Source organism: Pseudomonas sp. DF5 (genome assembly GCF_058148225.1).
In genome coordinates this window covers 173,015-229,508 of the sequence record NZ_JBYVYM010000004.1, presented here as the reverse complement: position 1 = coordinate 229,508, position 56,494 = coordinate 173,015, and the positions used below count along the sequence as shown (strand labels likewise).

The 56,494-nt window shown below is 59.1% G+C and carries 54 protein-coding genes (2 of these 54 cut by a window edge); 31 read left to right on the top strand and 23 right to left on the bottom strand.

Going from position 1 to position 56,494, the window contains the following annotated elements:
• Positions 1-108: the 3' portion of a hypothetical protein gene (locus AC30D7_RS05860; RefSeq protein WP_490133415.1), read on the top strand. 69 nt of this gene lie to the left of the window's left edge; 108 of the gene's 177 nt are visible here — the last part of the coding sequence; its start codon lies beyond the left edge, outside the window; the stop codon is at positions 106-108.
• A 21-nt stretch (positions 109-129) separates the two neighbouring features.
• On the opposite strand, the gene AC30D7_RS05855 is transcribed toward AC30D7_RS05860, so the two are convergent.
• Positions 130-1,041, bottom strand: coding sequence for a helix-turn-helix domain-containing protein (locus AC30D7_RS05855; RefSeq protein ID WP_490133414.1), 912 nt, complete (start codon positions 1,039-1,041; stop codon positions 130-132).
• 179 nt (positions 1,042-1,220) lie between these two features.
• On the opposite strand from AC30D7_RS05855, the gene pobA reads away from it, so the two are divergent.
• Entirely contained in the window at positions 1,221-2,414 is a 1,194-nt protein-coding gene (gene pobA, locus AC30D7_RS05850) for a 4-hydroxybenzoate 3-monooxygenase (protein ID WP_490133413.1), read from the top strand.
• A 78-nt stretch (positions 2,415-2,492) separates the two neighbouring features.
• A complete protein-coding gene (locus AC30D7_RS05845) occupies positions 2,493-4,010 on the top strand; it encodes an MDR family MFS transporter (RefSeq protein ID WP_490133412.1) in 1,518 nt (505 codons plus the stop codon).
• A 119-nt stretch (positions 4,011-4,129) separates the two neighbouring features.
• Here the strand turns inward: AC30D7_RS05845 and AC30D7_RS05840 are convergent, their stop codons facing one another.
• The 4 genes from AC30D7_RS05840 to AC30D7_RS05825 all read right to left on the bottom strand — a co-directional run bounded on the left by AC30D7_RS05840 (position 4,130) and on the right by AC30D7_RS05825 (position 8,238).
• Positions 4,130-4,978 carry a cache domain-containing protein gene (locus AC30D7_RS05840; RefSeq protein ID WP_490133411.1) on the bottom strand — a complete coding sequence of 283 codons (849 nt, stop codon included), beginning with the start codon at positions 4,976-4,978 and terminating at the stop codon, positions 4,130-4,132.
• A 329-nt stretch (positions 4,979-5,307) separates the two neighbouring features.
• On the bottom strand, positions 5,308-6,174 hold the full coding sequence (locus AC30D7_RS05835) for an ATPase (RefSeq protein WP_490133410.1): 867 nt from the start codon (positions 6,172-6,174) through the stop codon (positions 5,308-5,310).
• Between the two features lie 116 nt (positions 6,175-6,290).
• Positions 6,291-7,283: an NAD-dependent epimerase/dehydratase family protein gene (locus tag AC30D7_RS05830; protein WP_490133409.1), complete on the bottom strand. Its 993-nt coding sequence runs from the start codon at positions 7,281-7,283 to the stop codon at positions 6,291-6,293.
• Positions 7,284-7,344: 61 nt separating this feature from the next.
• The gene (locus tag AC30D7_RS05825; RefSeq protein ID WP_490133408.1) at positions 7,345-8,238 is read right to left on the bottom strand and encodes a LysR family transcriptional regulator ArgP; all 894 of its coding nucleotides are present in this window, start codon (positions 8,236-8,238) and stop codon (positions 7,345-7,347) included.
• A 96-nt stretch (positions 8,239-8,334) separates the two neighbouring features.
• Between AC30D7_RS05825 and AC30D7_RS05820 the strand changes: the two genes are divergently transcribed.
• The 10 genes from AC30D7_RS05820 to AC30D7_RS05775 all read left to right on the top strand — a co-directional run bounded on the left by AC30D7_RS05820 (position 8,335) and on the right by AC30D7_RS05775 (position 22,461).
• Positions 8,335-8,736 (top strand): ACT domain-containing protein, encoded by a 402-nt coding sequence (locus tag AC30D7_RS05820; RefSeq protein WP_490133407.1) that lies wholly within the window; start codon positions 8,335-8,337, stop codon positions 8,734-8,736.
• Positions 8,737-8,743: 7 nt separating this feature from the next.
• Positions 8,744-9,346 carry a LysE/ArgO family amino acid transporter gene (locus tag AC30D7_RS05815; RefSeq protein ID WP_490133406.1) on the top strand — a complete coding sequence of 201 codons (603 nt, stop codon included), beginning with the start codon at positions 8,744-8,746 and terminating at the stop codon, positions 9,344-9,346.
• A gap of 176 nt (positions 9,347-9,522) precedes the next feature.
• Positions 9,523-10,119: a superoxide dismutase gene (locus tag AC30D7_RS05810; RefSeq protein WP_007938876.1), complete on the top strand. Its 597-nt coding sequence runs from the start codon at positions 9,523-9,525 to the stop codon at positions 10,117-10,119.
• 363 nt (positions 10,120-10,482) lie between these two features.
• Positions 10,483-12,534, top strand: coding sequence for a putative bifunctional diguanylate cyclase/phosphodiesterase (locus AC30D7_RS05805; protein WP_490133405.1), 2,052 nt, complete (start codon positions 10,483-10,485; stop codon positions 12,532-12,534).
• Positions 12,535-12,816: 282 nt separating this feature from the next.
• Positions 12,817-14,151 carry an imelysin family protein gene (locus tag AC30D7_RS05800; protein WP_490133404.1) on the top strand — a complete coding sequence of 445 codons (1,335 nt, stop codon included), beginning with the start codon at positions 12,817-12,819 and terminating at the stop codon, positions 14,149-14,151.
• Between the two features lie 271 nt (positions 14,152-14,422).
• On the top strand, positions 14,423-15,850 hold the full coding sequence (locus AC30D7_RS05795) for a di-heme oxidoreductase family protein (RefSeq protein ID WP_490133403.1): 1,428 nt from the start codon (positions 14,423-14,425) through the stop codon (positions 15,848-15,850).
• A gap of 27 nt (positions 15,851-15,877) precedes the next feature.
• Positions 15,878-16,942: an imelysin family protein gene (locus tag AC30D7_RS05790; RefSeq protein ID WP_490133402.1), complete on the top strand. Its 1,065-nt coding sequence runs from the start codon at positions 15,878-15,880 to the stop codon at positions 16,940-16,942.
• 14 nt (positions 16,943-16,956) lie between these two features.
• On the top strand, positions 16,957-18,054 hold the full coding sequence (locus tag AC30D7_RS05785; RefSeq protein WP_490133401.1) for a DUF1513 domain-containing protein: 1,098 nt from the start codon (positions 16,957-16,959) through the stop codon (positions 18,052-18,054).
• A 206-nt stretch (positions 18,055-18,260) separates the two neighbouring features.
• On the top strand, positions 18,261-19,409 hold the full coding sequence (locus AC30D7_RS05780; protein WP_490133400.1) for an efflux RND transporter periplasmic adaptor subunit: 1,149 nt from the start codon (positions 18,261-18,263) through the stop codon (positions 19,407-19,409).
• 13 nt (positions 19,410-19,422) lie between these two features.
• Positions 19,423-22,461, top strand: coding sequence for a multidrug efflux RND transporter permease subunit (locus AC30D7_RS05775; protein WP_490133399.1), 3,039 nt, complete (start codon positions 19,423-19,425; stop codon positions 22,459-22,461).
• A gap of 160 nt (positions 22,462-22,621) precedes the next feature.
• Here AC30D7_RS05775 and AC30D7_RS05770 read toward each other — a convergent pair whose 3' ends face one another.
• The 4 genes from AC30D7_RS05770 to colR form a co-directional block, all read right to left on the bottom strand.
• Positions 22,622-22,849, bottom strand: coding sequence for a hypothetical protein (locus tag AC30D7_RS05770; RefSeq protein WP_026331876.1), 228 nt, complete (start codon positions 22,847-22,849; stop codon positions 22,622-22,624).
• A gap of 141 nt (positions 22,850-22,990) precedes the next feature.
• Positions 22,991-23,659, bottom strand: a complete 669-nt coding sequence (locus tag AC30D7_RS05765) for a class I SAM-dependent methyltransferase (protein ID WP_019581540.1) — start codon at positions 23,657-23,659, stop codon at positions 22,991-22,993.
• Positions 23,660-23,788: 129 nt separating this feature from the next.
• Positions 23,789-25,069, bottom strand: coding sequence for a sensor histidine kinase (locus AC30D7_RS05760; RefSeq protein ID WP_490133398.1), 1,281 nt, complete (start codon positions 25,067-25,069; stop codon positions 23,789-23,791).
• Positions 25,059-25,742 carry a two-component system response regulator ColR gene (colR, locus tag AC30D7_RS05755; protein WP_490133397.1) on the bottom strand — a complete coding sequence of 228 codons (684 nt, stop codon included), beginning with the start codon at positions 25,740-25,742 and terminating at the stop codon, positions 25,059-25,061. Before colR ends, AC30D7_RS05760 begins: the two co-directional genes overlap by 11 nt.
• A gap of 199 nt (positions 25,743-25,941) precedes the next feature.
• On the opposite strand from colR, the gene AC30D7_RS05750 reads away from it, so the two are divergent.
• Both AC30D7_RS05750 and AC30D7_RS05745 read left to right on the top strand, forming a co-directional pair.
• Positions 25,942-27,891 (top strand): LTA synthase family protein, encoded by a 1,950-nt coding sequence (locus AC30D7_RS05750; RefSeq protein ID WP_490133396.1) that lies wholly within the window; start codon positions 25,942-25,944, stop codon positions 27,889-27,891.
• A gap of 53 nt (positions 27,892-27,944) precedes the next feature.
• Positions 27,945-28,688, top strand: coding sequence for a phosphatase PAP2 family protein (locus AC30D7_RS05745; RefSeq protein ID WP_490133395.1), 744 nt, complete (start codon positions 27,945-27,947; stop codon positions 28,686-28,688).
• A gap of 175 nt (positions 28,689-28,863) precedes the next feature.
• On the opposite strand, the gene groL is transcribed toward AC30D7_RS05745, so the two are convergent.
• From groL to AC30D7_RS05725, 4 genes are all read right to left on the bottom strand, one after another.
• Positions 28,864-30,510 carry a chaperonin GroEL gene (gene groL, locus AC30D7_RS05740; RefSeq protein ID WP_019581544.1) on the bottom strand — a complete coding sequence of 549 codons (1,647 nt, stop codon included), beginning with the start codon at positions 30,508-30,510 and terminating at the stop codon, positions 28,864-28,866.
• Positions 30,511-30,559: 49 nt separating this feature from the next.
• Complete coding sequence (locus AC30D7_RS05735) at positions 30,560-30,853, bottom strand: co-chaperone GroES (protein ID WP_490133394.1); 294 nt, start codon at positions 30,851-30,853, stop codon at positions 30,560-30,562.
• A 245-nt stretch (positions 30,854-31,098) separates the two neighbouring features.
• Positions 31,099-31,575 (bottom strand): FxsA family protein, encoded by a 477-nt coding sequence (locus AC30D7_RS05730; RefSeq protein WP_019651370.1) that lies wholly within the window; start codon positions 31,573-31,575, stop codon positions 31,099-31,101.
• Between the two features lie 65 nt (positions 31,576-31,640).
• Positions 31,641-32,372 (bottom strand): HugZ family pyridoxamine 5'-phosphate oxidase, encoded by a 732-nt coding sequence (locus AC30D7_RS05725; protein ID WP_490133393.1) that lies wholly within the window; start codon positions 32,370-32,372, stop codon positions 31,641-31,643.
• A gap of 163 nt (positions 32,373-32,535) precedes the next feature.
• On the opposite strand from AC30D7_RS05725, the gene AC30D7_RS05720 reads away from it, so the two are divergent.
• On the top strand, positions 32,536-33,294 hold the full coding sequence (locus AC30D7_RS05720; RefSeq protein WP_490133392.1) for an SDR family oxidoreductase: 759 nt from the start codon (positions 32,536-32,538) through the stop codon (positions 33,292-33,294).
• A gap of 110 nt (positions 33,295-33,404) precedes the next feature.
• Here AC30D7_RS05720 and apbC read toward each other — a convergent pair whose 3' ends face one another.
• The gene (gene apbC, locus AC30D7_RS05715) at positions 33,405-34,499 is read right to left on the bottom strand and encodes an iron-sulfur cluster carrier protein ApbC (RefSeq protein ID WP_490133391.1); all 1,095 of its coding nucleotides are present in this window, start codon (positions 34,497-34,499) and stop codon (positions 33,405-33,407) included.
• Between the two features lie 197 nt (positions 34,500-34,696).
• Here apbC and metG point away from each other — a divergent pair, with 197 nt between their 5' ends.
• The 8 genes from metG (at position 34,697) to AC30D7_RS05675 (ending at position 41,597) form a co-directional block, all read left to right on the top strand.
• On the top strand, positions 34,697-36,751 hold the full coding sequence (gene metG, locus AC30D7_RS05710) for a methionine--tRNA ligase (RefSeq protein WP_028939451.1): 2,055 nt from the start codon (positions 34,697-34,699) through the stop codon (positions 36,749-36,751).
• Positions 36,752-36,909: 158 nt separating this feature from the next.
• Positions 36,910-37,479: an Rnf-Nqr domain containing protein gene (locus AC30D7_RS05705; protein ID WP_490133390.1), complete on the top strand. Its 570-nt coding sequence runs from the start codon at positions 36,910-36,912 to the stop codon at positions 37,477-37,479.
• Positions 37,476-38,480: an electron transport complex subunit RsxB gene (gene rsxB / locus AC30D7_RS05700; RefSeq protein ID WP_230174909.1), complete on the top strand. Its 1,005-nt coding sequence runs from the start codon at positions 37,476-37,478 to the stop codon at positions 38,478-38,480. Before AC30D7_RS05705 ends, rsxB begins: the two co-directional genes overlap by 4 nt.
• Positions 38,467-39,459, top strand: a complete 993-nt coding sequence (locus AC30D7_RS05695; protein WP_490133389.1) for an RnfABCDGE type electron transport complex subunit D — start codon at positions 38,467-38,469, stop codon at positions 39,457-39,459. Before rsxB ends, AC30D7_RS05695 begins: the two co-directional genes overlap by 14 nt.
• Positions 39,456-40,067, top strand: a complete 612-nt coding sequence (locus AC30D7_RS05690) for an RnfABCDGE type electron transport complex subunit G (protein ID WP_490133388.1) — start codon at positions 39,456-39,458, stop codon at positions 40,065-40,067. The genes AC30D7_RS05695 and AC30D7_RS05690 overlap by 4 nt, the downstream gene beginning before the upstream one ends.
• A complete protein-coding gene (locus tag AC30D7_RS05685) occupies positions 40,060-40,674 on the top strand; it encodes an Rnf-Nqr domain containing protein (protein WP_490133387.1) in 615 nt (204 codons plus the stop codon). The genes AC30D7_RS05690 and AC30D7_RS05685 overlap by 8 nt, the downstream gene beginning before the upstream one ends.
• Positions 40,671-41,309, top strand: a complete 639-nt coding sequence (gene nth / locus AC30D7_RS05680) for an endonuclease III (RefSeq protein WP_018926600.1) — start codon at positions 40,671-40,673, stop codon at positions 41,307-41,309. The genes AC30D7_RS05685 and nth overlap by 4 nt, the downstream gene beginning before the upstream one ends.
• Positions 41,310-41,417: 108 nt before the next feature.
• Positions 41,418-41,597, top strand: coding sequence for a PA3496 family putative envelope integrity protein (locus tag AC30D7_RS05675; RefSeq protein ID WP_007898493.1), 180 nt, complete (start codon positions 41,418-41,420; stop codon positions 41,595-41,597).
• A 91-nt stretch (positions 41,598-41,688) separates the two neighbouring features.
• On the opposite strand, the gene AC30D7_RS05670 is transcribed toward AC30D7_RS05675, so the two are convergent.
• Positions 41,689-42,315 (bottom strand): response regulator, encoded by a 627-nt coding sequence (locus tag AC30D7_RS05670; RefSeq protein WP_490133386.1) that lies wholly within the window; start codon positions 42,313-42,315, stop codon positions 41,689-41,691.
• Positions 42,316-42,870: 555 nt separating this feature from the next.
• Between AC30D7_RS05670 and AC30D7_RS05665 the strand changes: the two genes are divergently transcribed.
• Entirely contained in the window at positions 42,871-43,452 is a 582-nt protein-coding gene (locus AC30D7_RS05665) for a hypothetical protein (RefSeq protein ID WP_490133385.1), read from the top strand.
• Positions 43,453-43,626: 174 nt separating this feature from the next.
• Here AC30D7_RS05665 and AC30D7_RS05660 read toward each other — a convergent pair whose 3' ends face one another.
• A complete protein-coding gene (locus AC30D7_RS05660) occupies positions 43,627-44,844 on the bottom strand; it encodes an argininosuccinate synthase (protein ID WP_007938916.1) in 1,218 nt (405 codons plus the stop codon).
• Positions 44,845-44,973: 129 nt separating this feature from the next.
• Positions 44,974-45,882, bottom strand: coding sequence for a flagellar protein MotY (locus AC30D7_RS05655; protein WP_490133384.1), 909 nt, complete (start codon positions 45,880-45,882; stop codon positions 44,974-44,976).
• A gap of 158 nt (positions 45,883-46,040) precedes the next feature.
• Between AC30D7_RS05655 and pyrC the strand changes: the two genes are divergently transcribed.
• Positions 46,041-47,087 carry a dihydroorotase gene (pyrC, locus tag AC30D7_RS05650; RefSeq protein ID WP_490133383.1) on the top strand — a complete coding sequence of 349 codons (1,047 nt, stop codon included), beginning with the start codon at positions 46,041-46,043 and terminating at the stop codon, positions 47,085-47,087.
• Positions 47,084-47,761 carry a ribonuclease T gene (rnt, locus tag AC30D7_RS05645; RefSeq protein ID WP_007938919.1) on the top strand — a complete coding sequence of 226 codons (678 nt, stop codon included), beginning with the start codon at positions 47,084-47,086 and terminating at the stop codon, positions 47,759-47,761. Before pyrC ends, rnt begins: the two co-directional genes overlap by 4 nt.
• Positions 47,762-47,837: 76 nt before the next feature.
• Here the strand turns inward: rnt and AC30D7_RS05640 are convergent, their stop codons facing one another.
• Positions 47,838-48,440: a peroxiredoxin gene (locus AC30D7_RS05640; RefSeq protein ID WP_105345076.1), complete on the bottom strand. Its 603-nt coding sequence runs from the start codon at positions 48,438-48,440 to the stop codon at positions 47,838-47,840.
• Between the two features lie 315 nt (positions 48,441-48,755).
• Here AC30D7_RS05640 and AC30D7_RS05635 point away from each other — a divergent pair, with 315 nt between their 5' ends.
• Together AC30D7_RS05635 and bfr are read left to right on the top strand one after the other, a co-directional pair.
• Entirely contained in the window at positions 48,756-48,974 is a 219-nt protein-coding gene (locus AC30D7_RS05635) for a bacterioferritin-associated ferredoxin (protein WP_490133382.1), read from the top strand.
• A gap of 200 nt (positions 48,975-49,174) precedes the next feature.
• Positions 49,175-49,648 (top strand): bacterioferritin, encoded by a 474-nt coding sequence (gene bfr, locus AC30D7_RS05630; protein WP_490133381.1) that lies wholly within the window; start codon positions 49,175-49,177, stop codon positions 49,646-49,648.
• Between the two features lie 174 nt (positions 49,649-49,822).
• On the opposite strand, the gene grxD is transcribed toward bfr, so the two are convergent.
• The 3 genes from grxD to AC30D7_RS05615 all read right to left on the bottom strand — a co-directional run bounded on the left by grxD (position 49,823) and on the right by AC30D7_RS05615 (position 52,796).
• Entirely contained in the window at positions 49,823-50,164 is a 342-nt protein-coding gene (grxD, locus tag AC30D7_RS05625) for a Grx4 family monothiol glutaredoxin (protein WP_490133380.1), read from the bottom strand.
• 97 nt (positions 50,165-50,261) lie between these two features.
• The gene (locus AC30D7_RS05620) at positions 50,262-52,370 is read right to left on the bottom strand and encodes a molybdopterin oxidoreductase family protein (RefSeq protein ID WP_490133379.1); all 2,109 of its coding nucleotides are present in this window, start codon (positions 52,368-52,370) and stop codon (positions 50,262-50,264) included.
• A gap of 135 nt (positions 52,371-52,505) precedes the next feature.
• Positions 52,506-52,796 carry a hypothetical protein gene (locus AC30D7_RS05615; RefSeq protein ID WP_490133378.1) on the bottom strand — a complete coding sequence of 97 codons (291 nt, stop codon included), beginning with the start codon at positions 52,794-52,796 and terminating at the stop codon, positions 52,506-52,508.
• Positions 52,797-53,253: 457 nt separating this feature from the next.
• Between AC30D7_RS05615 and argF the strand changes: the two genes are divergently transcribed.
• Positions 53,254-54,174 (top strand): ornithine carbamoyltransferase, encoded by a 921-nt coding sequence (gene argF, locus AC30D7_RS05610; protein WP_490133377.1) that lies wholly within the window; start codon positions 53,254-53,256, stop codon positions 54,172-54,174.
• A complete protein-coding gene (locus AC30D7_RS05605; RefSeq protein WP_490133376.1) occupies positions 54,171-55,280 on the top strand; it encodes an ABC transporter ATP-binding protein in 1,110 nt (369 codons plus the stop codon). The genes argF and AC30D7_RS05605 overlap by 4 nt, the downstream gene beginning before the upstream one ends.
• Before the next feature lie 57 nt (positions 55,281-55,337).
• Here AC30D7_RS05605 and AC30D7_RS05600 read toward each other — a convergent pair whose 3' ends face one another.
• Together AC30D7_RS05600 and ybaK are read right to left on the bottom strand one after the other, a co-directional pair.
• Positions 55,338-56,120: a PhzF family phenazine biosynthesis protein gene (locus AC30D7_RS05600; RefSeq protein ID WP_490133375.1), complete on the bottom strand. Its 783-nt coding sequence runs from the start codon at positions 56,118-56,120 to the stop codon at positions 55,338-55,340.
• 117 nt (positions 56,121-56,237) lie between these two features.
• Positions 56,238-56,494: the 3' portion of a Cys-tRNA(Pro) deacylase gene (ybaK, locus tag AC30D7_RS05595; protein WP_007938929.1), read on the bottom strand. Its footprint extends 214 nt past the window's final position; only the last 257 of its 471 coding nucleotides appear in the window; its start codon lies off the right edge, out of view; it ends in the stop codon at positions 56,238-56,240.

Genomic DNA, 56,494 nt, shown 5'->3' with positions numbered 1-56,494 from the left:
ACGGCCGCCTGGCGTGTCGAACAGTTGCGCAAAGTGCCCCGTGACTTCGCGAGCTGCAACTTCGAGCGCTGCATCCCCCACAGCGCAAGCCTCAACGCCCTCCGCTGACGAACACCTTGTGACGAGGGGTCAGGCTTCGCTCTTCTGATCGGCAGCGTGCTGATCGGCCTTCAAGCGGTCGCGAAAAGCTTTGGGCGAGATCCCCACCCGACGTCGGAACAGGCGTGTGAAGTTGGTCGGATCGGAAAACCCCAGCGCATCGGACATTTCATAAATGGTCATGCTGGTGTAGGTCAGCAAGCGCTTGGCCTCCAGTAACTGACGCTCGTGCATGATCTGCAGCGCCGGTTGCCCCGCCAGTTCACGGCACGTGCCGTTGAGGTGGGACACGGAAATCCCCAGCCGATGAGCCAGATCCTCGACCTTGACGTGCTGGCGATAGGTCTCCTCCACCAGCTGGATAAAACCGTTGAGGTATTCCCGGGCACGCTGCGGACGCTGACTGGCAGCGCGCCGCTGAATCACCTGACGGCTGACCCACACCATGATCACGCTGACCAGCGAATGCATGAGCATTTCCCGCGCCGGTTGATGGCCGGTGTATTCGTTTTGCAGCGCTGAAAACAGGCTGTTGAGGTACTCGCTGTCCTTACCCGCCGGGTAGCTTTCGGCCTGGGCCAGGGCGTTCACCGAATTGCCCAACTGCGCCTGAAGATGGGCGACCAGCGGCGCGGCCAAGGTGACGACGAACCCTTCGACGTCCTCGGAAAACCGATAACCATGCACCGATAACGGCGGCAGGATGATGATTGCCGGCTCAGTCAATTGTGAGCGTTTGCCTTCGATCTCAAGCTCTGCCTGACCTTTGAAGACGAAGAGCAACTGACACAAATCAGCGTGGCGATGGGGTTTTATTTCCCATTGATGTTCGCGGCTGCGTTTGGAGATGGTTTCACAGTGGAGCAAATCGGGGGTCGGCCAGTCCAGGCTTTCACCGTAGAGTTTGAACACCGGAATCGATGGCAGGGCGGGCTTGTTCATCACTTCAATCCAGGCCTCGGGGGTAACGGGGCGATAATCGCACCGATTGGCAGAATGTACAGGTATCGGCTCAGTTTTCACCTTCAATTGACAGACCCGCAAGTGAAAAATGCAAGCACTCGATCCATAAAAATCACCCACCGGCCTTGGTCGTGTAGAGCTTGCGAGTCATAAAAACAATGAAAACACTAAAAACCCAAGTCGCCATCATCGGCGCCGGCCCCTCTGGTCTGCTACTCGGCCAATTGCTGCATAACGCCGGCATCGACACCCTGATTCTCGAACGCCAGACCCCGGATTATGTGCTGGGACGCATCCGCGCCGGTGTCCTCGAACAAGGCATGGTAGAGCTGCTGCGTCAGGCCGGGGTGGGTCAGCGCATGGACGCCGAAGGGTTGGTCCACACAGGCTTCGAACTGGCCCTGGACGGGCGCCGGGTGCACATCGATCTGCAAGCATTGACCGGCGGTAAAACCGTGATGGTGTATGGCCAGACCGAGGTCACCCGCGACCTGATGGCCGCTCGTCGGGACGCTGGTGCGCAGACGATTTATGAAGCCGGCAACGTCGTCCCCCACGGCATGAAAACCGCTGAACCCTTCGTCACCTTCGACAAGGACGGCGAAACGTATCGACTCGATTGTGACTACATCGCCGGTTGCGACGGTTTCCATGGCGTGGCGCGACAGTCGATCCCAACCGACTGCCTGAAGGTGTTCGAGCGGGTGTATCCGTTTGGCTGGCTGGGGATTCTCGCCGATACCCCGCCGGTTCATGAGGAGTTGGTCTACGCGCGGCATGAACGGGGTTTTGCGTTGTGCAGCATGCGCTCGCCGACACGCACCCGTTATTACCTTCAGGTACCGGCCCAGGATCAGGTCGGGGACTGGTCCGATCAGCGCTTCTGGGACGAGCTCAAATCCCGCCTGCCGACCGCCCTCGCCGATGTGCTGGTGACTGGTCCGTCGATCGAGAAAAGCATCGCGCCGCTGCGCAGTTTCGTGGTCGAGCCGATGCAGTACGGACGGATGTTCCTGGTCGGTGACGCCGCGCACATCGTTCCGCCCACTGGCGCCAAGGGCCTGAACCTGGCAGCCAGCGACGTCAGTACGTTGTTCACTATTCTGCTGAAGGTTTACCGCGAAGGCCGTGTTGATTTGCTGGAGAAGTATTCCGAAATCTGCCTGCGACGGGTGTGGAAAGCCGAACGGTTTTCCTGGTGGATGACTTCGATGCTGCATCGCTTCGACGAGCATGACGCGTTCAGTCAGCGCATCAGCGAGTCGGAACTGGCCTATTTCGTTGACTCCGAGGCGGGCCGAAAAACCATCGCGGAAAATTACGTCGGCCTTCCTTATGAGGCTATCGAATAGCTTCCTACCGACTTACACTGGCGAGCATTCCCGCTCGCCTTGCCTCTTGCGGGTCCATCACTGCCCGCAGGTTTTACCGTGACCAATCTCAACCGGCCTGAAACGCCCAAACCAGCCATTCGCAGCGTGCTAATCGCCCTGATGCTGGCGATCTTTCTGGGCGCGCTGGACCAGACCATCGTCGCCGTTTCGATGCCAGCGATTTCCGCGCAGTTCAAGGATGTCAGCCTGCTGGCCTGGGTGATTTCCGGCTACATGGTGGCGATGACGGTGGCAGTGCCGATCTACGGCAAGCTCGGCGATCTGTACGGCCGCCGCAGATTGATGCTGTTCGGCATGGGCTTGTTCACCCTGGCGTCATTGTTTTGCGGCATGGCGCAAAGCATGGAGCAATTGGTACTGGCGCGGATCTTTCAAGGCATCGGCGCCGGCGGGATGATTTCGGTGAGCCAGGCGATCATCGGCGACATCGTTCCACCGCGCGAACGCGGTCGCTATCAGGGCTACTTCAGCAGCATGTACGCGGTGGCCAGCGTGGCCGGCCCGGTACTCGGTGGCTACATGACCGAATACCTGTCCTGGCGCTGGGTATTCCTGATCAACCTGCCGTTGGGCCTGGGTGCCTGGTGGGTGGCTTATCGCACGCTGGTAGGGCTGCCGGTGCCGCAGCGCAAGCCGATCATCGACTACCTCGGTACGTTGCTGATGATCATTGGCCTGACGGCGTTGTTGCTGGGCATCACTCAGGTTGGCCAGGGGCATTCGTGGCGCAGTCCCGAAGTGGCGGGTTTGCTCGGTTGTGCGGTGGCGGTGCTGGCGGTGTTCGTCTGGCATGAACGGCGGGCGCGGGAACCGTTGCTGCCGATGCATTTGTTCGCCAACCGCAATGCGATCCTTTGCTGGTGCACGATTTTCTTCACCAGTTTCCAGGCGATTTCCCTGATCGTGCTGATGCCGCTGCGCTTCCAGAGCGTCACCGGCGCCGGGGCCGACAGCGCGGCACTGCACCTGTTGCCGCTGGCCATGGGCTTGCCGATAGGCGCCTATTTCGCCGGGCGCCGGACCTCGGTGACCGGTCGTTACAAACCGATGATCCTGACCGGCGCGTTGCTCATGCCGTTGGCGATTCTCGGCATGGCGTTCAGTGCGCCGCAGGCGTTTGTGCTGAGCAGCCTGTTCATGTTGCTCTGCGGAATCGCTGGCGGCATGCAGTTCCCGACGTCGTTGGTGGGCACGCAAAACTCGGTGGAGCAACGGGACATTGGTGTTGCCACCAGCACCACCAATCTGTTCCGCGCGCTGGGCGGTGCGATGGGCGTGGCGTTGATGTCCGCACTGTTGCTGGCATTGTTGCAGGATTCCAGTTTCGCGCACCTGGCGGGTTCGTCGCTGATGGCCGAGGGCCGTTCGGGGAATGTCTTGCTCGATGGTTTGAACGCCGCGCCGGGTGATGCGCAAAACGCCTTGCGCGCCGAGTTGCTACTGACCTTCCAGCATTTGCTGATGGTCAGCGCGGCGGTGTCGCTGCTGGGGCTGGCGGCGGCGATTGCCATGCCGAACAGGGTGTTGCGCGGGCGGGAAGACAAGGTCCGGTAGAAAGACCGAGTCGCCTGCATTCGCGAGCAAGCCCACATTCGACCGCAATTCATCTGGAAGAACTCAGTCTACTGTGGGAGCGGGCTTGCTCGCGAAAGCGGTCTGTCAGCCACCACCATTCAAGGGCTGTAATACCCCACTGCCACCAGAAAATGCCCGACCTTTTTCAGGTAGGCATGCTTGTCTTCGACCTTGCCGGTCACCGGGTTTTTCCAGCGGTATTCGTATTCGCCGTCATCCTGTTTGGCCATCAGCCCCAGGATCGGCTCGCCCACGGGTTTACCTTCCTGGTCCTTGATCTTGCCGAAGTCGGTGTTGATCAGGCGCAGATTGGTGCCGTGGGCGACATAACGCCGGGTATTCAGGTCGACGACAAACACGTACAGGTCATCCTGCAAGTAACCGCCCTTGAGGGCGTTGATCGCCGTGAACGTGCCTTTCTCGTTGTTGGCCAGATCGGCCGCGGCTTTATCAAGCAACGCTTGCGCCTGCTGCGGCGAGGCCCGTGGCAGGTAGTAACCGACCGCCAGGATCCGCTGGCCGACGCGCTGATAGAACACATGCTTGCGTTCGACCTTGCCATCGGCCCAGTTCTGCCAGCGGTATTCGGCCTGCTGAATGCCGTTGCCCTCCGGCACTTTCAAGGCGTCCTTGAAGGCTTTCTGCACATCCGGCCCGAGTACCTCGGACACATCGCGACCGATCAACGCCGAAGACGGCCCGCCGCTGGCGAGCATCACGCCCTTGGTATCGACCACGAAGACATAACGATCCTTGTCGACAAACTCACCTTGACGGCTGAACGCCGCGAAAGCCTTGTCGCCCTGCTCGTGGTAATAGGCCAGGGCTTTTTCCAGCAAGGCTTTGGCGGCCTGGCTGTCATCATTTTCCGTCGTGGCGGCGTGAACCGGCCCCAGGCAAAGCAACAGCATCCCGCCGAGCCAAGCCAGCTTGCGAAGAACCCCCATGGCGCATCCCCCGTTCTTATTAGTGTTTCAAGAGCGTAGACCGCTTGGGGCTATGTATGAATATTCAGGAAACGGTGTGGAGCTGTGTTTCAAAGAGGCAGTGGCCAGTGCAGTGAGAGGGATTATCCGTGGTGGATGGAACATCTGTGGCGAGGGGGCTTGCCCCCGTTCGGCTGCGCAGCAGTCGCAAATCAGGCACCACGGACTATCTGAAAAGCCGTGGTGAATGGATTTGGGGCGGCTACGCCACCCAACGGGGGCAAGCCCCCTCGCCACAAGCAAGCCCTTCTCCACAAAAAGACCACTCCACAAGCCCCTGCATCGGGCTATTAGGGCCGGGCGTGCAGCTGTTGTTGCAGGTTCTGGATCTGCGCCTGCAGAGTGTTGATGTTGCGGGTGACCTGGCCGCGGAAGGCGTCGAACTCGGCGGTATTGCTGCCACCTTGCGCTGCAGCCGGGCGGTTGTCCTGTTGGCTTTTGAGCACGATCATGTCTTGCTCCAGGCGCTCGATGGCGGCGCTCGGATTGCCTTGCCGCTTCAGCGCAGCGATGTCGGCCCCAAGGCTTTTGAGTTGGGCGTCGACTTTGCTGGTGTCGGCCGGTGCGCTCTTCAATGCGGCCAGTTCGCCGCTCAAGGCTTTGATCTGAGCCTGCAACTGAACATTGGCGGCTTGTTGTTCGGTGGCTTGGGTGGTCATTTGCGCCAGGCGTTTGTCCAGATCGGAGGTCTGGCCGAGCACGCCTTGCTGCTGTTTGCTCTGATCCTGAAGTTTGCTTTCCAGCTGTTTGCTCTGGTCCTGGAGTTTGCCTTCCAGTTGTTTGATCTGCAGCTTCAACGCTTCACTGCCGGTATTGACGGTGGACTGGCTGGCCACGACCTTGCCGGAAATGTCCTGCAAGCGCCCCGCCGCTTCCTCACTGATGCGCGCAAAACTTTCCTGGGTCGCCACCAGTTGTTGTTCCATCAGCGAGATCTGCTGAAAACTCCACCAGGCAAGGCCAGCGAAAGCAAAAAACAACGCACCGACCAACGCCCACAGCGGACCGGTGCTAGGGCCTTTGACCTTGACTACCGGAGTGGTGCGCGAATGCACGGAAGTGCGAGCGGTGGTCGGAAAATCATCGTCGTCGAGGCTGTCGGCACGCAGGCTCGGTACATCGTCGAAGTCGTCGTTGGCATCGTTACGCATGGACATTGAGTCAACCTTTGTAAAACGCGGTGATGGCTTGATGGGGCGAAGTATAACCCTCGCTGCCGCACCGGTTGACCCTGAACCCCGAACTCGGTTCAGTGAGGGCCGGCCCTTGTGTGTCAGCGAATGTCCTGAGCCTTCCACCAGGCGCAAAATTCATCGAGGGCGGTCCAGAGGCTGACTTTCGGATCGTAATCCAGATAATGCCGGGCGCGACTGATGTCCAGGGTGAAATTTTTGTTCATTACCTGCATGCCCAGCCGCGACAGGGTCGGCTCCGGGCGCCCCGGCCACAGCTTGCAAACACCCTCGTTGAGCGCGGCAAGGCTGTAGGCCAAGCCATAGGAGCGGTAACGAGTCACCTGTGGGACATCCATTTTGCGCATCACGTAATTGACCACATCCCACAACGGCACCGGCGCTCCGTTGCTGATGTTGTAGGCCTTGCCCAAGGCCGAACCGCTGGCCAGCAAGCTGCTGAGCAACGCTTCATTGAGGTTTTGCACACTGGTGAAATCAACCTTGTTCAGGCCATTGCCGATGATCGCCAACCGCCCTTTGCGCTGCATCTTCAGCAACCTGGGGAAAATGCTCATGTCGCCTGCGCCCGTCACGAAACGCGGACGCAGGGCCAGGGTTTCGAGGCCGAATTCCTGCGCACCGAAGACTTTTTGCTCGGCCAGGTACTTGGTCGCGGCGTAGGGATGCTTGAAGCGCTTGGGCACCTGGTCTTCGGTCAACCCCAGATGATCGCGGCCATCGAAGTAAATCGATGGCGACGACAAGTGCACCAGGCGCCGCACCCGTTGTTTCAGGCAGGCTTCGACCACGTTCTCGGTGACCTCGACGTTACCTTGATGGAAGTCCTGATAACGTCCCCACAACCCGACAGCGCCGGCGCAATGGACCACGGCTTCGACGTCCGAACACAGGTCGCGCGCCAGTTGCGGGTCGCTCAAGTCGCCCTGGATGAACTCGGCACCACGGCGCACCAGATGCTCGACACTCTCGGCCCGGCGACCGTTGACCCGCACGTCCAGGCCCTGCTCCAGGGCAAAACGCGCAAAGCGTCCGCCAATGAAGCCGCTTGCGCCGGTGACCAGAATCTTCATGTATTGCTCCGAATATTTCGTTTTGCATATTGCGTAGTGCGTGAGGTCTTGACGCCAGTCATCAGTTCAACGGCACCAACCATTGCTTCGACGCGCGCACCAATTGATCGGTGAGTAACCCCAACAGCTGACCGCCATTGCGCCAATGATGCCAGTACAGCGGCACATCGATCGGCTTATCTGGCAAAAGCTCCACCAATTGACCGCGCTCCAGTTGTTCGCGCACCTGCAATTCAGGCACCAGGCCCCAGCCGAGCCCTGCTTCCATGAGACGAAGAAACCCTTCGGAAGACGGGCATAAATGGTGTTCGAAACCGCCATCCACGCCTAACGAGGCGAGATAACGATGCTGCAGGAAATCATCAGGACCAAACACCAGGGCCGGGGTTCTGGCCAACTGATCGGCGCGCACACCCTGGGGAAAATGCCGGGCAATGAACGCCGGGCTGACCAGCGCACGGTAGCGCATGGCCCCCAACAGCACGCTGCGCGCCCCGGCCACCGGACGTTCGCTGGCGCAGAGGCATCCCGCCACTTCACCCGCGCGCATGCGTTTGAGGCCGACAGTCTGGTCTTCCACCACCAGGTCGAGCAATAAATGTTGTTCCGCGCAAAAGTCCCCCACTGCCGCAGCCCACCAGGTGGCCAGGCTGTCAGCATTGAGCGCAATACGCAGGCGCTCCGGCAAGCCCTCTTCATCCAGCGCCGGCACCAGGCTTTGCAAATCGCGCTCCAGCAATCGCACCTGCTGCACATGGTTGAGCAATCGCCGGCCGATTTCCGTCGGGGCCGGAGGTGTGACCCGTACCAGCACCGGTTGGCCGACCCGCGCCTCTAGCAGTTTGATGCGCTGGGAGATGGCTGATTGGGACAAGCCCAAGACCTGCGCGGCGCGTTCGAATCCGCCCTGCTCGATCACCGCGGCGAGAGCGGAGAGTAATTTGTAGTCGAACATCAGTTTTCCTAATGAGCGATCAGCATTATTGGTTTTTCTTATACAACTTCCCACTGGAGAATGGCCAGCAAGAACTCTTGAACAAGGATCACCGACATGGCTGGCGAAACCTCATTAGCCACTCTGCTGCGCAGCATGAGCCCGCAACTCAACGACGGCGAATACGTGTTTTGCACGTTGCCCGACGGCAAGCTGCCCGCAGGCCTTGAGATTGTCGGCAGCTTCCGCGAACAGGAAGGGCTGACGGTGATTCTGCAACGTTCCCACGCCGAGAAGGCCGGTTTCAGCTTCGACTACATCGCTGCCTGGATCACCTTGAACGTGCACTCAGCCCTTGAAGCCGTCGGCCTGACCGCTGCATTCGCCACGGCGCTGGGCCAGGCCGGCATCAGTTGCAACGTGATTGCAGGGTATTACCACGACCATTTGTTCGTCGGCCAGGCCGATGCCAAACGCGCCCTGCAGGTATTGCGGGATCTGGCGGCCAACGCGGAGTAAAAATCTTATGTGGCAAAGCTATGTGAACGGCCTGTTGGTGGCCGCCGGGCTGATCATGGCGATCGGCACCCAGAATGCGTTTGTGTTGGCCCAGAGCCTTCGACGTGAACATCACCTGCCGGTGGCGGCGCTCTGCGTGACTTGCGATGCGTTGCTGGTGGCCGCCGGGGTGTTCGGTCTGGCGACATTGCTGGCGCAGAATCCGACCCTGTTGGCCATCGCTCGTTGGGGTGGCGCGGCGTTTCTGCTGTGGTATGGCAGCCTTGCTCTACGTCGGGCGTGCTCGAAACAGAGTCTGCAACACGGTGAGAACCAGACCGTGCGCTCGTTGCGGGCGGTGCTGCTCAGCGCTTTGGCGGTGACCTTGCTCAACCCGCACGTCTATCTGGACACCGTGTTGCTGATCGGCTCCCTCGGAGCACAACAAACCGAGCCCGGTGCTTATGTCGTGGGCGCGGCCAGCGCTTCGTTGCTGTGGTTTTTCACCTTGGCTCTCGGCGCGGCATGGCTGGCACCGTGGTTGGCACGGCCCGGTACCTGGCGAATTCTCGACCTGTTGGTGGCCGTGATGATGTTTGCTGTAGCGATTCAACTGATCATCGCCAGGTGATTTATTCCAAATGGCTCTGGAACCTCTATTCCACACAGTTGTTGCGTGGTTATGCCGCACCCCCGGTGCTATGATCCGATCCCTGCGCCGCAAAGAGTACAAACTCCCCGGCGCATGTCTGGCCGCCCGTGATCGGCCTTGCGCTCACCGCAACTGACCTGATTAGGAGAATTATCATGGCTTTCGAATTGCCGCCGCTGCCTTACGCGCACAACGCCCTGCAGCCGCACATTTCAGAGGAAACTCTGCAATACCACCACGACAAGCACCACAACACCTATGTCGTGAACCTGAACAACCTGGTGCCAGGCACCGAGTTCGAAGGCAAGACCCTGGAAGAAATCGTCAAGACTTCCTCGGGCGGTATCTTCAACAACGCCGCTCAGGTCTGGAACCACACTTTCTACTGGAACTGCCTGGCGCCAAACGCCGGCGGTCAACCAACCGGCGCTCTGGCTGATGCCATCAACGCTGCTTTCGGTTCGTTCGACAAGTTCAAGGAAGAGTTCAGCAAAACGTCCATCGGCACCTTCGGTTCCGGTTGGGGCTGGCTGGTGAAAAAGGCTGACGGTTCCCTGGCCCTGGCCAGCACCATCGGCGCCGGCAACCCGCTGACCAGCGGCGACACTCCGCTGCTGACCTGCGACGTCTGGGAACACGCCTACTACATCGACTACCGCAACCTTCGTCCGAAATACGTCGAAGCGTTCTGGAACCTGGTCAACTGGAAATTCGTCGCTGAGCAGTTCGAAGGCAAAACCTTCACCGCCTAAGCTTCGCGCCAGTCAAGAAACCCGGCTTTTATTGCCGGGTTTTTTATTGGATCCGGGAAATGAGAGACATCCCTGGCGCAGCCTTGGGGTAAGCGCTTTCCCTGCAACGCGAGCCGTATTCGCCCTCTTGCCCCCACGGCACAGCGGTCTAACATCAACACAAGGAAAAATTGCCTCGATCTCCTCAAGTTGAAGGCCCCGACAACCGACACAGTGTTAATAGGGCAAATACTCCAAACAGCAGCATACAGGCCAAGCTACCGGCAATATCTCCCGGAGCGGATTGTCCCTTTGACTGCCATCACGGGATTGCCAATACTCATGGCAACTTGACGCTACCCGCACGGAACAAGGAATAACCCTTTGAAGCTGGAACTCAAGAACAGCTTGTCGGTGAAGTTGCTCCGGGTCGTGCTCCTGTCGGCATTGATCGTCGGCGTGGTCTTGAGCTGTGCACAGATTGTTTTCGACGCCTATAAAACTCGCCAGGCCGTGGCCAATGATGCCCAGCGCATCCTCGATATGTTCCGCGATCCCTCCACCCAGGCCGTCTACAGCCTGGATCGGGAAATGGGCATGCAGGTGATCGAAGGCCTGTTCCAGGACGATGCCGTGCGCATGGCCTCCATCGGCCACCCCAATGAAGCGATGCTCGCGCAAAAATCCCGCGAGTTGCAGCACTCCCACAGCCGCTGGCTGACCGACCTGATCCTCGGCCAGGAACGCACGTTCACCACCCAACTGGTGGGGCGCGGTCCCTACAGCGAGTACTACGGCGACCTGAGCATTACCCTCGACACCGCGACCTACGGCCAGAGCTTCATCATCAGTTCGGTGATTATCTTCATCTCTGGCGTCTTGCGCGCATTGGCCATGAGCCTGGTGTTGTATCTGGTTTACCACTGGTTGCTGACAAAACCGTTGTCGCGGATCATCGAACACCTGACTGAAATCAACCCGGACCGGCCCAGCGCCCACAAGATTCCGCAGCTCAAGGGCCATGAGAGAAACGAGCTAGGGGTCTGGATCAACACCGCCAACCAGTTGCTCGAATCCATCGAGCGCAACACTCACCTGCGCCACGAGGCGGAAAACAGCCTGCTGCGCATGGCCCAGTACGACTTTCTCACTGGTCTGCCGAACCGCCAGCAGTTGCAGCAGCAGCTGGACAAGATCCTCGTCGACGCCGGTAAATTGCAGCGTCGGGTCGCGGTGTTGTGTGTCGGGCTCGATGACTTCAAGGGCATCAACGAACAATTCAGCTATCAGGCCGGCGACCAACTGCTGTTGGCCCTGGCCGATCGCCTGCGGGCTCACAGCGGCCGTCTCGGCGCCCTCGCCCGCTTGGGTGGCGACCAGTTCGCGCTGGTTCAGGCCGACATCGAACAACCCTACGAAGCCGCCGAACTGGCCCAAAGCATTCTCGATGATCTGGAAGCGGCGTTCGCCCTCGATCATCAGGAAATCCGCCTGCGCGCCACCATCGGCATCACCCTGTTCCCCGAGGACGGTGACAGCACCGAGAAGCTGCTGCAAAAAGCCGAGCAGACCATGACCCTGGCCAAGACGCGCTCGCGCAACCGCTATCAGTTCTATATCGCCAGCGTCGACACGGAAATGCGGCGGCGTCGCGAGCTGGAAAAAGACCTGCGCGATGCCTTGATCCGTGACCAGTTCTACCTCGTCTACCAGCCGCAGATCAGCTACCGCGATCATCGCGTGGTGGGGGTCGAGGCGTTGATTCGCTGGCAACATCCCGAGCACGGGCTGGTGCCGCCGGACCTGTTCATTCCGCTGGCCGAGCAGAACGGCACCATCATCGCCATTGGCGAGTGGGTGCTGGATCAGGCCTGCAAACAACTGCGCGAATGGCACGATCAGGGCTTCGTCGACCTGCGCATGGCGGTGAACCTGTCCACCGTGCAATTGCACCACGCCGAGTTGCCACGGGTGGTCAATAACCTGCTGCAGATCTACCGCCTGCCGCCGCGCAGCCTGGAGCTGGAAGTCACCGAAACCGGCCTGATGGAAGACATCAGCACCGCCGCCCAGCACCTGCTGAGCCTGCGTCGCTCCGGTGCGCTGATCGCCATCGACGACTTCGGCACCGGTTATTCGTCATTGAGTTATCTGAAAAGCCTGCCGCTGGACAAGATCAAGATCGACAAGAGCTTCGTTCAGGACCTGCTCGATGACGACGACGATGCGACCATCGTCCGGGCCATCATCCAGCTGGGCAAAAGTCTGGGCATGCAGGTGATTGCCGAAGGCGTGGAAACCGCCGAGCAAGAGGCCTACATCATCTCCGAAGGCTGTCACGAAGGTCAGGGCTATCACTACAGCAAACCGCTACCGGCGCGGGAGTTGAGCGTCTATCTGAAACAGGCGCAGCGCAATAACGCAGCCATCCTCTGAAACAACCTTTGTAGCAGTTGACGGAGCCCTGTGGCGAGGGAGCTTGCTCCCGCTCGGCTGCGCAGCAGTCGCCACCAGGTTGACGCGATCCATCTGGAAGAACCGGGTTGCAGAATTTGGGACAGCTTCGCTGTCCAGCGGGAGCAAGCTCCCTCGCCACAGGTGAATAAGAAATATTTACAGGTACAAGCCTTTACAGATAATGCGAAAGATTTGCATTATGTCGCAGTTTTGCGCGCCGCCCGTGCGCGCCCAATCCATCACCGAAGCAGGATGTTTGCCATGATTCGTATGCCTCTGGCCACCGCCAGTCTGCTGGCCATCGCTATTTCCCTCGCTGGTTGCGGCGAAGGCAAAGACAAGGCTGTCGCTCAACAAGCGCCGACCCCAGCCGCCAGCACAGCTGCGCCTGCTACCACCGCTAAAGTCGACGAAGCCGCCGCCAAGGCTGTGGTCGCGCACTATGCCGACATGGTCTTTGCCGTTTACAGCGATGCCGAATCCACCGCGAAAACCCTGCAAACCGCCGTCGACGCGTTCCTCGCCAAGCCGAACGCCGACACCCTCAAAGCCGCCAAGGCTGCCTGGGTCGCGGCCCGCGTGCCTTACCTGCAGAGCGAAGTGTTCCGCTTCGGCAACACCATCATCGACGACTGGGAAGGTCAGGTGAACTCCTGGCCACTGGATGAAGGCCTGATCGACTACGTCGACAAATCCTACGAACACGCACTGGGTAACCCGGGCGCCACCGCCAACATCATCGCCAACACCCAGGTTCAGGTCGGCGAAGACAAGGTCGACGTGCAAGACATCACCCCGGAAAAACTCGCCAGCCTGAACGAGCTGGGCGGCTCCGAGGCCAACGTCGCCACCGGCTACCACGCCATCGAATTCCTGCTCTGGGGCCAGGACCTGAACGGCACCGGCCCTGGCGCCGGCAACCGTCCAGCCTCCGACTACCTGGAAGGCAAAGGCGCTACCGGCGGTCACAACGATCGTCGTCGTGCTTACCTGAAATCCGTGACCCAACTGCTGGTCAACGACCTGGAAGAAATGGTCGGTAACTGGAAGCCGAACGTGGCCGACAACTACCGCGCCACCCTGGAAGCGGAACCGGCTGAATCCGGTCTGCGCAAAATGCTGTTCGGCATGGGCAGCCTGTCCTTGGGCGAACTGGCGGGCGAGCGCATGAAGGTTTCCCTGGAAGCCAACTCCCCGGAAGACGAACAGGATTGCTTCAGCGACAACACTCACAACTCGCACTTCTACGATGCCAAAGGCATTCGTAACGTGTACCTGGGCGAATACACCCGTGTCGACGGCACAAAAATGACCGGCGCCAGCCTGTCGTCCCTGGTGGCCAAGGCCGACCCGGCTGCCGATACCGCGCTGAAAGCCGATCTGGCTGCGACCGAAGCCAAGATCCAGGTCATGGTCGATCACGCCAACAAGGGTGAGCACTACGACCAACTGATCGCTGCCGGTAACACCGCTGGCAATCAGATCGTGCGCGACGCCATCGCCTCGCTGGTCAAGCAGACCGGTTCGATCGAAACCGCTGCCGGGAAACTGGGCATCAGCGACCTGAACCCGGACAACGCTGATCACGAATTCTGATCAACGCTGGCTGAGCGAATGCAAAGGCGACCTTCGGGTCGCCTTTTTCATGCCTGTCTTTTGGGTGATGCTGATGGCCTCATCGCGGGTAAGCCACGCTCCCACGGGGTCAGCGCAAAACCCTGTGGGAGCGTGGCTTGCCCGCGATGGCCGCGACGCGGTCTGACATCAAACCCTGCCTCACATCAACCAAACGATAATTCCTCTTATTCAAACTCCCCTGCCCTGTTAGACTTTGCGCCCTTGTTTTGCTCGTCTTGCAGGATGTCCGATGCCCACGCTGCCTCTTCGCTTGTCTGCACTGTTGCTGGCCCTGGGCCTGAGTGCCTGCGATGACGCCCCGCGTTTTACCCAGGCCGAACCCGGTGAAGCCCGGTCCGGTGGCAGCGCGACAGTGCGCAAGACCGACAAGAACGCATTCTCCTTGCCCTCCGCCAATCTGCCGCCGTCACGGCGCGTCGACTTCAGCGTCGGCAATAGCTTCTTTCGCAGCCCCTGGGTGATCGCGCCGTCGACCACCACCGCCCGCGATGGCCTAGGCCCGCTGTTCAATACCAACGCCTGCCAGAACTGCCACATCAAGGACGGGCGCGGTCATCCGCCAACGCCCGATGCGCCGAATGCGGTGTCGATGCTGGTGCGCCTGTCGATTCCCGATTCGCCGGCCTACGCCAAAGTCATCGAGCAAATGGGCGTGGTGCCGGAGCCGGTCTACGGCGGCCAGTTCCAGGACATGTCGGTGCCCGGCGTCGCCCCGGAAGGCAAGGTGCGCGTCGATTACACGCCGGTCCCGGTACGTTTCAAGGACGGCAGCGAAATCGAGTTGCGCAAGCCGACCTTGCAGATGACCCAACTCGGCTATGGCCCAATGCACCCGGACACGCGTTTCTCGGCGCGCATCGCTCCGCCGATGATTGGCCTGGGCTTGCTTGAAGCGATTCCCGACGAGGCCATCCTGGCCAACGCCGAGGCTCAGGCCCGGGAAAAAAACAGCATCGCCGGACGACCGAACCGGGTCTGGGACGACGCGCAGCAGAAGACTGTTCTTGGACGATTTGGCTGGAAAGCCGGGCAACCGAATCTCAATCAGCAGAATGCTCACGCGTTCTCTGGTGATATGGGCCTCACGACCAGCCTGAAACCCATTGATGACTGCACCGACGCCCAAACCGCTTGCAAGCAGGCGCCCAACGGCAATGGCCCCGATGGCGAGCCGGAAGTCAGCGACAACATTTTGCGTCTGGTGCTGTTCTACAGCCGTAACCTCGCCGTGCCGGCCCGTCGCGATGTTGGCGCACCTGAGGTGCTGGCCGGCAAGAATCTGTTTTTCCAGGCCGGATGCCAGTCCTGTCATACCCCTCAATACACCACCGCCGCCAACGCCGCGGAACCTGAATTGGCCAATCAAGTGATTCGCCCTTACAGCGATCTGCTGCTGCACGACATGGGCGACGGTCTGGCCGACAACCGCACCGAGTTCCAGGCCAGTGGCCGCGACTGGCGTACGCCGCCATTGTGGGGCATCGGCCTGACGCAGACGGTCAGCGGCCACACCCAGTTTTTGCACGACGGTCGCGCCCGCAACCTGCTCGAAGCCGTGCTCTGGCATGGCGGTGAGGCAAAAGCGGCGCAGCAACAGGTTTTGTCTTTCAACGCCGAACAGCGCTCGGCGTTGCTGGCGTTTTTGAATTCCCTTTAATACGTATTCCTTCAGCGGGAGCCCGACATGTTCCGTCCCAAATTGTTGTTCACCAGCCTTGCCGCCCTCGCCCTGGGCGCCTGTTCGCCCCAGGATCCGCAAGCGGTCACCTCGGCGGCCATCGCCAAGCAAGTGATCCTGCCGAGCTACAGTCGTTGGGTGGAAGCCGACCGGCAATTGGCGGTCAGCGCCTTGGCGTTTTGCCAAGGCAAGGAAACCCTGGACACCGCTCGTGCCGACTTCCTGCACGCGCAGAAAGCCTGGGCCGAGTTGCAACCGCTGCTGATCGGGCCGCTGGCCGAGGGCAACCGTTCGTGGCAGGTACAGTTCTGGCCGGACAAGAAAAACCTGGTGGGCCGTCAGGTCGAGCAACTGGTCACCGCGCAGCCGCAGATCGATGCTGCCGCCCTGGCCAAGTCCAGTGTCGTGGTGCAAGGCCTCTCGGCCTATGAATACATCTTGTTCGACAGCAAGATCGACATGGCCGACAGCGCTCAGAAAGCCAAATACTGCCCGCTGCTGACCGCCATTGGCGAGCGTCAGAAGCAACTGGCCGAAGAGATCCTGTCGCGCTGGAACACCAACGACGGCATGCTCGCGCAAATGAGCAAATTCCCCAACCAGCGCTACGCCGATTCCCACGAAGCGATCGCCGATCTGCTGCGTGTGCAAGTGACCGCGCTGGACACCCTGAAGAAAAAACTCGGCACCCCGATGGGCCGTCAGAGCAAGGGCACGCCACAGCCGTTCCAGGCCGATGCCTGGCGCAGCCAATCGTCGCTCAAAGGCCTGGAAGCAAGCCTGACTGCTGCGCAAACCGTCTGGGTGGGTGTCGACAACAAAGGCCTGCGCGGTCTGTTGCCAAGCGAGCAAAAACCGTTGGCCGACAAGATCGACGCGGCTTACGCAGCCTCCCTGAAACTGCTTGCCGGCAACCAGCGCTCGCTGACCGACATGCTCACCGACGAGGCCGGTCGCCAGCAGCTCAACGACATCTATGACAGCCTCAACGTTGTCCACCGCTTGCACGAAGGCGAACTGGCCAAGGCGCTGGGCATCCAACTGGGCTTCAACGCCAACGACGGTGACTGATGAGGGCAAGTGCCATGCTGCGACGCCAGGCTCTGACGTTAGGGAGTTTGCTGCTGGGTGCGGTGACACTGGGCGGCTGGACGCTGTTCAAGCAAAAGGACAAAAGCCCGCTGCTGCTCTCGGCGCGGGACGACGGTGACGGCAAGCACTATGCCGTCGGTTATCGACTGGACGGCACCCGGGTGTTTGCCACCCAGGTCGGCCAGCGTTGCCATGACATCATCAATCACCCGACACTGCCGATTGCGCTATTCGTCGCTCGGCGTCCGGGCACCGAGAGCTACCTGATCGACCTGCGCGACGGCACGCTGTTGCAAACCGTGGTGTCGCAGCCGAACCGGCACTTCTACGGTCACGCGGTGATCCACAAGAGCGGCGACTGGTTGTACGCCACCGAGAACGACACCTCCGATCCGGGCCGAGGCCTGCTTGGTGTGTATAAGTTCGAAGGTGAGCGACTGGTGCACAGCGGCGAAATTTCCACCCACGGCGTCGGTCCGCATCAGGTGTCGTGGATGCCCGATGGCGAGACGCTGGTGGTGGCCAATGGCGGCATTCGCACCGAGGCCGAAAGCCGGGTCGAGATGAACCTCAATGCCATGGAACCGAGCCTGGTACTGATGCAGCGCGATGGCACGCTGTTGAGCAAGGAAACACTGGCCCAGCAGATGAACAGCGTGCGGCACCTGGGCATCGCCAGCGACGGCACCATCGTCGCCGGTCAGCAGTTCATGGGCGATGCTCACGAGTCATCGGAACTGCTGGCGATCAAGCGTCCCGGCCAACCGTTCGTGGCCTTCCCGGTGCCTGAGGATCAGTTGCAGGCCATGGGGCATTACACCGCCAGCGTGGCCGTGCACAGCGAACTGCGCCTGGTCGCCCTGACCGCGCCGCGGGGCAACCGCTTTTTTATCTGGGACCTGGACAGCGGTGAAGTACGCCTGGATGCACCGCTTCCCGATTGCGCCGGGGTCGGGGCCGTGGCCGACGGTTTTGTCGTCACTTCCGGGCAAGGCCGTTGCCGGTTCTACGATTGCCGCCAGACAACCCTCGTTGCAAAACCTCTGGAGTTGCCTGCCGGGCTCTGGGACAACCATCTTCATCTGATCTGACTTCATCCTCCCTTGTAGGAGCGAAGCTTGCTCGCGAAAGCGGTGTATCAGTCAGTACATCAGTTGGCTGACACACCGCTTTCGCGAGCAAGCTTCGCTCCTACAGGGCTTGCGCCATTCTGTAATAACTGCCAGTTGGAATCCCCTTCGCAGTGGGAGTAATGTTCCCGCCTGTCTCACCTGATTTTCTCCAAGGAAATGGAAATATGCTGCGTCGCCGCATGCTGATCATGTTGGGTGTTGTCCTGCTAATCGTGCTGGTCCTGGCCGGTTACAAAGCCTTCTCCATCTATACGATGATGAAGGGCTTCTCTGTGCCGAAACCGCCGATCAGTGTCGCCGTGGCCACCGCTACCGAACGTCCGTGGCAAAGCCGTTTACCAACGGTCGGCACCCTCACGGCACTGCAAGGGGTCGATCTGAGCCTGGAGGTCGACGGCACCGTCAAGGAAGTTCAGTTCGAATCAGGACAGAAGGTCAAGGCCGGTCAGCCACTGCTGCAACTCGACAGCGCCGTGGAAACCGCCCTGCTGGCAACCGCCCAGGCCGACCTGGGACTGGCGCAACTGGATTACGGTCGCGGCAGCCAACTGGTGGGCAGCCAGGCTATTTCCAAAGGCGAGTTCGACCGACTCTCGGCGGTATTGCAAAAGAGCCGGGCCACGGTCAATCAGCTCAAGGCGGCGCTGGAAAGAAAACGTATCCTCGCACCGTTCAGCGGGACCATCGGTATTCGTCGGGTAGACGTCGGCGACTACGTGGCCAGCGGCACGATGATCGCCACCCTGCAAGACCTCAGCAGCCTCTACGTCGACTTCTTTGTACCCGAGCAGGACGTGCCGAAGATCATCCTCGGCCAATCGGTACAGGTCATTGTCTCGGCCTACCCGACGGAGACTTTCCCCGGCACCGTCAGCGCCATCAACCCGAAGGTAGAAAGCAGCACCCGCAACGTGCTGGTGCGCGCGACCCTGGCCAACCCCGATGGCAAGCTGCTGCCAGGGATGTTCGCCAGCCTGCAGGTGCTGTTGCCCGACCCGCAGCTGCACATCGTGGTGCCGGAAAGCGCGATCAGCTACACCCTTTATGGCAACTCGCTGTATGTCGTCGCGCAGAAAAAGGCCGAAGACGGCAGCCTCGAAAAAGACGACAAGGGCGAACCGGTTCTGATCGCCGAACGACGCTTCGTCGAAACCGGCGAGCGCCGCGACGGGATGGTCATGATCACCAAAGGCGTGCAGAACGGCGAAAAAGTGGTCACGGCTGGTCAGCTCAAACTGGACCACGGCGTGCACGTTGCCATCAGCGACGACAAGACCCTGGCTGAGAAGAACAGTCAGCCGCGCGCTGACTGATCAAGGAATCCCCATGGCTTTTACCGATCCGTTCATCCGCCGCCCGGTGCTCGCCACCGTGGTCAGCCTGTTGATAGTGCTGCTGGGCTTCCAGGCCTGGAGCAAGCTGCCGCTGCGCCAATACCCGCAAATGGAAAACGCCCTGATCACGGTGACCACCGCTTATCCCGGAGCCAACGCCGAGACCATCCAGGGCTATATCACCCAACCGATGCAGCATAGCCTGGCCAGCGCCGAGGGCATCGACTACATGACCTCGGTCAGTCGCCAGAACTTCTCGGTGATCTCGATCTACGCACGCATCGGCTCCAACACCGACCGCCTGTTCACCGAACTGCTGGCCAAGGCCAACGAGGTCAAGAACCAGCTGCCCCAGGACGCCGAAGACCCGGTGCTGAGCAAGGAAGCCACCGGCGCCTCGGCTCTGATGTACATCAGTTTCTTCAGCAACGAGCTGAGTAACCCGCAGATCACCGACTACCTGTCCCGGGTTATCCAGCCGAAACTGGCGACCCTGCCAGGCATGGCCGAAGCCGAGATTCTCGGCAACCAGGTGTTCGCCATGCGCCTGTGGCTGGACCCGGTGAAGCTCGCCGGTTTCGGCCTGAGCGCCAGCGATGTGACCAACGCCGTGCGCCAGTACAACTTCCTCTCCGCCGCCGGCGAAGTGAAAGGCGAGTACGTGGTCACCAGCATCAACGCCAACACCGAACTCAAGTCCGCCGAGGCCTTTGGCGCAATTCCGCTCAAGGTCGACGGTGACAGTCGTGTGCTGTTGCGAGACGTGGCGCGGGTCGAGATGGGCGCGGAGAACTACAACACCATCAGCTCCTTCGGCGGCACACCTTCGGTGTACATCGGCATCAAGGCCACACCCGGCGCCAACCCGCTGGACGTGATCAAGGAAGTGCGCAAGATCATGCCGGACCTGGAAGCCCAGCTGCCGCCAAACCTCAAGGGCGAAATCGCCTACGACGCCACGCTGTTCATCCAGGCCTCCATCGACGAGGTGTTGAAAACCCTGTTCGAAGCGGTGCTGATCGTGATTGTGGTGGTGTTCCTGTTCCTCGGCGCCCTGCGTTCGGTGGTGATCCCGGTGGTGACCATTCCGCTGTCGATGATCGGCGTGATGTTCTTCATGCAGATGATGGGCTACTCGATCAACCTGCTGACCTTGCTGGCGATGGTCTTAGCCATCGGGCTGGTGGTGGACGACGCCATCGTGGTGGTGGAAAACATCCACCGGCACATCGAAGAAGGCAAGACACCGTTGGATGCGGCCATCGAGGGCGCACGGGAGATCGCCATGCCGGTGGTGTCGATGACCATCACCCTGGCGGCGGTCTATGCGCCGATCGGCTTCCTGACTGGCCTGACGGGGGCGTTGTTCAAGGAGTTCGCCCTGACCCTGGCCGGGGCGGTGGTGATTTCCGGTGTCGTCGCCCTGACGCTGTCGCCGATGATGTGCGCCATGCTGCTGCGCCACGATGAAAACCCCAGCGGCCTGGCCCATCGCCTGGACGTGATCTTCGAAGGCCTCAAACGCCGCTACCAGCGCGTGCTTCACGGCACTCTCAACACCCGGCCGGTAGTGCTGGTGTTCGCGGTGATCGTGCTGTGCCTGATCCCGATACTGCTCAAGTTCACCAAGTCGGAACTGGCGCCGGACGAAGACCAGGGCGTGATCTTCATGATGGCCAACGCCCCGCAACCAGCCAACCTCGACTACATGAACGCCTACACCGACGAGTTCGTCGCCATTTTCAAGGAGTTTCCCGAGTACTACTCCTCGTTCCAGATCAACGGCTTCAACGGCGTCCAATCGGGGATCGGCGGCTTCCTGCTCAAACCCTGGAATGAACGCCACCGGACCCAGATGCAGATCCTGCCGCTGGTCCAGAGCAAACTGGAAAGCATTCCCGGGCTGCAAATATTCGGCTTCAACCTGCCGTCCCTGCCAGGTACCGGCGAGGGCTTGCCGTTTCAATTCGTGATCAACTCGGCTAACAGCTACGAGGCGCTGTTGCAGGTGATGGACCGAGTGAAAAAAAGAGCGATGGAATCCGGCAAGTTTGCTTTTGTCGACGTCGACCTGGCCTTCGACAAACCCGAAGTCGTGGTGGATATCGATCGCGCCAAGGCTGCGCAGATGGGTGTGTCCATGCAGGACCTGGGCGGTACTCTTGCGACGATGCTGGGCGAGGCGGAGATCAACCGGTTTACCATCGAAGGTCGCAGCTACAAGGTCATCGCTCAGGTGGAACGGCCCTACCGCGATAACCCTGACTGGCTGAACCATTATTACGTCAGGAACACCAAGGGCGAACTGCTGCCCCTGTCGACCCTGATCACCGTGACTGACCGCGCGCGGCCGCGTCAGTTGAACCAGTTCCAGCAACTCAACTCGGCGATTCTTTCCGGGGTCCCGCTGGTCAGCATGGGTGAAGCCATCGACACCGTGCGCCAGATCGCCCGGGAAGAGGCACCGACGGGTTACGCCGTCGACTATGCCGGTGTCTCACGGCAATACGTTCAGGAAGGCAGCGCGCTGTGGGTCACCTTCGCCCTGGCCTTGGCGATCATCTTCCTGGTGCTGGCGGCCCAGTTCGAAAGTTTCCGCGATCCGCTGGTGATTCTGGTGACCGTTCCCCTGTCGATCTGCGGCGCATTGATCCCATTGTTCCTCGGCTGGTCGAGCATGAACATCTATACGCAGGTGGGATTGGTGACGTTGATCGGACTGATCAGCAAGCACGGGATCCTGATCGTCGAGTTCGCCAACCAGTTACGCAAGGAGAAAGGCCTGACACCGCGCGAAGCGGTGGAGGAAGCGGCGGCCATTCGTCTGCGCCCGGTATTAATGACCACGGCAGCGATGGTGTTTGGCATGGTGCCATTGATCATCGCCACAGGCGCGGGGGCCGTCAGCCGGTTCGACATCGGCACGGTGATCGCAACGGGGATGTCGATCGGGACGTTGTTCACCTTGTTCGTGCTGCCGTGCATTTACACATTGCTGGCCAAGCCTGATAAACCCGAAAAACACCCATAACCTGTGGGAGCGGGCTTGCTCGCGAAATCGGTGTCCCAATCGACATCACTGGTGAATGTCAGACCGTATTCGCGAGCAAGCCCGCTCCCACATTGAGTTTATGGTGACCCAATAAAAAGGCCTCGCAACTGCGAGGCCTTTTATCTGGGCTTTCAATCCGTCAACTCTGTGGCCTCAGTCCCTGAGAAAGTCCGAACATGAACAGTAACAAGTCATGATCGGGTTGAGTGGCCACGGGTGCTTTGGCTACCCGGGGCAACGGACAATGTGCGTCGCCGTGCACGGAACTGAGGACCTGCGTGCGGGGCTGCTCCCAGGCAGCCACCGCCAAAGAAGCAACTGCCAAGGCTCCGGCTAAAAACAAACCTCGTGCAATTTCGAGTTTCATTGCAATAAGCCTTTGATAGCGCTGCCAAACGCCTTGTTATAAAAGTAGACGAGTTTTTTCCCGTCTGTATCGCTGAACGACGAGTGGCGACGCCCTTGCTTCAGGTCATGGGGCGCAGCTGCAAAGTGCACTGTCATTCTGTTACCTCTTGCGTAATACATAGACCCGCCACATGGCATAGAGCGGTAAAAAATCCATTTGCCCCTGAATATGGAAACCCGCCTGCTCGAACTCCTTTTCAATCGTAGCAGCCGGTAACACAAATCGAGTCTGGTAACCTTCCTGCCCACGCTGCCTCTCGGCGCGCTTGCGTTTCCAAGCCTTGAAATTGCCGTCGACCCATAACGAAACGATCACGCTGTCGCGGGTGACACGCTCGAATTCGCGCAGGATGGTCAGTCGTTGCTCGGCTTCACCGATGTGATGGAGCAGACGCATACAGAAAATGCTGTCGACCGCGTTATCGGGCAAGGCAATGTCGAATGCAGACGTGTGCAAGGGTTGTACCCTTTTGACCACGTCGGCGGGTTGCGTGCGCATGGCAGTCTTGAGCATGGACACCGAGTTGTCAGCCCCGATGATGACACGGTTGTGCTTTTCCGCGAGCAACGGCCAGAAACGCCCGGCACCGCAGGGCAAATCGAGGACCAGGCCAGGTTCACCGGCCAACGCCAGGGCCTTTCGCGCCAGGTGTTCATCACGCCATTGGGACAGCCGGCGACCGAGCCCCACCTGGTGCTTGCGCACATTTTGCTGTGCGGGTTGATCGTCGTATTTTTCGGAGAAGCCGAGCTTTATCGGGCCAGCCATGACTGCAATCTCCTGAGCTTCTGATAACAACCACCTTAAGTTGCGGGGTGTCAGCGTCAGGTCATGCCTTGGTGAAAATTTCGTCAGGTAAAACCCGAAATCATTTCAGGGTTTTACCTGACGACCCAATCAGACTCGGGACGGCCCCAACTCCACCTGAAAACGGCAGCCATTGGGTTCCATATTCGTCAGGCTGACACTCCAGCCCTGGTTCTCGCAGATCCGCTGCACCAGCGACAGTCCCAGCCCCAAGCCCTCGCCACGCTTCTCGCTGCCGCGCACGAAAGGCTCGAACATCGCCTCGCGTTTTTCCTCGGGAATGCCTACACCGCTATCCTCGACCACAAACCCCGTATCCGTCAGGGCCAAGCGGATAAACCCGTGCTCGGTGTAATGCAGCGCATTGCGCAACAGATTGCCCATTACTGCGTGCAGAAGCGTCGCGTTATAGCGGGTGTCCGGCGGGTTACCCAACTCGACGTTCAACGTCAGGCCCTTGGCTTCGATCGGTTCGCGCCATTGGGAAAGCAGCCCGTCGGCCACCTGACTGAGGCTCTGCTGGGGGCCCATGCTGGCGTCTTCATGCTGAGCGCGGGCCAGCATGAGGAAGGTCTGCACCAACTCGCGCATCTCTGCGCAAGCCCGGGCGATCCGCTCAACCTGGGCACGCCCGCGCTGATCGATGCAGGGGTTTTCCAGCAACAACTCACAGGAACTGGCCAACACCATCAATGGCGTGCGCAGTTCGTGGCTGACGTCACTGGTGAACAATCGCTCACGGGTCAACGCCTGACGCAAGCGCCCGAGAGTGGCGTCGAAGGCCACGGCCAATTCGCCCACTTCATCGGCGGCATAATCCGGTGCCAGTGGCGGCGCCAGGCCCAACAACTGATCGCGATGGCGCACCTGACGGGCCAGTCGCACCACCGGCGCCATGACCTTGCGCGCCAGCACCCAGCCCAGAAATACCGCCAGCGCCAGGCTCAGCACGAAACCCACCAGCACTACGGCAAACAGCACCCGTTCACGCTCTTCGAAATCGCTCTGGTCCTGCAACAGCACGTACCGCCGTCCGTCGACGATTTCGACCATTGCGTGATACGACAGATGATCGCGAAAAACCTCATGAAACCCCGAGTCCAGGTGCCGCAAATCCTTGGGCAACTCAAAATCGCCCGGCCCGCCGCTGAAATAGAACAGTTGGTCGGGCTCGGGGCGGTGGCTCCAGTCCGTCACACTGTCCATCAGCAACAGACGTTGCAAATCGCCACCCAGACCTGACGAAATCAGTTTCTCTTCCACCAGGTGCACGGTCGCTATGATGCCTACCGCAAAGGCTCCTGCGACCAATGCGCTCATCAGCGCAAAAGCAATGATGATCCGTTGCGAAAGGCTCTGCTTAAACTCCATCACGGCCCTCGGCCAAACGATAACCGACACCGTGCACCGTGTGCAGCAAGGGTTTGGCGAACGGCTTGTCGATCACCTGGCGCAATTGATGGACATGGCTGCGCAGGCTGTCACTGTCCGGGCAGTCATCGCCCCACAGGGCCTCTTCGAGAATTTCCCGGCGCAGCACATGCGGACTTTTCTGCATCAACACTGCCAGTAATTTCAGGCCCACCGGGTTGAGTTTCAGCAAACGGCCTTCGCGCGTCACTTCCAGGGTATCGAGGTCGTAGCTCAGATCACCAACCTGCAAGGCACGGCGACCACCTCCCTTGGCACGGCGCATCACCGCCTCGATGCGCGCTGCCAGCTCGGACAGGGCAAAGGGTTTGATCAGGTAATCGTCAGCGCCGGACTTGAAGCCCTGCAGGCGGTCATCCAGTTGATCGCGCGCGGTGAGCATGATCACCGGCGTATCACGGCGGGCGTCTTCGCGCAGGCGTTTGCACAGGGTGTAGCCATCGATGCCGGGCAGCATGATATCGAGTACGATCAGGTCGTAATGCTCGGTGGCCGCCAGGTGCAGGCCCGATAAACCGTCCTGCGCGCAATCCACGGTGTAACCTTTAAGCCCCAGATAATCGGCCAGGTTGGCCAGGATATCGCGGTTGTCTTCAACCAATAGAATTCGCATCGGCACCTTCTCCGTATACAGTAACGGCCGTCTTGGCGCGCAGCTTAAGGCCAAGTGTGGCTCAGGGCTAGGGCGGCCGGTCTAAGAATCGATTCGCTCAACCAAATAATGGTGATAACAAGTTTTTCACTATCGATTCACAACCTGACTACAGCGCTCAATAGAAGCTATCGCGCCATTTATATAGGGAATGTAGATAATGGATTGTTTGAAGACGGCGCCAATGCGCTTTTTGCTACTGATAACCGGCTCCTGGCTGGTCATTTTTCTCCTGACCCGAAGCGTCCTGCTCCTCACTCATCTGGATGAGGCCGGCAGCGGATTCCTGCCAGTGTTTGGCATCGGCCTGCTTTATGACCTGGGGTTCATTGCCTACGCGGCGCTGCCCATGGGCCTCTATCTGCTGCTATGCCCGCCGGCCTTGTGGCGCCGCCGTGGTCATCGCTGGTTCCTTCAAGGACTGCTGACCGTCAGCCTGTTTGCCATGCTGTTCACGTCCGTGGCCGAATGGCTGTTCTGGGATGAGTTCGGTGTGCGTTTCAATTTCATCGCCGTCGATTACCTGGTGTACTCCGACGAAGTGCTGAATAACCTGCTGGAGTCGTACCCGATCGGCAAGCTGCTGAGCATGCTCGCGGTGCTGGCCGTGGTCCTGAGCTTTGCGCTGCGCAAATCCTTCAATACTGCGCTGGAGGCCCCCTTGCCAGCCATGCGCGGGCGTCTGCTGAATGCGCTGGGCCTGCTGATCGTCGCGGGCCTGAGCGCGCAACTGCTCAGCCAGGATGCGCCGCGCGCTCAGGGCGGCAATGCCTATCAGAACGAACTGGCGAGCAATGGCCCATACCAGTTCTTCGCCGCCTTTCGCAATAACGAACTGGATTACCCGCAGTTCTACAGCACCCTGCCGACCTCCGTCGTCGCGCAACAGATTCGCGCTGAACTGACCGAGCCCAACGCTCGCTTCATCGGCGAGGATCCGCAGGACATCCGCCGCATGATCGACAATCCCGGCACCGAGCGAAAACCCAACATCGTGTTGGTCACCATCGAAAGCTTCAGTGCCAAGTATATGGGCAGCAATGGCGACGATCGCAACCTGACACCAAACCTCGATGCCTTGCGCAAACAAAGCCTGTACTTCAATAACTTCTACGCCACCGGCACCCGCACCGATCGCGGCCTGGAGGCCATCACCCTGGCCATTCCTCCGACGCCGGGGCGTTCGATCGTCAAGCGCGTGGGTCGTGAAAGCGGTTTCGCCAGCCTCGGCCAGCAGCTCAGCGCCGTGGGTTACGACAGCGTATTCGTGTATGGCGGGCGCGGTTACTTCGACAACATGAACGCGTTCTTCAGTGGCAACGGCTATCGCGTCGTCGACCAGAGCAGCGTCGATGAATCAGAGATCCACTTCAAGAATGCCTGGGGAATGGCTGACGAAGACCTCTATAACCAGACCCTGAAACTGGCCGACGCCGACTATGCCAGGCAGCAGCCGTTTCTATTGCAACTGATGACCACCTCCAACCATCGTCCCTACACTTACCCGGATAACCGGATCGACATCAAATCCGGTAACGGACGCGACGGTGCGGTGAAGTACACCGACTTCGCCATTGGTCAGTTCCTCGATCAGGCGCGCAAGAAACCCTGGTTCGATAATACGATCTTTGTCTTCGTTGCCGACCACACGGCTGGCAGCGCCGGCAAGGAAGACTTGCCGATCAGCAACTATCAGATTCCCCTGTTCATCTATGCACCGAAACTGATCGATGCTCGGGAAACCGCACAGCTGGCCAGTCAGATCGATCTTGCACCAACGTTGCTCGGGCTGCTGAACCTGGATTACCAGTCGACGTTCTTCGGTCGCAACCTGTTGCAGGACAATCCACTGCCACCGCGAGTGGTGGTTGGCAACTATCAACATCTGGGCTTGTTCGATGGCAAGGATTTAGCGATCCTGAGCCCGCGTGACGGTCTGCGTCGCCACGACGATGCACTGACCGACAGTCGCGAATCGCGAGCCACCACCGATGATCCGTTGATCACCCGTGCAATCACTTATTACCAAACTGCCAGTCATGGCTTCAAGCAACAGCTGCTCGGCTGGAAAGCGCCCACGGAGGGCGCCCCCCAAGTCAGCGAACGTTAACCGAATGGCCCCGGGCTGATGCCCCGGGGTTTTTCCATTCATCAGGATCCACCATGTCATCAACCGTTGTCCGTCCCGTCTCCCGCCCGCTCAACTTCTGGTTGTACCTGGGAGTGCCCGTCATTGCGGCGATCACTCTGCTGCTGCTCGAGTTGACGTCCCTGGACATGGACCTTGCCAAGCTGTTCTATGATCCGGTTGCCGGTGCGTTCATCGGGCGCCACAGTTATTTCCTGGAAGACATCCTGCATGACCGGGCGAAGCAAGTGGTCATTGCCTTTTCGGTGTTCTCAATCCTGGGCTTTGTCGGCTCCTTTTTCATTGAAAGGCTCAAACCATTCAAACGTGAAATGGGTTGCCTGGTGTTGTCTCTGGCGCTATCAACCTCCTTTGTCACCCCGCTCAAAGCGGCAACGGCGGTGCAATGCCCATGGAGCCTGGAGCAATTTGGCGGGCACGAAACCTACAGCGAACTGCTGAGCCCTCGCCCGCATACCGACAAGCCAGGCCGCTGCTGGCCCGGTGGTCATGCGGCGACCGGTTTCACCCTGTTTGCGTTGTTCTTTGTGTTGCGTGACCGACGCCCACGGCTGGCACGCTATGCGTTTATCTTCGCTTTCACGTTGGGCTCGGTGTTTTCCATCGGCCGAATGATGCAGGGCGCGCACTTCTTCTCGCACAACGTGTGGACGGCGGTTTTCTGCTGGCTGTTTTGCCTGGGGGCGTACTACTACATCCTGTACCGGCCGGCCTCCAAGACTGAACAGGCGCACGAGGCAAAACCGGTCAGCGCCTGAACCGGCGCCATCGCGGGCAAGCCCCGCTCCCACAGGTTTACGCAATCCACTGTGGGATCGTGGCTTGCCCGCGATGGATGGCCGCGACGCGATCTGCGGACCTACCAAAATGAAGGCAATAAAAAGCCCCGCCTGCTCAACGCAGGCGGGGCTTTTTTATAGGGGTAAGGCTGGCTTACATCATGCCGCCCATGCCACCCATGCCGCCCATGTCCGGCATACCACCGCCAGCTGCGCCTTCTTTCTTCGGTGCTTCGGCAACAGCAGCCTCGGTGGTCAGGATCAGACCGCCAATCGAGGATGCAGCTTGCAGAGCCGAACGGGTCACCTTGGTTGGGTCCAGGATGCCCATTTCGATCATGTCGCCGTATTCGCTGGTGGCAGCGTTGTAACCGAAGTTACCTGCACCCTGCTTGACCTTGTCGACAACCACGCTTGGCTCGTCGCCGGAGTTGGCAACGATCTGACGCAGTGGCGCTTCGACCGCACGACGCAGTACAGCGATACCAACGTCCTGATCGGCGTTGTCGCCTTTCAGTTCGCTGATGGCTTGCAGGGCACGGATCAGTGCCACGCCGCCGCCAGGTACCACGCCTTCTTCAACGGCTGCACGGGTAGCGTGCAGGGCGTCTTCAACGCGGGCTTTCTTCTCTTTCATTTCAACTTCGGAACCAGCGCCAACCTTGATCACTGCAACACCGCCGGACAGTTTGGCCAGGCGCTCTTGCAGTTTTTCACGGTCGTAGTCGGACGAAGTGTCGGCCACTTGCTGACGGATCTGGGTCACGCGAGCCTGGATATCAGCCTCAACGCCGGCGCCGTCGATCACGGTGGTGTTTTCTTTGGACAGGATCACGCGCTTGGCATTACCCAGGTGTTCCAGGGTAGTGCTTTCCAGGCTCAGACCGATCTCTTCGGAGATCACGGTACCGCCGGTCAGAACAGCGATGTCCTGCAGCATGGCCTTGCGACGATCGCCGAAGCCTGGAGCCTTGACGGCTGCGACTTTAACGATGCCACGCATGTTGTTCACAACCAGAGTCGCCAAGGCTTCGCCTTCAACGTCTTCGGCCACGATCAGCAGTGGACGGCCGGCTTTGGCAACGGCTTCCAGTACTGGCAGCATTTCACGGATGTTCGAGATCTTTTTGTCGACCAGCAGGATCAGCGGACCGTCCAGCTCGGCAGTCATGGTCTCTGGCTTGTTGACGAAGTACGGGGACAGGTAGCCACGGTCGAACTGCATGCCTTCAACAACCGACAGTTCGTTTTCCAGGCCCGAGCCTTCTTCAACGGTGATCACGCCTTCTTTACCGACTTTTTCCATGGCTTCAGCAATGATGTCGCCGATGGAGTTGTCGGAGTTGGCCGAGATGGTACCTACCTGAGCGATTGCCTTGGTGTCAGCGCAAGGCTTGGACAGGTTCTTCAGCTCTTTGACGATAGCGATGGTCGCTTTGTCGATACCGCGCTTGAGGTCCATCGGGTTCATGCCGGCAGCGACGGCTTTCAGGCCTTCGTTGACGATCGACTGAGCCAGAACGGTAGCGGTGGTGGTGCCGTCGCCTGCGTCATCGTTGGCACGGGAGGCAACGTCTTTGACCAGCTGCGCGCCCATGTTTTCGAAGCGGTCTTCGAGTTCGATTTCTTTGGCTACGGAAACGCCGTCCTTGGTGATGGTCGGAGCGCCGAAGCTCTTCTCGATGATCACGTTACGGCCTTTCGGGCCCAGGGTCGCTTTTACTGCGTCAGCCAGGACGTTGACACCGGTGAGCATTTTCTTGCGGGCAGAGTCGCCGAATTTAACTTCTTTAGCAGCCATGATCGATATTCCTTAAATACTTTGTAGTAGCGGGAAAATGAGCGGGGAATCAGCCTTCGACAACAGCGAGAATCTCGTTCTCAGCCATGATCACCACGTCTTCGCCATCGACTTTCACAGTGTTGCTGCCGGAGTACGGACCGAACACCACCTTGTCACCCACTTTCACGGACAGTGCACGCACTTCGCCGTTGTCCAGCACTTTGCCTGGGCCTACAGCTAGGACTTCACCCTGGTTTGGCTTTTCAGCAGCCGAACCTGGCAGGACGATACCGCCAGCGGTTTTCTTTTCTTCTTCGCTGCGACGGATAACGACGCGGTCATGCAGAGGACGAAGCTTCATTGTCGATCTCTCCTAATTGTGGTTTTCATCGGCCGGTGTAGTCCCGGCGGGTTTAACAAATCCGGCGGCGCCGGGTGCGGTTCGTCGAGCGAACCGCGGAAGTCTGTCTGGCGCAATTGCCAGAAACCTTGCGGTGACCGTTACATAAGGGCGCGCGAGCCTATTTCAAGGGCCGAGAGCGAAATTTTTACGTCGATCCCCTGAAAACGAATACGGCACCCGAAGGTGCCGTATCGATGGACATGTTACTTGGAGTCGCGGTGTTCGAACTCGCCTTCGATCACGTTAGGCTCACGGCCCAACGGCTGACGTGGAGCAGGACCGCCCCGCGGCTGAAGGTCATCGGCAAATGCACGCTGGCGCATCGCTTGTTCCTCGGCGCGCTGGCGCATTTTATTGGCCAGCAGTCGACGAGAGATCGGCAGCAACATGATCAGGCCCAGCACGTCGGTGACGAAGCCCGGCAGGATCAACAGACCACCCGCCAGAGCCAGCATCAGGCCTTCGAGCATGGTCTGGGCCGGCAGCTCGCCGCGGCTCAGGCTTTCACGGGCACGCAGCGCAGTAGCCAGACCGGCGATACGCAGCACGAACACGCCGAGCATCGAGCCGAGAATGATCAGCAGCAGGGCCGGGAAAAACCCGATCGCCCCGCTGACCTTGACGAATACGAACAGCTCCAACACCGGAAACAGTACAAAGAGCAGCAAAAAAGGGCGCATCAAATGGTTCCTCAACGCAAGAATGCCTTGCAGTCTTCCTTAGATGACGTCGCCGTTTCGTGAATTCAAGCGTCGGCCACTTCATTTTTCGGCCAATGCTCGGCGTGAGCCAGGAAAACCAAGGCTTCCCGGACTTGTGTCGGCGTATTACAGGGCGCTTGAAACGGCAGCCAATAGAGCCCTTGGCCAATGCGCAAGTGCATGCCTTCACTGTCGATGCCGACCAATTGCGCCGGCGCGGTTTTCGGCAGGCCCGCCAGGTCGACGTAATGGGCGATGGCCTTGGCGTGATCGGCATTCATGTGCTCGACCATGCTCAACTCGACCTTGCCGGCGAACGGGTTGGCGAGGGTCAGTTGATCGACCCAGTGAATCGCGCCGAAGCCGCCGATGTAACGGTGGCGTACCGGTTTGAGCACCCAGAAATCGAAATCGTGGGCCTTATGATAGTTCTGCGAATCCGGGAAATAGCGGTAGTAACGCTCGGCTGCCGCTTCGATGGCTGCAGCGTCTTCGAGCTTCTCCCCTTCAGCCAGGTAGGTCAGCCGACCAACGGCTTGCACATCTTCGGCCTCGCGTTCACCCACCAGCAGTGAGCATTTTGGATCCTTCTGCAGATTGTGAGTGTGCTGAGCGATGCGGCTGATAAGGATCAGCGGCCGCCCCTGTTCATCCAGACAGTAAGGAACCACGGAGCCAAACGGGAAACCGGGCATCGCTTTGGAATGCGTCGAGAGCACTCCACGGTATTCCTTGAGAAGCAATTCTCGGGCATGCTTAGCCACTACAACGCTCAATTTATGACTCCTTATATAGAATCCGTCAAAAACGGACAGGCGCCTGGGTAATAGTTCCAGCACGCCATCGGGGCAATTCTCGTGTGCGGCCAGGCCACATCAGGCTTGAATCGAGAGGCCCTCTAGAAGGAAAACCACTCCGATCTGCTATGGGGCTATACGAATGCAACTCACTGACAAAGTAATCATTATCACCGGCGGTTGCCAGGGTTTAGGCCGCTCCATGGCCGAGTATCTTGCGGGTCGTGGCGCGAAACTGGCCCTGGTGGACCTGAACCAGGAAAAACTCGACGCCGCCGTTGCCGCTTGCAAGGCCAAGGGTGTCGAAGCCCGCGCCTATCTGTGCAACGTCGCCGATGAAGAGCAAGTGACCCACATGGTCACTCAGGTGGCCGACGATTTCGGCGCAATCCATGGCCTGATCAACAACGCCGGCATTCTGCGTGACGGCCTGTTGCTGAAGGTCAAGGATGGCGAAATGACCAAGATGAGCCTGGCCCAATGGCAGGCGGTAATCGACGTCAACCTGACTGGCGTGTTCCTGTGCACCCGTGAAGTCGCGGCAAAAATGGTCGAGCTGAACAACAGTGGCGCGATCATCAACATCTCGTCGATCTCGCGCGCCGGCAACATCGGCCAGACCAACTACTCCGCCGCCAAGGCAGGTGTCGCGGCGGCGACCGTGACCTGGGCCAAGGAACTGGCGCGTTACGGCATTCGCGTAGCGGGCATCGCACCGGGCTTCATCGAAACTGAAATGACCCTGAGCATGAAGCCGGAAGCGCTGGAGAAGATGACTTCCGGGATCCCGCTCAAGCGCATGGGCAAACCCGAAGAGATCGCCCAGTCGGCGGCCTACATCTTCGAGAATGACTACTACACCGGTCGGATTCTGGAGTTGGATGGCGGGTTGCGTATCTAAAGCAACATCAAAAGATCGCAGCCTCGCTTCGCTCGACAGCTCCTACATGGATTGGCTTACACCTGTAGGAACTGTCGAGCGAAGCGAGGCTGCGATCTCTTTTCAGTGATTTAATCGTCGCTGACGGTGATGTTCGGCATCGCCGGCGTCGCGGCTTCCTGCAACACGATCCGCGCGCCGACATGACGGGCCAGTTCCTGGTAAACCATCGCAATCTGGCTGTCAGGCTCGGCGATCACCGTTGGCTTGCCGCCATCGGCCTGTTCGCGGATCAGCATCGACAACGGCAACGACGCCAACAACTCGACGCCGTACTGGCTGGCCAGCTTCACACCGCCGCCCTCACCGAACAAATGCTCGGCATGCCCGCAGTTGGAGCAGATGTGCACGGCCATGTTTTCGACCACACCCAGCACCGGGATGTTGACCTTGCGGAACATTTCCACGCCCTTGCGCGCATCCAGCAATGCCAGATCCTGCGGGGTGGTCACGATCACCGCACCGGCCACCGGGACTTTTTGCGCCAGGGTCAACTGGATGTCGCCGGTGCCTGGCGGCATGTCGATGACCAGGTAATCCAGGTCGCCCCAGGCCGTTTGCGTGACCAGTTGCAACAAGGCGCCGGACACCATCGGCCCGCGCCAGACCATCGGCGTGTTGTCGTCGGTCAGGAAGGCCATGGACATCACTTCGACGCCATGGGACTTGATCGGCACGAACCATTTCTGATCCTTGACCTGCGGACGGGTGCCTTCCGGGATGCCGAACATGATGCCCTGGCTCGGACCGTAGATGTCCGCGTCGAGAATCCCCACTTTGGCGCCTTCACGAGCCAGCGCCAGCGCCAGGTTGGCGGCCGTGGTGGACTTGCCCACACCACCCTTGCCGGACGCCACGGCCACCACGTTCTTGACGTTGGCCAGCCCCGGAATCTGCGCCTGGGCCTTGTGCGCGGCGATCACGCTGGTGATCTCGACGCGGGCAGTGACCACGCCATCCAGGCCTTCGATGGCCAGTTGCAGCAATTGCGCCCAGCCACTCTTGAACAGACCGGCGGCATAACCCAGCTCCAGCTGGACGCTGACGCGATCGCCCTGAATATCGATGCTGCGCACGCACCCGGCGCTGACCGGATCCTGGTTCAGATAAGGGTCGGTGTATTGGCGAAGGACGGCTTCCACCGCTGCACGATTGACGGCGCTCATGGGCAACTCCGATAGCAAGACTGAAAATCAGGCGGGTATCCTACCCGTTCTGTCGCCGGGACGGGATGCTTTCAGAATATGACAAATATCTTATGGCCGGCGGCTACAAAGGTCCGTGGAGGCGGGCTGTGGGGGTGAAAAATATGCGCCGGCGCTTTATAGTGGCCGACCTCCGTTTCATCAAGTAGCCGAGCCCCATGTCCGAGCCACGCAAGATCCTCGTCACCAGCGCCCTGCCCTATGCCAATGGTTCGATCCACCTCGGCCATATGCTGGAATACATCCAGACCGATATGTGGGTGCGCTTCCAGAAGCATCGCGGTAACCAATGCATTTATGTCTGCGCCGACGACGCCCACGGTTCGGCCATCATGCTGCGCGCTGAAAAGGAAGGCATCACCCCGGAACAACTGATCGCCAACGTCCAGGCTGAACACAGCGCCGACTTTGCCGAGTTCCTGGTGGACTTCGATAACTTCCACTCCACTCACGCCGAAGAAAACCGTGAGCTGTCGAGCCAGATCTACCTGAAGCTGCGCGACGCAGGGCACATTGCCACGCGCTCGATCACGCAGTACTTCGACCCGGAAAAGAAAATGTTCCTGGCCGACCGCTTCATCAAGGGCACCTGCCCGAAATGCGGCACCGAAGACCAGTACGGCGACAACTGCGAAAAATGCGGTGCAACCTACGCGCCGACCGACCTCAAAGATCCGAAGTCGGCAATCTCCGGCGCCACGCCGGTGCTCAAGGATTCCCAGCACTTCTTCTTCAAGCTGCCGGACTTCCAGGAAATGCTGCAAGCCTGGACCCGCAGCGGCACCTTGCAAGATGCCGTGGCCAACAAGATCGCCGAATGGCTGGACGCGGGCCTGCAGCAGTGGGACATCTCCCGCGATGCGCCGTACTTCGGCTTCGAAATTCCTGATGAGCCAGGCAAGTACTTCTACGTGTGGCTGGACGCGCCGATCGGCTACATGGCCAGCTTCAAGAACCTGTGCAACCGTACGCCTGCACTTGATTTCGACGCGTTCTGGGGCAAGGACTCCACCGCCGAGCTGTACCACTTCATCGGCAAGGACATCGTCAACTTCCACGCCCTGTTCTGGCCAGCGATGCTCGAAGGCGCCGGTTTCCGTAAACCGACCGGCATCAACGTGCACGGCTACCTGACCGTCAACGGTCAAAAGATGTCCAAGTCTCGCGGCACCTTCATCAAGGCCCGGACCTACCTGGATCACCTGTCGCCGGAATACCTGCGCTACTACTATGCGGCCAAGCTGAGCCGTGGCGTCGATGACCTGGACCTGAACCTCGAAGACTTCGTGCAGAAGGTCAACTCGGACCTGGTCGGCAAAGTCGTCAACATCGCCAGCCGTTGCGCCGGTTTCATCAACAAGGGCAACGCTGGCGTGCTGGTGGCCGGCAACGCCGCACCGGAACTGACCGAAGCGTTCCTGGCCGCAGCGCCGAGCATCGCCGAAGCCTACGAGGCGCGTGACTTCGCCCGGGCCATGCGTGAAATCATGGGTCTGGCCGACCGTGCCAACGCCTGGATCGCCGACAAGGCACCGTGGTCGCTGAACAAACAGGAAGGCAAGCAGGATGAAGTCCAGGCCATCTGCGCCCTGGGCATCAACCTGTTCCGCCAACTGGTGATTTTCCTCAAGCCGGTGCTGCCACTGCTGGCCGCCGATGCCGAGGCGTTCCTGAACGTCGCACCGCTGACCTGGAACGACCACGCCACCTTGCTCAGCAACCATCAGCTGAACGAGTTCAAACCGTTGATGACCCGCATTGACCCGGTAAAAGTGCAAGCCATGACCGACGCCTCGAAAGAAGACCTGACCGCCAGCCAGACCGACACCGGCGAAGCTGCAGCGCCTCAAGGCAACGGCGAACTGGCCAAGGATCCGCTGTCGCCGGAGATCGAGTTCGATACCTTTGCCGCGGTCGACCTGCGCGTCGCCTTGATCCTCAAGGCCGAAGCCGTCGAGGGTGCCGACAAGCTGCTGCGCCTGACCCTGGACATCGGTGACGAGCAACGCAACGTGCTCTCCGGAATCAAGAGCGCCTACCCGGACCCGGCCAAGCTTGAAGGTCGCCTGACCATGATGATTGCCAACCTCAAGCCGCGCAAAATGAAATTCGGGATCTCCGAAGGCATGGTGATGGCGGCCGGCCCTGGTGGCGAAGAAATCTACCTGCTGAGCCCCGACAGCGGCGCCAAGCCAGGTCAGCGCATCAAGTAAGGTCCTGCGCTAAACCGATCCCACAGTCGTGCCCGGCGCGACTGTGGGATTTTCATATCTGGCCCACCCTCCTTCCTTGCCGGATAATGCCTAATCTCTTTTTAGAGAGCCCTTTCTAGAGAGCCCCTTAAGAAAGCCCTATTCTTACCGGCACGATCATGACCGAACTGCTTCTTACGCTTATCAGCGCTGCCCTGATCAACAACCTCGTGTTGCACTGGCCGCTGGGCGTCGATCCGGTGCTGGGCAGCGAGCGGCGACAGGTGCATGCATTGGGCATCGCGACGACGTGCCTGATGCTGATCGTCGGCACGCTCGGCCATGCGTTCTACCACTGGCTGCTGGTGCCGCTGGGGCTGACGTCGCTGCGACTGTTTGTATTCCTGCCGCTGAGCGTTCTGTTGATCGCCCCGCTGCTGAAGCTGCTTCCACGGTTATTTGCCAAGCTTTCATTCGAGGGGCTCTGGCCCCTGCTGCTGGGCAATGCCGGCGTGCTTGGGCTGACGTTGCTCAACGCCCAGGACGACAAGGGACTTTTCCACGCCATAGCCCTGAGCCTCGGTGCCGGGCTGGGTTTCTGGCTGGTGCTGAACCTGTTCAGCGACTTGCGTCAACGCACACTCGATAACGATGTCCCCCTGCCCTTTCGCGGCCTGCCGATCGAATTGATCAGCGCCGGATTGATCGCGGTGGTTTTTCTCGGATTCAGCGGGTTGATCAAAACATGAGTCTGATTCAACGCATCGATGCCCTCTTGCCGCAGACCCAATGCGGCAAGTGTGGCCACCCCGGATGCAAACCGTACGCCGAAGGCATCGCCAGCGGCGAGCCGATCAACAAGTGCCCTCCGGGCGGCAGCGAAACCATCGCGGCCCTGGCCGAGCTGCTGAAAGTGCCGGTGCTGGAACTGGACGTCAGTCGCGGCTCGGCACCTGCGCAAATCGCGTACATCCGCGAGGCCGAATGCATCGGCTGCACCAAATGCATTCAGGCCTGCCCGGTCGACGCGATTGTCGGCGCGGCGAAATTCATGCACACGGTCATCGTCGACGAATGCACCGGTTGCGACCTCTGCGTGGCGCCCTGCCCGGTGGATTGCATCGAGATGCATCCGCTACCGCTGGCCACGCTGCCGATTGTCGGTGGGCTGGCGTTCAGCCTGGAGGAGCAACAGGCCCGGGCCGCCAAGCGCAACCGCGCGCGACGTCGCTTCGAACAGCGCAATGCCCGCTTACATCGCGAAGAGCAACAGAAACTCGCCGAACGTCAGGCCCGCGCCCAACGCGCCGTGCAGCACAGTGAAGTGACGCTCGACCCGGTTCAGGCTGCGCTCGAGCGCGTGCGGGCGCAGAAGGCCGCCAATGCCGATGCGGCGCTGAAAAAGGCCAAGGTCGATCTGGCCATGAGTCGAGCGCAGTTGAACAAGTCGCTCAAGGCCTTCGGGCATCCACCGACCTTCGAACAGCAATCGCAACTGATCGTGCTGCAACAGCAATTTGAAGCCGCCGAGCAGACGCTGGCGCAGCTGGAAAACAGTGCACCGGTGGTAGCTGCTCAGCCTGTTCCGACTAACGATGCCGAGCTGAAACGCGCGAAGATCCAGTTGGCCATGCGCCGCGCCGAACTCAAGAAGGCTCAAACAAACGAAGCGTCGGCCGAACAGATCGCAGCATTGCAACATGCGCTCAGCGAAGCCGAGCGGCAGGTGGATGCCTATGCCGCCCCTTGAATCGGTGGACGAACGCCTTCAGCAGGCCATGAAGCTGGTGTTGCTGGCCACCCTGCCGGGAATGCTGATGTTGTTCTGGCTGTACGGTTGGGGCGTGTTGATCAACCTGATTCTGACGGCAGCTACCGCGCTGGCCGTTGAAGCAGCGGTGTTGCAGCTGCGCAAGCAACCTGTAAAACCGACAGTGAGCGATGGCAGTGCGCTGGTCAGCGCGACCCTGTTGGCCCTGGCCTTGCCGCCTTATTGCCCGTGGTGGCTGACGGTCAGCGCTGCGGCATTCGGACTTTTTTTCGGCAAGCACCTGTATGGCGGCGTCGGCAGGAATCCGTTCAACCCGGCGATGCTCGGTTTCGCCCTGGCTTTAGTGACATTTCCCCAGCAAATGACCCATTGGCCGTCGTCCCATGGCATGGACTTTCTCGCTGGCCTGCAACAAGTGTTCGGCTTCAACCTCGGCCAGACGCCAGACGCGTGGGCCCAGGCCACCGCGCTGGACAGCCTGCGAATCAACAAAAGCCTGACCATGGACGAACTGTTTACCGGCAACCCGGCATTCGGCCATTTCGGCGGCCGGGGCGTGGAATGGGTCAACCTGGCCTTCCTGGCTGGCGGCGCGTTTCTGCTGCAACGACGGGTGTTCAGCTGGCATGCGCCGGTCGGCATGCTCGCCAGCCTGTTCGTCATCAGCCTGTTGTGCTGGAACGGTTCGGGCTCCGATTCCCATGGCTCGCCACTCTTCCATCTGCTCACCGGCGCGAGCATGCTGGGTGCCTTCTTCATCGTGACGGAACCGGTATCCGGCGCAAAAAACCCCACGGCCCGGTTGCTGTTCGGCGCCGGAGTGGGGCTGCTGACTTACCTGATCCGCACGTGGGGCGGCTATCCCGACGGGGTGGCCTTTGCCGTCCTGCTGATGAACCTTTGTGTACCGGCGCTGGAGCGGTTTGCTGCCTCCAGGCAAGCGCAGGTCAGCCCATGAACCGAGCGACAAGCGTTATGGTCCTGGCATTGCTGGCCGGCCTGGGAATGGGCGCGACTTACATCGCGCAGCACACCAGCGCCGCACGCATTGCCGCCGAACAACGCCTGATCGACAGCCGCAATTTGCTGGATCTGCTAGCGTCCGGCAGCTACGACAATCAGCCACTGGAACACCCCCTCAGCGTCGAAAACACTCGCCTGGCCAACAGCACGCTGCTGAGTGGCTACCTGGCCTCCAAGGACGGCCAATCGAGCGCTGTGTTGCTACGCAGCCAGACGCTGGGCTACGCCGGCTCCATCGACTTGCTGATCGCCATCGACCCCCATGGCAAGTTGCTGGGGGTCAAAACTCTCAAACAATCGGAAACTCCGGGGCTGGGTGGCAAGCTCGCCGACTGGCCCAATGCCTGGCTTGAAGTGTTTACCGGCAAGTCTCTCGCCGAACCAGGCGACAATGGCTGGGCGTTGAAAAAGGACCAAGGGCAATTCGATCAGATCGCGGGCGCGACCATCACCTCAAGAGCGGTGATCAATGCCACCCATGATGCGTTGCGCTACTTCGACGAACACCGACAATCGCTGATCGGGAGCAGTGCCCATGAATAAGTCATCGAACCTGCAGAACTCATTGATGCTCGCGCCGCTGATCGGTGCCACGGATTCATTGGTAACAGCCCAGGGCCTGTGGTTGATATTCGCTCTGGTGCTCAGCGCTTATGGCGTGAGCATGGGCGTCTTGCGCTCGCGACTGATTCCGGCAACCCATTTGCTGGCCTGCCTCCTGCTGGCTGCCACGCTGACCAGTTGCGCGGAACTCGCTACACAAGCCTGGTCGCTTCAATGGCACCAGCATCTCGGCTTTTATGCCGGACTGATCGCCTTGCAATGCGTCGTGCTGGAGCACAACGGCTTTTTCCAAGGCACAAGGCGTGATCGCCTGCGCCTGTGTGGCTTGTTCGGCGCCTTGATGATTGGCCTGGGCCTGCTGCGCGAACTCATCGGCAAAGGGACAGTGGGTAGCCATCTGCCCTGGCTGACCGGTGCTATGCAGCCGGACTGGCAAGGTTGGGTGCTCACCGCTGACGGTGGCTTGCGCTTGGCCACGCTGGCCCCCGGTGGGTTTATTCTGCTGGGGCTGCTGATTGCAGCAAGTCAGGCCTGGGCCCGCCCCACCCCTACATTGACCTCCTTCGAGGAAACGCATCGCCCATGAATGCCGCAAAACGTCTGGAAATTTTCCGCAGGTTTCACGAGGACAATCCTGAACCGAAGACCGAGCTGGCCTATTCCTCGCCGTTCGAACTACTGATCGCCGTGATTCTCTCGGCGCAATCGACCGATGTCGGCGTCAACAAGGCCACCGCCAAACTGTTCCCGGTAGCCAATACGCCAGCGGCGATTTATGCCTTGGGCGTCGAAGGATTATCGGAGTACATCAAGACCATCGGCCTGTATAACAGCAAAGCAAAAAACGTGATCGAAACCTGTCGCTTGCTGGTAGAGCGCCATGGCGGTGAAGTACCGCAGACCCGCGAAGCGCTGGAAGCGTTGCCCGGCGTCGGCCGCAAGACCGCCAATGTGGTGCTCAATACCGCCTTTCGTCAGCTGACCATGGCCGTGGACACCCACATTTTCCGGGTCAGCAACCGTACTGGTATTGCTCCGGGGAAAAATGTGGTCGAGGTGGAGCAGAAACTGATGAAATTCGTGCCGAAGGAGTATCTGCTCGACGCCCATCACTGGCTGATTCTTCACGGACGCTACGTTTGCCTGGCCCGCAAGCCGCGTTGTGGCAGCTGCCGGATCGAGGACTTATGCGAATACAAGCAAAAGACCTCAGACGATTGAGGTTCTATTAGTTTTCTTGATGAACCGATTGAAAAAATCTTTTTTACCCGCCGGGAAATTGTCGATATAAGGAGCGCCAAAGGCAGTCTTAGCCTGGAGTTAACCTTTATGAGCACTGGCAAAGAGCAATTGGACGTAGAAGACGACTTCACCCCCGTTGAGGCCGATGACGCAGAGCCGGTGGTGGAAGTAGCAAAGACCAACCTGAGCAAACGCCGCACCATCGACAATCTGCTGGAGGAGCGCCGACTGCAAAAGCAATTGGCCGATTACGATTTTGACCTATGACACCTAAAAGCCTCCCGAAACGGAGGCTTTTTACTAAGTGCCCATCCCCTGCAAACGTCCGCTCATCGCACCTCGTCAAACGCTGGCGTATTCATACCAGGCCATTGCGTTGAGCCAACTCAATGAGATCGACCAGTGAGCGAGCATTGAGCTTCAGCAACAGGCGAGTCTTGTAAGTACTGACAGTTTTATTGCTGAGGAACATTCCATCGGCGATTTCCTTGTTTGTCTTTCCTCGTGCCAACTGTTGCAGGACCATCATTTCCCGCCCAGACAGTCGATCCACCATATCGGTTTCACTGGCATTTCCAAGACTGGAGCGCACCGTATGCAGCGCCTGATTAGGAAAATAGCTATAACCTGACAATACGGCCTTTATTGCACTGAGCAACTCAGTAAGATCCTGTTGTTTACAGACATAGCCGGCGGCCCCCGATTGCATACAGCGCATGGAAAAATGCCCTGGAGCCTGGGACGTCAATATCAGCACTTTAAGAGGCATCGCCGCCGATGTCAGGCGCGCAATAACTTCCAACCCATCCAACTTTGGTATTCCGATATCCAGAATGACAATGTCCGGCATAAGTTCACGGGCAATTTGTAATGCATCCACGCCATTATCTGTTTCTGCAATGACTTCGTAGCCATGACGCTCCATTAGCATACGTACCGCAAGACGAATGACGGGGTGATCATCCACGATCAGCACTTTATTCATGGGCAAGTCCAATTTTCGCTGTTCGAATTTTTAGAGCCCGCACCATAGCCTAGTCGTTTCACCCATGGCATGCCGTCCCCCTCGACCACTCGCAACGAGAGACATTACCTACAAACAACACGGATTATTCCTACAAGAAATCATTGCACACGATGAGCCAGAGATTTTATTGGCCCAACGCTGCTAAACGCTTCGACAGCTTCTTTGTAACAATTCCCCCCCCAATCAGGGTTCAACATCCTTGGTCCGACAGACCTAGACTATTAAGCTACCCTTAAAGGTAACGATTACTTTCTAAAGTCTTACATGGCTCGGTCCGAACCACTCAAAAACCTCACACCCAGCAACACCTCAAAACCAAATAAACCCACACAACTTTAAAACCAATAAACAGCCATACCCAAGCCCAGAACAATGCAGCTACTATATCAACCTCAACCACACAGCAAAAAGGGACTTAAACAACAAAGACAAAAAACCTATACCTCGCTATTACCACCAACACAAACTTTATAAATCAACAGAGAAAAAGACAATATCTCATGAGCAAAAAATATGATAAAACTCAAAAAAAGAATCACCAACCCCATGACAATCATTGCAATATTCGCAGCACTGTCCGAAGCATCAGCCGCTGTATCGCTGCCCTTTCTTGACAACAAGGAGAGAGAACTCTACGTCTGGTTTCTGATCAGTTTCCCCTTTTATTTGCTTTTTCTTTTCTTCGCCACACTCAACTTCAATTATCGGTCGCTTTACGCTCCCTCCGATTTCGAGAAGGGCAAGCACTTTATAAAAGTCATGGACAACGTCGATCACTCGGGAAACAGCACTTCCAGAGTATCGCCTGAACGCTCGGCCCAACATCATGTGCAGCTGCCCGCACCGCTAAGGGATCTGCACATCATTGATGCACGCTGGATAACCAAAAAAATGGCGTTCAGCGCCCTGATGGAGAGTATCCAGCACCCTCCGGATAATCCTGCACAAGTGATCGTATTTCTCACGTGCGCCAATTCGGAGATATTGCTGAAGGAAAGCGCGCTCAAACACTGGAAACAACTAAAGAAACGCAACAACGCAATGTTTTGTGTTTCTTACAATTTGAGCTCATATTGCGTGACGATTATGGGCTAGGTTTTGACCCGTCGCACAGAGCAAGGCAGCCCTTGAAGCGAGATCAAAGGCAGGCGGCAGAAGGGACGGTTAGAAAAATTAGCAGGAAGCGAAACGTAATATGCAGCAACCCTTTTTCAGAGTTGTGGCCTTGTTATCGACAAGGCCACAACTCCAATTACCAACTCAAAGGTCTCAGAACAGCTTGCGGCCTTTGTTCGCCGCGATACGCATGCGCAAGGCGTTGAGCTTGATGAAGCCCGCCGCATCGGCCTGGTTGTAGGCGCCGCCATCTTCCTCGAAGGTCGCGATGTTGGCGTCGAACAACGACTCGTCGGACTTGCGGCCAGTGACGATCACATTGCCCTTGTACAGCTTCAGGCGCACTACGCCGTTCACGTGGGCCTGGGAAGCATCGATCATCTGTTGCAGCATCAGACGCTCAGGGCTCCACCAGTAACCGGTGTAGATCAGGCTGGCGTATTTAGGCATCAGCTCGTCTTTGAGGTGAGCCACTTCGCGGTCCAGGGTGATCGATTCGATCGCACGGTGAGCGCGCAGCATGATGGTGCCGCCAGGCGTCTCGTAGCAGCCACGGGACTTCATGCCGACATAGCGGTTTTCCACGATGTCCAGACGACCGATACCGTGTTCACCACCGATACGGTTCAAGGTCGCCAGCACGGTAGCCGGGGTCATTTCGACGCCGTCCAGTGCAACGATGTCGCCGTTGCGGTAGGTCAGTTCCAGGTACTGCGGTTTGTCGGGAGCGTTCTCCGGGGAGACGGTCCAGCGCCACATGTCTTCTTCGTGCTCGGTCCAGGTGTCTTCCAGCACGCCGCCTTCATAGGAGATGTGCAGCAGGTTGGCATCCATCGAATACGGGGATTTTTTCTTGCCGTGACGCTCGATCGGGATCGCGTGCTTCTCGGCGTAATCCATCAGCTTCTCACGGGACAGCAGGTCCCATTCGCGCCATGGGGCGATCACTTTTACGCCTGGCTTCAAGGCGTACGCACCCAGTTCGAAACGAACCTGGTCGTTGCCCTTGCCGGTCGCGCCGTGGGAAATGGCGTCAGCGCCGGTTTCGTTGGCGATTTCGATCAGGCGTTTGGCGATCAACGGACGAGCGATGGAAGTACCCAGCAGGTACTCGCCTTCGTAAACGGTGTTGGCGCGGAACATCGGGAACACGAAATCACGCACGAATTCTTCGCGCAGATCGTCGATATAGATTTCTTTTACACCCATGGCCTGTGCCTTGGCGCGGGCCGGTTCGACCTCTTCGCCCTGACCCAGGTCAGCAGTGAAGGTCACTACTTCACAGTTATATGTATCCTGCAGCCACTTGAGGATCACCGAAGTGTCCAGGCCGCCGGAATACGCCAGAACGACCTTGTTTACGTCCGCCATGCCATCACTCCACGGGGTTCTACGGAAAGCTGTCAAGTCTACCGCTCATGCAGGATAATTTACAGAGGCGCGACAGCTTATGACGACGAAGCGACAGATTATGTCGAGTGGGCGACGAATTCAGCAGGTTCAGGAGGTCGTCGCGCTGCTCGCGGCGGCAGTGGCTTGAGGCGCCGGTTTCTCGGTTGGCGCTACGCGCTCGAGGCGTACGGCAACACGGCGGTTTTTTGCCCGGTTGGCGGCGCTGTTGTTCGGTGCAAGGGGATAGCGCTCGCCATGAAAACGCAGGGTGATCTGCGATTCCTGAATACCGTTGGCCTTGAAGAAATCCATTACCGCCAGTGCCCGGCGTCGTGACAGTTCACGGTTGGTCAGGCGGTTGCCACTGTTGTCGGAATGGCCATCGAGTTCAATGTGGTTGACCGTCGGATCGGCTTTCATGAATTCCAGCATGACCTGCAACTGAGCCTTGGCCCTGGCATCGAGATCGATCCCCTCCCCCGGAAAGCCGACCTCGGATTGCTTCACTTGCTCGAAATTCTGTGGCAACAACTTGGCCACGCACCCCTGATAGTCACTGTAGGCCTTGCTGAACTTGACCGGCAACAGACGAACTTCAGACACCCGACCGTCGCCCGAGGAGTGTCGAACGACCGGACTGCGACCATCCATCAACCCGCTGATCAAACGCCCGGCCTGCACTTGCGAGCTGTTGAACAGCACGTTGCCACTACCCATTCTCACCGACCCCAGGTTGATGTCGCCACGCCCTGGTTGCCATGGCGCAGCCGCCGCCAGCAAAGTGGCGGAACCCCCTCCGATCATTGAGTTGTAGGCCTTCAGACGAAATGTCGCCTGCTCTCCGGCGCGCCGAACAAACTCACCCGAACCGAAATCAGTGATCGGTTGAGTCAGGCGACATTCGAACTTGTCACCTTCGACCGTCCACTCGATGCTCTCCAGACGGGTCTGGAAAGTGAGCGCCATCGCGGGAAGGCTGGCAAACACGCTGAGCAAGGCTAAATAACGCTGGCGCACGGGAGGCTCCACTGGCTTCTACGACAATAAAGACCGACACACATATTCACGGCCTGCCTGTTGGGTATCGGATGCTTGTCGTAAAACTTGATAGCGAGTGCCTGCAAGAGTCTTTTCCGGTAGCATTCCCCTGAGTTTGACCCGCCTGGAATCCCCTCATGTCCGACCGCCTGACCCTGCTGCGTCCCGACGACTGGCACATTCATCTTCGCGATGGTGCCGTGTTGACCAATACCGTCGCGGATGTCGCGCGTACCTTTGGTCGCGCCATCATCATGCCCAACCTGGTACCTCCGGTGCGCAACGCTGCTGAAGCCGATGGCTATCGCCAGCGGATTCTCGCTGCACGTCCGGCCGGCAGCCGTTTCGAACCGCTGATGGTTCTGTACCTGACCGACCGCACCCAGCCTGAAGAAATTCGTGAAGCCAAGGCCAGCGGTTTCATTCACGCCGCCAAGCTTTACCCGGCAGGCGCGACCACCAACTCGGACTCTGGCGTCACCAGCATCGACAAGATTTTCCCTGCACTGGAGGCCATGGCCGAAGTCGGGATGCCGTTGCTGATTCACGGTGAAGTCACCCGTGGCGATGTCGACGTTTTCGATCGGGAAAAAATCTTCATCGATGAGCACATGCGTCGCGTGGTCGAGCGTTTCCCGACGCTCAAAGTGGTGTTCGAACACATCACCACCGCCGATGCCGTGCAGTTCGTCAACGCGGCTTCGGCCAACGTTGGCGCCACCATCACCGCGCATCACCTGCTGTACAACCGCAACCACATGCTAGTGGGCGGGATTCGGCCGCACTTCTATTGCTTGCCGATCCTCAAGCGCAATACCCACCAGGAAGCGCTGCTCGACGCCGCCACCAGTGGCAGCGACAAATTCTTCCTCGGCACCGACTCGGCCCCCCATGCCCAGCACGCCAAAGAAGCGGCTTGCGGCTGTGCCGGCTGCTACACCGCTTATGCCGCGATCGAGATGTATGCCGAAGCCTTCGAACAGCGTAATGCGCTGGACAAGCTCGAAGCCTTCGCCAGCCTCAATGGCCCGCGTTTCTACGGTCTGCCGGCGAACACCGATCGCATCACCCTGGTCCGCGAAGAGTGGACCGCCCCAACCAGCCTGCCATTTGGCGAGCTGACCGTTATCCCGCTGCGCGCCGGTGAAAAACTGCGCTGGCGCCTGCTGGAGGAACACGCGTGAGTGAAGACCATTTCGACGACGAACAGGACGGTCAAGGCGGTGGAGGTGGTCCTCGTCATCCAATGGCTGCCAGATTCCGTGGTTACCTGCCGGTTGTCGTCGACGTAGAAACCGGTGGCTTCAACTCGGCCACCGACGCCCTGCTGGAAATTGCTGCAACCACCATCGCCATGGATGAAAAAGGGTTTGTGTACCCCGATCACACCTACTTCTTCCGGGTCGAGCCATTCGAAGGCGCCAACATCGAAGCAGCAGCCCTGGAGTTCACCGGGATCAAGCTCGATCACCCGTTGCGCATGGCAGTGAGTGAAGAAGCGGCGCTGACCGATATCTTCCGTGGCATTCGCAAGGCCCTGAAAGCCAACGGTTGCAAACGAGCGATTCTGGTCGGTCACAACAGCAGTTTCGATCTGGGCTTCCTCAACGCGGCTGTCGCGCGCCTGGACATGAAACGCAACCCGTTTCACCCGTTCTCCAGCTTCGACACCGCGACCCTCGCTGGTCTTGCCTACGGCCAGACCGTACTGGCCAAGGCCTGCCAAGCAGCGGATATCGACTTCGACGGTCGCGAGGCCCACTCGGCTCGTTACGATACCGAGAAGACTGCCGAGCTGTTCTGCGGCATCGTCAATCGCTGGAAACAAATGGGCGGCTGGGAAGACTACAACGATTGATGCCTGTCGCCGGTTTATCCCGCCCATAAAAAAACCGGCCTCAGTGAGGCCGGTTTTTTATTGCCGTACGCCTGGCTTACAGCGCAGCAGCGTTCTCGGTCAGGTAAGCCGCAACGCCTTCTGGCGAAGCGTTCATGCCTTTGTCGCCTTTTTTCCAGTTGGCTGGGCAAACTTCGCCGTGCTCTTCGTGGAATTGCAGAGCGTCGACCAGACGGATCAGCTCTTCCATGTTACGACCCAGTGGCAGGTCGTTGACGATCTGCGAACGGACAACACCTTTGTCGTCGATCAGGAACGCGCCACGGAAAGCAACGCCGCCTTCGGACTCAACGTCGTAGGCCTTGGCGATTTCGTGCTTCAGGTCGGCAGCCATGGTGTAACGAACCTGGCCGATACCGCCATTGTTCACCGGGGTGTTGCGCCATGCATTGTGGGTGAAGTGCGAGTCGATCGATACAGCGACCACTTCAACGTTGCGTGCCTTGAAGTCAGCCATGCGGTTGTCCAGAGCGATCAGCTCGGACGGGCAAACGAAAGTGAAGTCCAGTGGGTAGAAGAACACCAGGCCGTATTTGCCTTTGATGGCCGAGGACAGGGTGTAGCTGTCTACGATTTCGCCATTGCCGAGTACGGCCGGTACGGTGAAGTCAGGGGCTTGTTTGCCTACGAGTACGCTCATTGGATATCTCCTGGTGTAATAACGTTGAAGAACTAGGGTTCATGCCAGCCTGTCACCCTCAGGCGACAGCCCTGTGACACGAACCTCCTTCGCAAAAGGCCGACCATCATACACCGCGTTTTTCGCCTGTCCTTAGCGGTTTTTTTCTGACGGGCAAAATGGCCGCTCCTCTATTTTTTCACGAGGCGCGGGAGGAAACCGTTCGTCAGTCACAGGCCATAATGATGAAAAGCCTTCAGAAACCACTTTGACAATCATTCTCGTTAACATTAAGATCCATCGCAATTGAGTCACAACCAGCGACGGTTCTCACTTATGTATGTCTGCCTCTGCACTGGCGTCACCGACGGTCAAATCCGCGATGCAATCTATGACGGTTGCTGCAGCTATAAGGAAGTCCGTCAGGCTACCGGCGTCGCCAGCCAATGCGGTAAATGCGCTTGCTTGGCCAAGGAAGTGGTCCGCGACACCCTGGGCAAACTGCAAACGGCCCAGGCGGCGATTCCCTACTCTGTAGAATTTACAGCCGCATAATTACCGTATTTCAAAGAACCGGACTTGATGTCCGGTTTTTTTATGCCTGAAAATCAATCGCTTAGGCCTTAGACGCGGAACACAAACATTCTTATTCCGATTAATTTTCATTTAAGTTTCAATAACTTAGGTTTGACACTGTTAATTACGCGGCTCAAACTCTGCCCCATATACAGCTAATACAGGGCAGGACTCCCACTATGAAAGGCGACATTACAGTCATCCAGCACCTCAACAAAATCCTTGGCAATGAACTGGTCGCGATCAATCAGTATTTCCTGCATGCGCGCATGTATGAAGATTGGGGCCTGAACAAGCTCGGCAAGCACGAGTACCACGAATCCATCGACGAGATGAAGCACGCTGACAAGCTGATCAAGCGCATCCTGTTCCTTGAAGGCCTGCCGAACGTCCAGGACCTGGGCAAGCTGCACATCGGCGAACACACCAAGGAAATGCTTGAGTGCGACTTGAAGATCGAACGCGACGGCCATGCCGACCTGAAAGTCGCTATCGCTCATTGCGAAACCGTCGGCGACTTCGGTAGCCGTGAACTGCTCGAAGACATTCTTGAATCCGAAGAAGAACATATCGACTGGCTGGAAACCCAGCTGGGCCTGATCGATAAAGTCGGCCTCGAGAACTATCTGCAATCGCAGATGGGCGAAGAGTAAGTTCTACGCCGCTAACCCCGACGCAATAAAAAGCCCCGCTCTCTTTACAGAGGCGGGGCTTTTTACGTGCGCTCTTGTAGGAGCGAGGCTCGCCCGCGAAGAACGATGACGCGGTGTATCTGCAGAAGCGCGGCGCCTGCTTCGCGGGCAAGCCTCGCTCCTACAGGTACCGAATCAGGCTTCGGTCTTGGCAGCGGCGGCTTTTGCGGCGGCGTCTTTGATCAGTGTCTGCAACGAACCGTCGGCAGACATTTCAGTCATGATGTCGCTGCCACCGACCAGCTCACCGGCAACCCACAGTTGCGGGAAGGTTGGCCAGTTGGCGTATTTTGGCAGGTTGGCGCGGATTTCCGGGTTCTGCAGGATATCCACATAGGCAAACTTTTCACCACAGGCCATCACAGCTTGGGCGGCTTTCGCGGAGAAGCCACACTGCGGGGCATTCGGCGAGCCTTTCATGTAAAGCAGAATGGTGTTGTTGGCAATCTGCTCTTTAATCGTTTCGATGATATCCATGGAGCACCTCGGCTGAACTTTCCGACTCAGTGGTCGGCACGGTGGCGCATTGTAACGGAAACCCGAGCGCCATGCTCGGCCTCTCCGACAGACATGTTCACGCCGCCGCCACAGTCACCGGCACGCCGTTCAACGCCGCATTGCCCGACAACTCATCGAGCTGACATTCGTCAGTCAGGTCGTTGGCGCTGGAGCCTGGCTGGCTACTGGCAATCGTCATCTGCACGCCCGGTCGCGCATGGCCCCAACCGTGGGGCAGGCTGACCACTCCTTTCATCATATCGAGGCTGGCAAGCACTTCAACCTCGATCACGCCGACCCGCGAACTGACGCGTACCCGCTGCCCATCGGCGAGCCCGCGACTGGCCAGATCGTCCGGATGCATCAGCAGTTGATGGCGCGGCTTGCCTTTCACCAGGCGGTGATAGTTGTGCATCCATGAGTTGTTGCTGCGCACATGGCGGCGGCCGATCATCAGCAACTCATCGGCGGCCGGTGCCTGCAGCGCCGCAAAGCGTGCCAGATCGGCGAGGATCTCCACAGGCGCCGCCTGGACGCGCTGATTGGCCGTCTTCAGACGAGGCGTCAAATTGGGCTTGAGCGCGCCGAGATCGATACCGTGAGGGTGATCGAACAAGGTCGCCAGCGACAGTTTGTGCCCTGAAGCATCGCCATACAGGCCCATCCGCAGCCCCCGGTCAATCATCTGCGCCGGCGCAATGGTCGGTTTCAGCTCCTTGCCGGTCTTCGCCGCAAAGGCCTTGGCCAGCCCCACGAAGATCTCCCAGTCATGCAGCGCGCCTTGCGGCTTGGCGAGAATCGCCCGATTGAAGCGGGTGACGTTGCGCACCGCGAACATATTGAAGGTGGTGTCGTAATGATCGTTTTCCAGCGCCGAAGTCGACGGCAGGATCAGGTCGGCATAACGCGTGGTTTCATTGATGTACAGGTCGACGCTGACCATGAACTCCAGTCCGTCCAGCGCCTGCTCCAGCTGTCGGCCATTGGGCGTGGACAGCACCGGATTACCCGCCACAGTGATCAGCGCACGGACCTGCCCTTCCCCTTCGGTGAGCATCTCTTCGGCCAGCGCCGACACCGGCAACTCGCCACCGTATTCAGGACGCCCGGACACGCGGCTTTGCCACAGATTGAAATGGCCGCCCGAGGTGGACGCCACCAGGTCCACCGCCGGCTCGGTGCACAACGCACCGCCGACACGATCAAGGTTGCCGGTCACCAGATTGATCAATTGCACCAGCCAATGGCACAAGGTGCCGAAGGCCTGGGTCGAGACGCCCATGCGGCCGTAGCAGACCGCCGTCGGGGCTGCAGCGAAATCCCGGGCGAGTTGACGGATCTGTTCGGCGGGCACTGCGCACAACGGGCTCATGGCCTCGGCGCTGAAACCCGCAATCGCCTGACGTACGTCATCCAGACCGTCCACAGGCAAATGACTGTCGCAGGTCAGGCCTTCAGCGAATAACGTATTGAGCAGCCCGAACAACAGCGCCGCATCGCCACCGGGACGCACGAACAGATGCTGATCGGCAATCGCCGCCGTTTCGCTGCGACGCGGATCGACCACCACCACTTTGCCGCCCCGGGCCTGAATCGCCTTGAGGCGTTTCTCTACATCCGGCACGGTCATGATGCTGCCGTTGGAGGCCAGTGGATTGCCGCCCAGGATCAGCATGAAATCGGTGTGATCGATGTCCGGAATCGGCAACAGCAAGCCATGGCCGTACATCAAATGGCTGGTCAGGTGATGGGGCAACTGATCGACCGATGTCGCGGAAAACCGGTTACGGGTTTTCAACAGACCGAGGAAGTAATTGCTGTGGGTCATCAACCCATAGTTGTGCACGCTGGGGTTGCCCTGATAGACCGCCACAGCATTCTGCCCATGACGCTCCTGAATCGCCGCCAGGCGTTCGGCTACAAGGCTGAACGCATCTTCCCACTCGATAGGCTGCCATTCGCTACCCACTCGCTGCATCGGCTGATGCAGGCGATCCGGGTCGCTCTGAATGTCTTGCAGGGCCACCGCCTTGGGGCAGATATGCCCACGGCTGAAGCGGTCCTGGGGGTCGCCCTTGATCGAGGTGATCTGCACGCCGCCGCCTTCGACCTCAGTGGTTTCGATGGTCAGGCCGCAGATGGCTTCACACAGGTGGCACGCACGGTGATGGAGAGTCTTGGTCATGGCCAGTCTCTGTTTTGTTCTGGGCGGGCGATGTCGGCCGCGGGAACAAAACTATGGCGCGTGACTCGCCACCGCGCCAGCGACGTTCGTCTTGTGAATCGACGACCATCAAGCCGGCCGATGACAGCAAGAGGATCAGTTCGGCGGCAGACTCGGCGGCGCCTGCAGCTGGATTTCCTCGATGGTTTCGATCTGCTCGTGGGCGACATGCACGCCGGTGAGCTCGCCAATCAGCCGCCAATGCTCGTCGAGCCCGGCACTGATGGTGGCCATGCGGTCGATCATGCGCCGGCCAGCCACTTTGGTGACTTCGTCTTCACTGCGCAGCAACTCGAAAGACATCGAAGTCATGGAAGCAGTGAGGTGGGTCAGAGAGCGAGCCGTAAGCCCGAGCAGTTCCATTAATAGCTGTTCTTTCGATTCCATTCCAAGGGCGTCCTGCGTCGGCATGAGGGCCTGTCATCCGGTAGTTCCCGAAACTGTGTCGGATCCTGGATGGCAAGCTTTAGTTATAACCCAGCACTTTGCATTAGCAAATGTTTCAGACCAGGCACATTACCCGCCAAAGGCTTGAATGACAGGTCAAAAACCGACCGCCAGTATGTCGCCCGCGCCCCCTCTGATTGCCAATCCCGGCGGGCCCAGTGTACAAATGGTCAGCGGCTGTCAGGACACAGGCTTCAAAAGCGCTACCACGGTCACCCCGTAGCCCCTCTGAAATCCTCTAAACACCGTAGCCTATTGGAAAAACGCGACATTTAATGTCAATATCGCGCCTCCCCCTATTTCGTCGCCCCGTGCGGCTTACGCCGCAGGTCTCGCCCGTTTTTCAGTTAAACAAGGCTTTGAGTATCTGCGGTCTGTTGCAAAAAGGTAGTCAATGATGAGCGCAAGGCACTTTCTCTCCCTGATGGATTGCACGCCCGAAGAGCTGGTCAGCGTGATCCGTCGAGGCGTTGAGCTCAAGGACCTGCGTAACCGCGGCGTACTGTTCGAGCCTTTGAAAAACCGCGTCCTGGGGATGATTTTCGAGAAGTCCTCGACCCGTACCCGTATTTCGTTCGAAGCCGGCATGATCCAGCTCGGTGGCCAGGCGATCTTCCTGTCGCCGCGCGACACTCAGCTGGGCCGTGGCGAACCGATCGGCGACGCCGCCATTGTCATGTCGAGCATGCTCGATGCAGTGATGATCCGTACGTTTTCGCACAGCACCCTGACCGAATTCGCCGCCAATTCGCGAGTCCCGCTGATTAACGGCCTGTCCGATGACCTGCACCCGTGCCAGTTGCTGGCCGACATGCAAACCTTCCTCGAGCATCGCGGTTCGATTCAAGGCAAGACCGTGGCCTGGATCGGCGACGGCAACAACATGTGCAACAGCTATATAGAAGCGGCGATCCAGTTCGACTTCCAATTGCGCATTGCCTGCCCGGAAGGTTACGAACCCAACCCTGAATTCGTGGCCAAGGCCGGCGATCGTGTGAGCATCGTCCGCGATCCGCAGGAAGCCGTGCGCGGCGCGCATCTGGTGAGCACCGACGTCTGGACCTCCATGGGCCAGGAAGAGGAAACCGCCAAGCGGCTGGAGCTGTTCGCACCGTTCCAAGTCAACCGGGCACTGCTCGACCTGGCGGCGCCGGACGTGCTGTTCATGCATTGCCTGCCGGCCCACCGTGGCGAGGAAATCAGCCTTGACCTGCTCGACGACCCGCGTTCGGTGGCTTGGGATCAAGCCGAGAACCGCCTGCATGCACAAAAGGCCCTGCTCGAGTTTCTCGTCCCACCTTCGTACCACCACGCATGAGCCCGCCATTACTGCTGAACCTGCGCAACCTCGCCTGTGGTTATCAAAACCAGCGGGTTGTGCAGAACCTCAACCTGCATTTGAATGCCGGCGACATCGGTTGCCTGCTGGGCTCTTCTGGCTGCGGCAAAACCACCACTCTGCGGGCCATTGCCGGTTTCGAACCGGTGCACGAGGGTGAGATCCAGTTGGCGGGCGAGACCATCTCCAGCGCCGGTTTCACCCTCGCCCCGGAAAAACGCCGGATCGGCATGGTGTTCCAGGATTACGCGCTGTTTCCGCATTTGAGCGTGGCCGAGAACATCGCCTTCGGGATCCGCAAGCATCCGAAAAAGGATCGCGTCACCGAAGAGCTGCTCGAACTGGTCAACCTGAAAAACCTCGGCAAGCGCTTTCCCCATGAGCTGTCCGGTGGCCAGCAGCAGCGGGTTGCACTGGCCCGCGCCCTGGCGCCGGAACCGCAACTGTTGTTGCTCGACGAACCATTCTCCAACCTCGACGGCGAGCTGCGACGCAAGCTCAGCCATGAAGTACGCGACATTCTCAAGGCTCGCGGCACCAGTGCGATTCTGGTGACCCACGACCAGGAAGAAGCCTTCGCGGTCAGTGACCATGTCGGTGTTTTCAAGGAAGGTCGCCTGGAACAGTGGGATACGCCCTACAACCTCTATCACGAACCGCTGACACCGTATGTGGCCAGCTTCATTGGCCAGGGTTACTTCATTCGCGGTCAGTTGAGCAGCCCGGAGTCGGTGCAGACCGAGTTGGGTGAATTGCGCGGCAACCGCGCCTACACCTGGCCGATCGGTGGTGCCGTGGACGTATTGCTGCGTCCGGACGATATCGTCTATGCACCGTCCAGCCCACTCAAAGCGCGGATTATCGGAAAGAGCTTCCAGGGCGCATCAACGCTGTACCGCTTGCAGTTGCCTACGGGCGCACAGCTGGAGTCGATCTTCCCGAGCCATGCCGATCATCTGGTCGGTGCTGAAGTAGGCATTCGGGTAGCGGCGGAACACCTGGTACTGTTCCAGGCCTCCGGCAGTACAGCGGCGCAGATTCCGCCGGTCGAATCCGGGGTTCGGCGCTACAGCGCCGCCAGCTGAACAACGCGAACATAGGTGAGAGCGAGCTTGCTCGCTCCCACATTATTGGATTTTCGTTTAACCCAGCATTAGCGTTCCACTCGCGACCAGCGTCGCATTCCCGCCAATACTCACCCGATCCCCTTCTAGCTGACAAAACAACTCCCCGCCCCGCGCCGAACACTGATAAGCCGTCAGACTCATCTTGCTCAAGCGTTTCGACCAGTACGGAATCAGGCTGCAATGGGTCGAGCCGGTCACCGGATCTTCGTTGATGCCGATCGCCGGAGCAAAGTAGCGCGACACAAAGTCATGCTTGTTGCCTTTGGCTGTCACGATGGCCCCCGGCCACGGCAGTTTCGCCAGGGCAATCATGTCCGGCTGACAATCGAGCACCGCCTGCTCGGACTCCAGCACCACGAACAATTCTTTCGAGCCCAGCACATCGACCGCCTCGACGCCCAAGGCGCGCTCGACATCCCGGGTCACGCCCACTTCCGACGGAACGACTGCCGGGAAATCCAGCCACAAGCGCCCACCCTCTCGGGTGACACTCAACGGGCCGGACTTACAGATGAAGTCCAGTCGCTCGACCGGCTCTTTATAGAGTTCAAACAGCACGTAGGCACTGGCCAGGGTCGCATGACCGCATAACGGGACTTCGGTGGTCGGAGTGAACCAGCGAATGCGCCAGACAGAACCCTCACGCACCAAAAACGCGGTTTCGGCAAGGTTGTGTTCAGCGGCGATTTTTTGCATCAACTCATCGTCGAGCCAGGCATCGAGCCGGTACACCATCGCCGGGTTGCCACTGAACGGCCGATCACTGAACGCATCGACCTGATGAAACTCAAGCTGCATGGCACTTCTCCCTTTCTTCAGGTCGCCGAGCATGAAGTCTGGCATAGCCCTTCGCCAGTGACAGAACGAACCAATTTCCACCATACAGCGCCGGGCTGTAAGCCCAAGACCTTTTGTTCAGGCACGACCGATATCGGCGAACTTCGCCTGGGTGTGTTCGGCCAACACGGCAGGCGCCAGTTCGACTTCCAGACCGCGCCGCCCGGCGCTGACGAAAATGCTGGAAAACGGCTGGGCCGAATGATCGATAAAAGTGCGCAGGCGTTTCTTCTGCCCGAGCGGGCTGATACCGCCCAACAGATACCCGGTTGAACGCTGTGCCGCGGCGGGATCGGCCATTTCAACTTTTTTCACGCCTGCGGCCTGTGCCAGCG

Excerpts from the sequence above, each read along its gene's own strand:
- AC30D7_RS05770 (WP_026331876.1), bottom strand. The coding sequence starts at position 22,849 with ATGAAACTCGAAATTGCACGAGGTTTGTTTTTAGCCGGAGCCTTGGCA.
- AC30D7_RS05750 (WP_490133396.1), top strand. The coding sequence starts at position 25,942 with ATGGATTGTTTGAAGACGGCGCCAATGCGCTTTTTGCTACTGATAACC.
- AC30D7_RS05660 (WP_007938916.1), bottom strand. The coding sequence starts at position 44,844 with ATGGCGGACGTAAACAAGGTCGTTCTGGCGTATTCCGGCGGCCTGGAC.
- AC30D7_RS05840 (WP_490133411.1), bottom strand. The coding sequence starts at position 4,978 with ATGGGGGTTCTTCGCAAGCTGGCTTGGCTCGGCGGGATGCTGTTGCTT.
- AC30D7_RS05780 (WP_490133400.1), top strand. The coding sequence starts at position 18,261 with ATGCTGCGTCGCCGCATGCTGATCATGTTGGGTGTTGTCCTGCTAATC.
- AC30D7_RS05745 (WP_490133395.1), top strand. The coding sequence starts at position 27,945 with ATGTCATCAACCGTTGTCCGTCCCGTCTCCCGCCCGCTCAACTTCTGG.
- AC30D7_RS05620 (WP_490133379.1), bottom strand. The coding sequence starts at position 52,370 with ATGACCAAGACTCTCCATCACCGTGCGTGCCACCTGTGTGAAGCCATC.
- groL (WP_019581544.1), bottom strand. The coding sequence starts at position 30,510 with ATGGCTGCTAAAGAAGTTAAATTCGGCGACTCTGCCCGCAAGAAAATG.
- AC30D7_RS05635 (WP_490133382.1), top strand. The coding sequence starts at position 48,756 with ATGTATGTCTGCCTCTGCACTGGCGTCACCGACGGTCAAATCCGCGAT.
- argF (WP_490133377.1), top strand. The coding sequence starts at position 53,254 with ATGAGCGCAAGGCACTTTCTCTCCCTGATGGATTGCACGCCCGAAGAG.
- AC30D7_RS05730 (WP_019651370.1), bottom strand. The coding sequence starts at position 31,575 with ATGCGCCCTTTTTTGCTGCTCTTTGTACTGTTTCCGGTGTTGGAGCTG.
- AC30D7_RS05735 (WP_490133394.1), bottom strand. The coding sequence starts at position 30,853 with ATGAAGCTTCGTCCTCTGCATGACCGCGTCGTTATCCGTCGCAGCGAA.
- AC30D7_RS05825 (WP_490133408.1), bottom strand. The coding sequence starts at position 8,238 with ATGTTCGACTACAAATTACTCTCCGCTCTCGCCGCGGTGATCGAGCAG.
- grxD (WP_490133380.1), bottom strand. The coding sequence starts at position 50,164 with ATGGATATCATCGAAACGATTAAAGAGCAGATTGCCAACAACACCATT.
- colR (WP_490133397.1), bottom strand. The coding sequence starts at position 25,742 with ATGCGAATTCTATTGGTTGAAGACAACCGCGATATCCTGGCCAACCTG.
- AC30D7_RS05835 (WP_490133410.1), bottom strand. The coding sequence starts at position 6,174 with ATGTCCATGCGTAACGATGCCAACGACGACTTCGACGATGTACCGAGC.
- AC30D7_RS05815 (WP_490133406.1), top strand. The coding sequence starts at position 8,744 with ATGTGGCAAAGCTATGTGAACGGCCTGTTGGTGGCCGCCGGGCTGATC.
- AC30D7_RS05830 (WP_490133409.1), bottom strand. The coding sequence starts at position 7,283 with ATGAAGATTCTGGTCACCGGCGCAAGCGGCTTCATTGGCGGACGCTTT.
- nth (WP_018926600.1), top strand. The coding sequence starts at position 40,671 with ATGAATGCCGCAAAACGTCTGGAAATTTTCCGCAGGTTTCACGAGGAC.
- AC30D7_RS05695 (WP_490133389.1), top strand. The coding sequence starts at position 38,467 with ATGCCGCCCCTTGAATCGGTGGACGAACGCCTTCAGCAGGCCATGAAG.
- AC30D7_RS05705 (WP_490133390.1), top strand. The coding sequence starts at position 36,910 with ATGACCGAACTGCTTCTTACGCTTATCAGCGCTGCCCTGATCAACAAC.
- AC30D7_RS05855 (WP_490133414.1), bottom strand. The coding sequence starts at position 1,041 with ATGAACAAGCCCGCCCTGCCATCGATTCCGGTGTTCAAACTCTACGGT.
- apbC (WP_490133391.1), bottom strand. The coding sequence starts at position 34,499 with ATGAGCGCCGTCAATCGTGCAGCGGTGGAAGCCGTCCTTCGCCAATAC.
- AC30D7_RS05615 (WP_490133378.1), bottom strand. The coding sequence starts at position 52,796 with ATGGAATCGAAAGAACAGCTATTAATGGAACTGCTCGGGCTTACGGCT.
- pobA (WP_490133413.1), top strand. The coding sequence starts at position 1,221 with ATGAAAACACTAAAAACCCAAGTCGCCATCATCGGCGCCGGCCCCTCT.
- AC30D7_RS05820 (WP_490133407.1), top strand. The coding sequence starts at position 8,335 with ATGGCTGGCGAAACCTCATTAGCCACTCTGCTGCGCAGCATGAGCCCG.
- bfr (WP_490133381.1), top strand. The coding sequence starts at position 49,175 with ATGAAAGGCGACATTACAGTCATCCAGCACCTCAACAAAATCCTTGGC.
- AC30D7_RS05790 (WP_490133402.1), top strand. The coding sequence starts at position 15,878 with ATGTTCCGTCCCAAATTGTTGTTCACCAGCCTTGCCGCCCTCGCCCTG.
- AC30D7_RS05720 (WP_490133392.1), top strand. The coding sequence starts at position 32,536 with ATGCAACTCACTGACAAAGTAATCATTATCACCGGCGGTTGCCAGGGT.
- AC30D7_RS05670 (WP_490133386.1), bottom strand. The coding sequence starts at position 42,315 with ATGAATAAAGTGCTGATCGTGGATGATCACCCCGTCATTCGTCTTGCG.
- AC30D7_RS05810 (WP_007938876.1), top strand. The coding sequence starts at position 9,523 with ATGGCTTTCGAATTGCCGCCGCTGCCTTACGCGCACAACGCCCTGCAG.
- AC30D7_RS05765 (WP_019581540.1), bottom strand. The coding sequence starts at position 23,659 with ATGGCTGGCCCGATAAAGCTCGGCTTCTCCGAAAAATACGACGATCAA.
- rsxB (WP_230174909.1), top strand. The coding sequence starts at position 37,476 with ATGAGTCTGATTCAACGCATCGATGCCCTCTTGCCGCAGACCCAATGC.
- AC30D7_RS05600 (WP_490133375.1), bottom strand. The coding sequence starts at position 56,120 with ATGCAGCTTGAGTTTCATCAGGTCGATGCGTTCAGTGATCGGCCGTTC.
- AC30D7_RS05640 (WP_105345076.1), bottom strand. The coding sequence starts at position 48,440 with ATGAGCGTACTCGTAGGCAAACAAGCCCCTGACTTCACCGTACCGGCC.
- AC30D7_RS05760 (WP_490133398.1), bottom strand. The coding sequence starts at position 25,069 with ATGGAGTTTAAGCAGAGCCTTTCGCAACGGATCATCATTGCTTTTGCG.
- AC30D7_RS05685 (WP_490133387.1), top strand. The coding sequence starts at position 40,060 with ATGAATAAGTCATCGAACCTGCAGAACTCATTGATGCTCGCGCCGCTG.
- AC30D7_RS05675 (WP_007898493.1), top strand. The coding sequence starts at position 41,418 with ATGAGCACTGGCAAAGAGCAATTGGACGTAGAAGACGACTTCACCCCC.
- AC30D7_RS05800 (WP_490133404.1), top strand. The coding sequence starts at position 12,817 with ATGATTCGTATGCCTCTGGCCACCGCCAGTCTGCTGGCCATCGCTATT.
- AC30D7_RS05690 (WP_490133388.1), top strand. The coding sequence starts at position 39,456 with ATGAACCGAGCGACAAGCGTTATGGTCCTGGCATTGCTGGCCGGCCTG.
- metG (WP_028939451.1), top strand. The coding sequence starts at position 34,697 with ATGTCCGAGCCACGCAAGATCCTCGTCACCAGCGCCCTGCCCTATGCC.
- AC30D7_RS05785 (WP_490133401.1), top strand. The coding sequence starts at position 16,957 with ATGCTGCGACGCCAGGCTCTGACGTTAGGGAGTTTGCTGCTGGGTGCG.
- AC30D7_RS05795 (WP_490133403.1), top strand. The coding sequence starts at position 14,423 with ATGCCCACGCTGCCTCTTCGCTTGTCTGCACTGTTGCTGGCCCTGGGC.
- AC30D7_RS05605 (WP_490133376.1), top strand. The coding sequence starts at position 54,171 with ATGAGCCCGCCATTACTGCTGAACCTGCGCAACCTCGCCTGTGGTTAT.
- pyrC (WP_490133383.1), top strand. The coding sequence starts at position 46,041 with ATGTCCGACCGCCTGACCCTGCTGCGTCCCGACGACTGGCACATTCAT.
- AC30D7_RS05775 (WP_490133399.1), top strand. The coding sequence starts at position 19,423 with ATGGCTTTTACCGATCCGTTCATCCGCCGCCCGGTGCTCGCCACCGTG.
- AC30D7_RS05665 (WP_490133385.1), top strand. The coding sequence starts at position 42,871 with ATGATAAAACTCAAAAAAAGAATCACCAACCCCATGACAATCATTGCA.